The organism is Kitasatospora sp. NPDC052896, assembly GCF_044547075.1.
GTDB lineage: Bacteria > Actinomycetota > Actinomycetes > Streptomycetales > Streptomycetaceae > Kitasatospora.
The window spans coordinates 1-57,246 of sequence record NZ_JBITZU010000027.1 but is presented as its reverse complement, the minus strand read 5'-3'; the positions used below and the strand labels follow the sequence as shown (position 1 = coordinate 57,246).

50 protein-coding genes and 1 pseudogene (1 of these 51 only partly in view) are annotated in these 57,246 nt (G+C 72.9%); 40 read left to right on the top strand and 11 right to left on the bottom strand.

What is annotated here, in order from left to right:
- Positions 1-1,143, bottom strand: the 5' portion of a protein-coding gene (locus tag ACIGXM_RS32340; RefSeq protein ID WP_396567222.1) for an LCP family protein. Its footprint begins 501 nt before the window's first position; only the first 1,143 of its 1,644 coding nucleotides appear in the window; its start codon is at positions 1,141-1,143; the stop codon falls past the left edge of the window.
- Positions 1,136-1,714: a DUF6542 domain-containing protein gene (locus ACIGXM_RS32335; RefSeq protein ID WP_396567220.1), complete on the bottom strand. Its 579-nt coding sequence runs from the start codon at positions 1,712-1,714 to the stop codon at positions 1,136-1,138. The genes ACIGXM_RS32340 and ACIGXM_RS32335 overlap by 8 nt, the downstream gene beginning before the upstream one ends.
- Before the next feature lie 309 nt (positions 1,715-2,023).
- Here ACIGXM_RS32335 and ACIGXM_RS32330 point away from each other — a divergent pair, with 309 nt between their 5' ends.
- Positions 2,024-3,427 carry a hypothetical protein gene (locus ACIGXM_RS32330; RefSeq protein WP_396567218.1) on the top strand — a complete coding sequence of 468 codons (1,404 nt, stop codon included), beginning with the start codon at positions 2,024-2,026 and terminating at the stop codon, positions 3,425-3,427.
- A gap of 74 nt (positions 3,428-3,501) precedes the next feature.
- On the opposite strand, the gene ACIGXM_RS32325 is transcribed toward ACIGXM_RS32330, so the two are convergent.
- Positions 3,502-4,041 (bottom strand): CAP domain-containing protein, encoded by a 540-nt coding sequence (locus ACIGXM_RS32325; protein WP_396567216.1) that lies wholly within the window; start codon positions 4,039-4,041, stop codon positions 3,502-3,504.
- Positions 4,042-4,211: 170 nt separating this feature from the next.
- On the opposite strand from ACIGXM_RS32325, the gene ACIGXM_RS32320 reads away from it, so the two are divergent.
- The 4 genes from ACIGXM_RS32320 to ftsY all read left to right on the top strand — a co-directional run bounded on the left by ACIGXM_RS32320 (position 4,212) and on the right by ftsY (position 10,421).
- Positions 4,212-4,490, top strand: a complete 279-nt coding sequence (locus ACIGXM_RS32320) for an acylphosphatase (RefSeq protein ID WP_396567214.1) — start codon at positions 4,212-4,214, stop codon at positions 4,488-4,490.
- A 404-nt stretch (positions 4,491-4,894) separates the two neighbouring features.
- A complete protein-coding gene (locus tag ACIGXM_RS32315; protein WP_396567212.1) occupies positions 4,895-5,098 on the top strand; it encodes a hypothetical protein in 204 nt (67 codons plus the stop codon).
- Positions 5,099-5,343: 245 nt separating this feature from the next.
- Positions 5,344-8,997, top strand: a complete 3,654-nt coding sequence (gene smc / locus ACIGXM_RS32310) for a chromosome segregation protein SMC (protein WP_396567210.1) — start codon at positions 5,344-5,346, stop codon at positions 8,995-8,997.
- A 188-nt stretch (positions 8,998-9,185) separates the two neighbouring features.
- The gene (ftsY, locus tag ACIGXM_RS32305; RefSeq protein ID WP_396567208.1) at positions 9,186-10,421 is read left to right on the top strand and encodes a signal recognition particle-docking protein FtsY; all 1,236 of its coding nucleotides are present in this window, start codon (positions 9,186-9,188) and stop codon (positions 10,419-10,421) included.
- A 64-nt stretch (positions 10,422-10,485) separates the two neighbouring features.
- Here ftsY and ACIGXM_RS32300 read toward each other — a convergent pair whose 3' ends face one another.
- On the bottom strand, positions 10,486-11,181 hold the full coding sequence (locus tag ACIGXM_RS32300) for a bifunctional DNA primase/polymerase (protein WP_396567207.1): 696 nt from the start codon (positions 11,179-11,181) through the stop codon (positions 10,486-10,488).
- A 370-nt stretch (positions 11,182-11,551) separates the two neighbouring features.
- Between ACIGXM_RS32300 and ACIGXM_RS32295 the strand changes: the two genes are divergently transcribed.
- The 6 genes from ACIGXM_RS32295 to ACIGXM_RS32270 all read left to right on the top strand — a co-directional run bounded on the left by ACIGXM_RS32295 (position 11,552) and on the right by ACIGXM_RS32270 (position 19,723).
- Positions 11,552-13,009 carry a hypothetical protein gene (locus tag ACIGXM_RS32295; RefSeq protein ID WP_396567205.1) on the top strand — a complete coding sequence of 486 codons (1,458 nt, stop codon included), beginning with the start codon at positions 11,552-11,554 and terminating at the stop codon, positions 13,007-13,009.
- Between the two features lie 249 nt (positions 13,010-13,258).
- Positions 13,259-14,572 carry an ammonium transporter gene (locus tag ACIGXM_RS32290; RefSeq protein ID WP_396567203.1) on the top strand — a complete coding sequence of 438 codons (1,314 nt, stop codon included), beginning with the start codon at positions 13,259-13,261 and terminating at the stop codon, positions 14,570-14,572.
- Positions 14,572-14,910: a P-II family nitrogen regulator gene (locus ACIGXM_RS32285; protein WP_396567201.1), complete on the top strand. Its 339-nt coding sequence runs from the start codon at positions 14,572-14,574 to the stop codon at positions 14,908-14,910. The genes ACIGXM_RS32290 and ACIGXM_RS32285 overlap by 1 nt, the downstream gene beginning before the upstream one ends.
- 104 nt (positions 14,911-15,014) lie before the next feature.
- On the top strand, positions 15,015-17,456 hold the full coding sequence (locus ACIGXM_RS32280) for a [protein-PII] uridylyltransferase (RefSeq protein WP_396567199.1): 2,442 nt from the start codon (positions 15,015-15,017) through the stop codon (positions 17,454-17,456).
- Positions 17,457-17,554: 98 nt separating this feature from the next.
- Positions 17,555-19,120, top strand: coding sequence for a signal recognition particle protein (ffh, locus tag ACIGXM_RS32275; RefSeq protein WP_396567197.1), 1,566 nt, complete (start codon positions 17,555-17,557; stop codon positions 19,118-19,120).
- Positions 19,121-19,198: 78 nt separating this feature from the next.
- Positions 19,199-19,723 carry a GNAT family N-acetyltransferase gene (locus tag ACIGXM_RS32270; RefSeq protein WP_396567195.1) on the top strand — a complete coding sequence of 175 codons (525 nt, stop codon included), beginning with the start codon at positions 19,199-19,201 and terminating at the stop codon, positions 19,721-19,723.
- Positions 19,724-19,747: 24 nt separating this feature from the next.
- Here ACIGXM_RS32270 and ACIGXM_RS32265 read toward each other — a convergent pair whose 3' ends face one another.
- A complete protein-coding gene (locus ACIGXM_RS32265; RefSeq protein ID WP_396567193.1) occupies positions 19,748-20,539 on the bottom strand; it encodes a class I SAM-dependent methyltransferase in 792 nt (263 codons plus the stop codon).
- Positions 20,540-20,740: 201 nt separating this feature from the next.
- On the opposite strand from ACIGXM_RS32265, the gene proS reads away from it, so the two are divergent.
- From proS to ACIGXM_RS32175, 18 genes are all read left to right on the top strand, one after another.
- On the top strand, positions 20,741-22,153 hold the full coding sequence (proS, locus tag ACIGXM_RS32260) for a proline--tRNA ligase (protein WP_396567191.1): 1,413 nt from the start codon (positions 20,741-20,743) through the stop codon (positions 22,151-22,153).
- 317 nt (positions 22,154-22,470) lie between these two features.
- Entirely contained in the window at positions 22,471-23,061 is a 591-nt protein-coding gene (locus ACIGXM_RS32255; protein ID WP_396567189.1) for a hypothetical protein, read from the top strand.
- Positions 23,062-23,256: 195 nt separating this feature from the next.
- The gene (rpsP, locus tag ACIGXM_RS32250; RefSeq protein WP_396567187.1) at positions 23,257-23,688 is read left to right on the top strand and encodes a 30S ribosomal protein S16; all 432 of its coding nucleotides are present in this window, start codon (positions 23,257-23,259) and stop codon (positions 23,686-23,688) included.
- 2 nt (positions 23,689-23,690) lie between these two features.
- Positions 23,691-23,930 (top strand): RNA-binding protein, encoded by a 240-nt coding sequence (locus ACIGXM_RS32245; protein ID WP_396567185.1) that lies wholly within the window; start codon positions 23,691-23,693, stop codon positions 23,928-23,930.
- An 89-nt stretch (positions 23,931-24,019) separates the two neighbouring features.
- Positions 24,020-24,568 (top strand): ribosome maturation factor RimM, encoded by a 549-nt coding sequence (gene rimM, locus ACIGXM_RS32240; protein WP_396567183.1) that lies wholly within the window; start codon positions 24,020-24,022, stop codon positions 24,566-24,568.
- A 14-nt stretch (positions 24,569-24,582) separates the two neighbouring features.
- Entirely contained in the window at positions 24,583-25,401 is an 819-nt protein-coding gene (trmD, locus tag ACIGXM_RS32235) for a tRNA (guanosine(37)-N1)-methyltransferase TrmD (protein ID WP_396567285.1), read from the top strand.
- 153 nt (positions 25,402-25,554) lie between these two features.
- Positions 25,555-25,905, top strand: coding sequence for a 50S ribosomal protein L19 (rplS, locus tag ACIGXM_RS32230; RefSeq protein ID WP_396567181.1), 351 nt, complete (start codon positions 25,555-25,557; stop codon positions 25,903-25,905).
- Positions 25,906-25,969: 64 nt separating this feature from the next.
- On the top strand, positions 25,970-26,821 hold the full coding sequence (gene lepB / locus ACIGXM_RS32225; protein WP_396567179.1) for a signal peptidase I: 852 nt from the start codon (positions 25,970-25,972) through the stop codon (positions 26,819-26,821).
- The gene (gene lepB, locus ACIGXM_RS32220) at positions 26,811-27,707 is read left to right on the top strand and encodes a signal peptidase I (RefSeq protein ID WP_396567177.1); all 897 of its coding nucleotides are present in this window, start codon (positions 26,811-26,813) and stop codon (positions 27,705-27,707) included. Before lepB (ACIGXM_RS32225) ends, lepB (ACIGXM_RS32220) begins: the two co-directional genes overlap by 11 nt.
- Before the next feature lie 261 nt (positions 27,708-27,968).
- Positions 27,969-28,988 carry a signal peptidase I gene (lepB, locus tag ACIGXM_RS32215; RefSeq protein WP_396567175.1) on the top strand — a complete coding sequence of 340 codons (1,020 nt, stop codon included), beginning with the start codon at positions 27,969-27,971 and terminating at the stop codon, positions 28,986-28,988.
- Positions 28,989-29,106: 118 nt separating this feature from the next.
- Positions 29,107-29,865: a signal peptidase I gene (gene lepB / locus ACIGXM_RS32210; RefSeq protein WP_396567173.1), complete on the top strand. Its 759-nt coding sequence runs from the start codon at positions 29,107-29,109 to the stop codon at positions 29,863-29,865.
- Entirely contained in the window at positions 29,862-30,335 is a 474-nt protein-coding gene (locus ACIGXM_RS32205) for an NUDIX hydrolase (protein WP_396567171.1), read from the top strand. The genes lepB (ACIGXM_RS32210) and ACIGXM_RS32205 overlap by 4 nt, the downstream gene beginning before the upstream one ends.
- A 56-nt stretch (positions 30,336-30,391) precedes the next feature.
- Positions 30,392-30,718, top strand: a complete 327-nt coding sequence (locus ACIGXM_RS32200) for a DUF2469 domain-containing protein (RefSeq protein WP_184935368.1) — start codon at positions 30,392-30,394, stop codon at positions 30,716-30,718.
- 112 nt (positions 30,719-30,830) lie between these two features.
- A complete protein-coding gene (locus ACIGXM_RS32195) occupies positions 30,831-31,289 on the top strand; it encodes a YraN family protein (protein WP_396567169.1) in 459 nt (152 codons plus the stop codon).
- Between the two features lies 1 nt (position 31,290).
- Positions 31,291-32,913 (top strand): YifB family Mg chelatase-like AAA ATPase, encoded by a 1,623-nt coding sequence (locus tag ACIGXM_RS32190; RefSeq protein WP_396567167.1) that lies wholly within the window; start codon positions 31,291-31,293, stop codon positions 32,911-32,913.
- A 55-nt stretch (positions 32,914-32,968) separates the two neighbouring features.
- The gene (gene dprA / locus ACIGXM_RS32185) at positions 32,969-34,180 is read left to right on the top strand and encodes a DNA-processing protein DprA (RefSeq protein ID WP_396567165.1); all 1,212 of its coding nucleotides are present in this window, start codon (positions 32,969-32,971) and stop codon (positions 34,178-34,180) included.
- Positions 34,181-35,441: 1,261 nt separating this feature from the next.
- Positions 35,442-36,248 (top strand): RNA polymerase sigma factor WhiG, encoded by an 807-nt coding sequence (whiG, locus tag ACIGXM_RS32180; protein WP_396567283.1) that lies wholly within the window; start codon positions 35,442-35,444, stop codon positions 36,246-36,248.
- Between the two features lie 127 nt (positions 36,249-36,375).
- Positions 36,376-36,945, top strand: coding sequence for a TetR/AcrR family transcriptional regulator (locus tag ACIGXM_RS32175; RefSeq protein ID WP_396567281.1), 570 nt, complete (start codon positions 36,376-36,378; stop codon positions 36,943-36,945).
- A 104-nt stretch (positions 36,946-37,049) separates the two neighbouring features.
- Here the strand turns inward: ACIGXM_RS32175 and ACIGXM_RS32170 are convergent.
- Positions 37,050-37,523, bottom strand: a pseudogene (locus tag ACIGXM_RS32170) (peptidoglycan DD-metalloendopeptidase family protein); the annotation flags it as partial.
- Positions 37,524-38,154: 631 nt separating this feature from the next.
- Between ACIGXM_RS32170 and rpsB the strand changes: the two are divergent.
- From rpsB to rlmN, 6 genes are all read left to right on the top strand, one after another.
- A complete protein-coding gene (rpsB, locus tag ACIGXM_RS32165) occupies positions 38,155-39,012 on the top strand; it encodes a 30S ribosomal protein S2 (RefSeq protein ID WP_396567163.1) in 858 nt (285 codons plus the stop codon).
- Between the two features lie 130 nt (positions 39,013-39,142).
- Entirely contained in the window at positions 39,143-39,982 is an 840-nt protein-coding gene (tsf, locus tag ACIGXM_RS32160; protein WP_396567161.1) for a translation elongation factor Ts, read from the top strand.
- Positions 39,983-40,186: 204 nt separating this feature from the next.
- Positions 40,187-40,942 carry a UMP kinase gene (gene pyrH, locus ACIGXM_RS32155; RefSeq protein ID WP_396567159.1) on the top strand — a complete coding sequence of 252 codons (756 nt, stop codon included), beginning with the start codon at positions 40,187-40,189 and terminating at the stop codon, positions 40,940-40,942.
- 74 nt (positions 40,943-41,016) lie between these two features.
- Positions 41,017-41,574, top strand: a complete 558-nt coding sequence (gene frr, locus ACIGXM_RS32150; RefSeq protein ID WP_396567157.1) for a ribosome recycling factor — start codon at positions 41,017-41,019, stop codon at positions 41,572-41,574.
- Entirely contained in the window at positions 41,574-42,527 is a 954-nt protein-coding gene (locus ACIGXM_RS32145; RefSeq protein WP_396567155.1) for a phosphatidate cytidylyltransferase, read from the top strand. The genes frr and ACIGXM_RS32145 overlap by 1 nt, the downstream gene beginning before the upstream one ends.
- A 73-nt stretch (positions 42,528-42,600) precedes the next feature.
- Positions 42,601-43,725 (top strand): 23S rRNA (adenine(2503)-C(2))-methyltransferase RlmN, encoded by a 1,125-nt coding sequence (rlmN, locus tag ACIGXM_RS32140; RefSeq protein ID WP_396567153.1) that lies wholly within the window; start codon positions 42,601-42,603, stop codon positions 43,723-43,725.
- A 6-nt stretch (positions 43,726-43,731) separates the two neighbouring features.
- Here the strand turns inward: rlmN and ACIGXM_RS32135 are convergent, their stop codons facing one another.
- From ACIGXM_RS32135 to ACIGXM_RS32120, 4 genes are all read right to left on the bottom strand, one after another.
- Positions 43,732-44,856, bottom strand: coding sequence for a hypothetical protein (locus ACIGXM_RS32135; RefSeq protein ID WP_396567151.1), 1,125 nt, complete (start codon positions 44,854-44,856; stop codon positions 43,732-43,734).
- An 88-nt stretch (positions 44,857-44,944) separates the two neighbouring features.
- Positions 44,945-45,676 (bottom strand): ABC transporter ATP-binding protein, encoded by a 732-nt coding sequence (locus ACIGXM_RS32130; RefSeq protein WP_396567149.1) that lies wholly within the window; start codon positions 45,674-45,676, stop codon positions 44,945-44,947.
- Positions 45,677-45,919: 243 nt separating this feature from the next.
- A complete protein-coding gene (locus ACIGXM_RS32125; RefSeq protein ID WP_396567147.1) occupies positions 45,920-47,314 on the bottom strand; it encodes an aspartate aminotransferase family protein in 1,395 nt (464 codons plus the stop codon).
- Positions 47,311-47,784, bottom strand: a complete 474-nt coding sequence (locus ACIGXM_RS32120) for an Lrp/AsnC family transcriptional regulator (protein ID WP_396567145.1) — start codon at positions 47,782-47,784, stop codon at positions 47,311-47,313. Before ACIGXM_RS32120 ends, ACIGXM_RS32125 begins: the two co-directional genes overlap by 4 nt.
- Before the next feature lie 322 nt (positions 47,785-48,106).
- Between ACIGXM_RS32120 and ACIGXM_RS32115 the strand changes: the two genes are divergently transcribed.
- A complete protein-coding gene (locus tag ACIGXM_RS32115; RefSeq protein ID WP_396567143.1) occupies positions 48,107-49,552 on the top strand; it encodes a gamma-aminobutyraldehyde dehydrogenase in 1,446 nt (481 codons plus the stop codon).
- 136 nt (positions 49,553-49,688) lie between these two features.
- On the top strand, positions 49,689-51,047 hold the full coding sequence (locus tag ACIGXM_RS32110) for an aspartate aminotransferase family protein (protein ID WP_396567141.1): 1,359 nt from the start codon (positions 49,689-49,691) through the stop codon (positions 51,045-51,047).
- Positions 51,048-51,054: 7 nt separating this feature from the next.
- On the opposite strand, the gene ACIGXM_RS32105 is transcribed toward ACIGXM_RS32110, so the two are convergent.
- The gene (locus ACIGXM_RS32105) at positions 51,055-52,698 is read right to left on the bottom strand and encodes a PucR family transcriptional regulator (RefSeq protein WP_396567139.1); all 1,644 of its coding nucleotides are present in this window, start codon (positions 52,696-52,698) and stop codon (positions 51,055-51,057) included.
- 205 nt (positions 52,699-52,903) lie between these two features.
- Here ACIGXM_RS32105 and ACIGXM_RS32100 point away from each other — a divergent pair, with 205 nt between their 5' ends.
- The 3 genes from ACIGXM_RS32100 to ACIGXM_RS32090 all read left to right on the top strand — a co-directional run bounded on the left by ACIGXM_RS32100 (position 52,904) and on the right by ACIGXM_RS32090 (position 56,751).
- On the top strand, positions 52,904-54,442 hold the full coding sequence (locus ACIGXM_RS32100) for a gamma-aminobutyraldehyde dehydrogenase (RefSeq protein WP_396567137.1): 1,539 nt from the start codon (positions 52,904-52,906) through the stop codon (positions 54,440-54,442).
- Positions 54,443-54,571: 129 nt separating this feature from the next.
- Complete coding sequence (locus tag ACIGXM_RS32095) at positions 54,572-55,033, top strand: hypothetical protein (RefSeq protein ID WP_396567135.1); 462 nt, start codon at positions 54,572-54,574, stop codon at positions 55,031-55,033.
- Between the two features lie 119 nt (positions 55,034-55,152).
- On the top strand, positions 55,153-56,751 hold the full coding sequence (locus ACIGXM_RS32090; protein WP_396567133.1) for a CoA-acylating methylmalonate-semialdehyde dehydrogenase: 1,599 nt from the start codon (positions 55,153-55,155) through the stop codon (positions 56,749-56,751).
- The last annotated feature ends 495 nt before the right edge of the window (positions 56,752-57,246 follow it).

Below are 57,246 nucleotides of genomic sequence, written 5' to 3'. Positions count from 1 at the left end.
CTGCCGGACGATCCGCTTGATCTGGGCCGGGTCCACCGTGTTGACCTCCTCGCCGTTGACCTTGGCGAAGCCGGAGATCGGCAGCGTGTTCGCCTCGATGTGACCGCCGGAGAGGTTGGGCGCCTGCTGGGCGAAGTCCAGCACGTTCCACCGGTCGTCCATCACGACGTCCTGCTTGATCACGTCGAACAGCTGCTGCATCTTGCCCAGGTCGCCGATCACGCCCTGGCCCTTCAGCTTGGCGATGACCGAGGAGATGAAGGCCTGCTGGCGGTGGGTGCGGTCGAGGTCGCCGTTGGTCAGGTTGTGCCGCTGGCGGACGAAGGAGAGCGCCTGGGCGGCGTTGAGGGTGTTGAGCCCGGCGTGGAAGTCGGCACCGGAGCCCTGGCCCTCCATGGCCGGGTCCTTGGTGGCGTGGTTCAGGCAGACCTGGATCGGTCCGACGGCCTTGGCGATGTCGTAGAAGCCGAGCAGGTTCACCTCGGCGAAGTGGTCGATCGGGATGCCGAGGAAGTTCTGCACGGTGGCCAGGGTGGCCTTGCGGCCGGCCTCCCGGCCCTGCCGCTCCAGCTCGGCCTTGGAGAGGCCCTTGCCGGCCAGCTTGCTCTCGGCCATCGACTTGGCGATGCCGTAGGCCTCCTTGATCTTGTGCATCCTGCCGTCGGCGCCGGTGGTCTGCACGTAGTCGTCGCGCGGGATGGAGAGCGCGGTGACCTGGCCGCCGTTGGCCGGGATGTGCATCACCATCAGGGTGTTGGTGTTGTAGCCGCCGACGTCGCTGCTGGAGCCGGCGTGCAGTTCGTCCTGGACGAACTGGCCGGGCAGGTCGTCGCCGTTCATGTCCTTGCGGCTGTCCAGGCCGATCAGCAGCAGGTTGACCGAGTTGTCCAGGTGCGGTGGGGCGCCCTTCTTGAGGTCGTCCAGCGCGCTGGAGGTGGTCAGGCCGTTGGTCAGCGACTGGTAGGCGTACCAGGTGAAGCCGCAGGTGCCGAGGACGGCCAGCGAGGTGGCGCAGGCGACCGTACGGGCCGCGATCACCACCGGGTTGCGCCGCTGACCCCGCTGCACCCCGCCGCCGGTCCCTGCCCCGGCCGGCCGGCGTGCCGCGCGGCCGGCTCGGCCGCTGCCCTTCTGTTCAGCCACGACGGCCTCCCCTCTCTCGTCCCTCTCGCGCCACCCGGACCAGCACCGCGGCCGCCGCCGCCAGCACCGCCGCGACCATCACCGGGAACCCGTGGATGGCCCAGCGGGCGGCTCCGGTCGCCAGCGCCTCGGAGCTCCGGTACTTCGACGAGTGGGCCAGCAGCTCGGTTACGGCCGTGCAGAGCAGGACCACCGGAGGTGGGGCGGTGAGCACCCACCACCAGCCGTCCCGGCCGGACAGCAGTGCGGCGCCGGCGGTACCGAGCACGGTCAGCACGCCGAAGATCCAGCCCGGCGTCGAGCCGGTCAGCTCGTCGGCCAGCGCACCCAGCAGCGGTAGCCCGACCGCCAGCAGCGCCGGGCCGCCCCTGGTCGGAGCGGCGGCGCGGGTCTGCTGGCCGGCCCGCCGGTTGCGCGCCCGGACGGCCGCGCGTCCGCCGGACCGGTCGACGGCGGCGCGGCCCGGATCCCGGGGCTCGGTGCCTCTGCCGCGTTGCCCGCGCCGCGGGCCCGGTACGTCGGCCCGGGCCCGAGCCTCCCCGGCGGGCACGCCCGCCCTTTGGCCTGCCATGTGTTCCTACCTCGTCCGATCGGCCGGCGGCGCCGGCGGCCGTGTCGGCAGTTCGCCGACACTTTCGAAAGTTGCGCAATCTTGCAAGTGTCCGGACGCCTGACGCGGGACTGACGGTTCCCCGGAGCGGTCTGAACGTAACACTTGCGTAAGAGTATGACTTTTGAACAATCCTTGGTCCGTGCTGTAGGAGGGTCCCAATCCACGTGACTCTAGGGCAAGTTGGGGATCGAACCGGTGATCCATTGCCTCGTACGGGCGGACGGTGCTCCGACGAATGCCGGATTCGTCCCGGTAGCGTCTGGGGGTATGAGAATCGTTCTTCGCCGCTCCCGGGTGGCCGGCGCGGTCGCGCTGCCGGCCGTGCTGCTCGGGCTGCTGCTCCTGCTGGTGCCCGGCACGGCCTCCGCCGCGGGCGGGCTCGACGCCGCCTCCGCCGCCCTGAAGCAGGGCAAGGTCTTCGTCGACCCGGCGATGACCGGGCAGTTCTCGCAGGCCCAGGCCGACGCGCTGACCTCGAAGATCAGGAGTGCCGACAAACCGATCTTCGTCGCGGTGGTCCCGGCCACCGACCAGTACCCGTCGAACACGGTCTTCCAGGACCTTCGGACCAAGACCGGCATCACCGGGGTCTACGCGATCTGGCGCGGTGACCGCTTCGCGGTCCGCAGTGACCGGGCCGCGCTGGCCACGGCGACCGCGCAGAACTACGCGCAGGCCGCCTACGACTCGCACCCCGGGGACGTCAACGGCACCCTGACCGACTTCGTCGGCAACGCGGCGCCCAAGATCAAGGGCCACGGCGTGGAGTCCTCCTCCGGGATCGGCGCGGCGATGGTCATCGTGCCGCTGGCGGTGCTGGTGCTGGCCGGCGCGGGCGGCTTCCTGCTGTACCGGCGGTCCGCCAAGCGCAAGGCCGAGCAGCGGGCCGCCGAGCTGCGGCAGCTGCGCACGGTGGTGGACGAGGACATCACCGCCTTCGGTGAGGAGTTGGAGCGGCTGGACTTCGACCCCGGCGCCGCCGACGCGGACGACGTCCAGCGCGCCGACTACACGCACGCCCTCGACGCGTACGAGACCGCCAAGCGGACCATGGACGCCGCCAAGGAGCCGGCGGACGTCAAGGCGGTCACCGAGGCGCTGGAGGACGGCCGGTTCGCGCTGGCCACCCTGGCGGCCCGGCGTGACGGCCGGCCGCTGCCGGACCGTCGCCCGCCGTGCTTCTTCGACCCGCGGCACGGCCCCTCGGTGCGGGACGCCGACTGGGCACCGGCCGGCGGCGCGGCCCGGGCCGTCCCGGTCTGCGCGGCCGACGGTCAGCGGCTGGCCAGCGGCCTCGACCCGGCGATCCGCACGGTCCAGACCGAGCAGGGGCCGCAGCCGTACTGGAACGCCGGCCCCGCGTACGGCCCGTGGGCCGGCGGGTACTTCGGCGGCTACGGTTCGGGGCTGCTGCCCGGTCTGCTGCTCGGCACCGTGCTGGGCTCGGTCTTCTCCGGCGGTGACGCCTGGGCCGCCTCCGGCTACCAGGGCGGGTACGAGGGCGGCGGCCAGGAGCAGTACGAGGGCGGCGACTTCTCCGGTGGCGACTTCGCCCGCCAGGACTTCGGCGGGTTCGACAGTGGGGACTTCGGTGGTGGCTCCGACTTCGGCGGCGGGGACTTCGGCGGCGGGGACTTCGGCGGCGGGGACTTCGGGGGCGGCGACTTCTGAGCCTCGGGCACGGGACCTGGCCAGGGGCCCCATCGGCGGTCGCCGGTGGGGCCCCGCCCGCTGTCCGGCCCGGGTCAGCGGGCGGGCGGGTAGCCGAAGTCCTCGGTCCACCAGGGTCCGCCGGGGCCTTGGTGCAGGCCACTGCCGAGCTCGGTGAACCGGCAGTTGAGCATGTTGGCGCGGTGGTCCGAGCTGGCCAGCCAGGCCTCCGTCACCGCCTGTGCGCTGGGCTGGCCACGGGCGATGTTCTCCCCGCCCAGGTAGTCCACCGAGGCGGCCCGGGCCCGGTCCCACGGGGTGCGGCCGGCCGGGTCGGTGTGGGCGAAGTAGCCCCGGGCCGCCATGTCGTCGCTGAGCGCCTGGGCCAGCCGGTCGAGCCGGGGGTCGGCCGCCAGTGGTGGGCAGCCGGCCTGGCGGCGCTGCTGGTTGACCAGGGCGAGCAGGGTGGCCGGGCCGTCGGTGACGGACGCCGGACCGCCGGGCCCCGGGGCGGTGGGCGCCGGTCGCCAGGAGATGGGGCCGGCGGGGCCGCCCCAGGCGGCTGCCGGGGTGGCCGGCAGACCCAGGGTGAGCGCGGCGCCGAGCGCCAGGACGGTCGCCGGGACGCGCCGCACGCGGCGACCGGGCCGGCGGTGGCGTGCGGAGTGGTGGCGTGGGAGCGGGGAGAGTCGGGCCACGGGCGGTCCTCCAGCCGTCGCCTACGGTGGGCGTCGGTCACGGACTGTACGCGGGGCGGCCATGGGGGCGGCCGAGAAGAGCGGAGCTGCCCGACTATGGTCGAGGGATGCAAGAAGATGTCCGGGTCACCATCTGGGTGCGCGGCCGCGTGCAGCAGGTCGGATTCCGTTGGTGGACCAGGGCCCGCGCGCTGGAGATCGGCCTCAACGGCTACACCAGCAACCTCGGCGACGGCCGGGTCCAGGTGGTCGCCGAGGGCGCCAAGGGCGACTGCGAGTGGCTGCTGGAGCTGCTCCGGGGCCCGGACACGCCCGGCCGGGTGACCGGGGTGACCGAGCTCTGGGGCGTCCCCGGCACCGGCTACGACGGCTTCGCGATCCGCTGACCGGCCATCCGTCGACCCGGGGGACCGCCCGCCGGTGCGAGCCGGTTCGGTACGGCGGTTGCCAATCGCGCCGAGTCGTGGTTGACTCCGCATCGAGCAGTGATCCACCGCACAGTTCGGTGGGCGCGGCCGCTACCCGTGGCGTGAGGTCCTCCGCCATGCAGGTGACAGCGGTGTCGTAGCGCGCGGTGATCGTGTTGACCCGTACGGTCTTTGGTGAGACGCTGGAAGCCCGCGCACGTGATGGCGATTTCGGGCAGGGCCTTGCCCTGTGGCTGCACATCCACAGTGTCTGACCTGTAGTGCCCAGCCAGCACTGCCCGTGTCGCGCAGAACGTGCGTCACCCCTTCCCCTCGACCTATACCGTACCGGTTCGGTCACTCAGCGTGGAGGACCATCAATCATGGCAAAAGCGCTTCTCGGGTACGTCGGCGGCCCCGACCCGCGAATGCTGTCCGAGATGCGGCGGCTTCAGCAGCGCGTCCAGGACCTGGAAGCCGAGCTTGTTCGGATGCAGGCGGAGAACGACGCACTTGTCGCTGTCGCTGACGAGCACTCTCTGCTCAACAGCATTGATCTGGGACAGCGGGAGCCCGCGCTCACCTGAACCAGGTCGCGTCGACCGGCCATCGACCGGCCGACTGTGCCGCGCACCGACGCATGTCCGCTTGGCTCGGGACGCGATTACCAGGGACGCCCTCACCGGCGTCCCTTTCGTCGTTCGGGGGGCCGCACTCTTGTCGGGGCCGCACTGTCGAGCAGAGTGTGCCCGCCCGTCGACGCGGTGAAACCGGGCGCGCCACCCCACCGGCTACAGTCGGAAGCCACCGGTGAGGGACGGGAGAGCAGCGCGTGCACCTGAAGAGCCTGACGCTGCGCGGTTTCAAGTCCTTCGCCTCGGCGACCACCCTCCGCTTCGAACCCGGCATCACCTGCGTGGTCGGCCCGAACGGCTCCGGCAAGTCCAACGTGGTCGACGCGCTCTCCTGGGTGATGGGGGAGCAGGGGGCCAAGTCGCTGCGCGGCGGCAAGATGGAGGACGTCATCTTCGCCGGCACCAGCGGGCGCGCGCCGCTCGGCCGGGCCGAGGTCAGCCTGACCATCGACAACGGCGACGGCGCCCTGCCGATCGACTACGCCGAGGTGACCATCACCCGGACCATGTTCCGCAACGGCGGCAGCGAGTACGCGCTCAACGGCGACACCTGCCGGCTGCTCGACATCCAGGAGCTGCTCTCCGACTCGGGCATCGGCCGGGAGATGCACGTCATCGTCGGCCAGGGGCAGCTGGACTCGGTGCTGCACGCCGACCCGATGGGCCGACGGGCCTTCATCGAGGAGGCAGCCGGGGTGCTCAAGCACCGCAAGCGCAAGGAGAAGGCGCTGCGGAAGCTGGACGCGATGGCGGCCAACCTCAACCGGGTGCAGGACCTGGTCGCCGAACTGCGGCGCCAGCTCGGCCCGTTGGGCCGACAGGCGAAGATCGCCCGGCGGGCGGCCGGGATCCAGGCCGAACTGCGCGACGCCCGGCTGCGGCTGCTCGCCGACGACCTGCTGAGCCTGCGGCACGCCGTCGAGGCCGAGGTGGCCGACGAGTTGGCGCTGCGACTGCGCCGGTCCACCGTCGAGCAGGAGTTGGGCCGGTCCCGGCAGCGCGAGGCGGTGCTGGAGGCCCAGGTGACCCAGCTCGGGCCGCGGCTGGAGGCCGCCCGGCAGGCCTGGTACCAGCTCTCCGCGCTGGTCGAGCGGACCCGCGGCACGATCGGGCTGGCCGAGGCCCGGGTGCGGCACGCCACCGCGGGCGGGCAGCCGGAGGAGCGACGCGGCCGGGACCCGGAGGAGCTGGAGCGCGAGGCCGAGCGGATCCGCGCCGAGGAGGCCGGGCTCGCCGAGGCGCTGGAGGAGGCGAGCTACGCGCTGGCCGAGGCGGTCGAGGGTCGGGCGGAGCTGGAGCGCGCCCTCGCCGCCGAGCAGCGCCGACTGCGGGACGCGGCACGGGCGTTGGCCGACCGGCGGGAGGGGCTGGCCCGGCTGCAGGGGCAGGCCGCCGCCGCGCGCTCCCGGGCGACCGGCGCGCAGGCCGAGATCGACCGGCTGGTCACCGCCCGGGACGAGGCGGCGCAGCGGGCCGAGGCCGCCCGGCAGGAGTTCGCGCTGCACGAGCAGCAGGCGGACCAGGTGGCTTGTGGCGATGACGAGTTGGAGCTGGCGCACGAGCAGGCGCGAGAGCGCCTGGCGGGCGTGGAAGGTGAGTTGAGCGCCGCCCGAGCGGCGGTGAGCGCCGCCGAGCGCGAGCAGGCCGCGCTGACCGCCCGTCACGAGGCGCTCTCGCTCGGCCTGCGCCGCAAGGACGGCACCGGCGCGCTGCTGGCGGCGGCCGAGCGGCTGGCCGGGGTGCTCGGCCCGGCGGCCGAGCTGCTCCGGGCGGCCCCCGGGGAGGAGGTCGCGCTGGCCGCGGCGCTGGGGGCGGCGGCCGACGCGGTGGCGGTGGAGGGGGTGGCCGCCGCCGTCCGGGCGTTGCGGCTGCTGCGGACCGAGGACGCCGGCCGGGCCGCCCTGCTGATCGCCGGTCATCCGGCGGCGCCCGTCGCGGCGGACCCGCTGCCGGCCGGCGCCCGCTGGGCCGCCGAGCTGGTCACCGGCCCGCCCGAACTGCTGCCCGCGGTGCGCGCGCTGCTCACCCGTACCGTGCTGGTGACGGACCTGGCGGCGGCCGAGCGACTGGTCGCCGGCCGGCCCGAGCTGACCGCCGTCACCACCGACGGCGACCTGCTGGCCGCCGGGTTCGCGCAGGGTGGCGCGGCCGGCCCGCCCAGCCAGCTGGAGACCCAGGCCGCGGTGGACGAGGCGGCCCGCGCGCTCGACGAGCTGTCCGCCCGGGCCGCCGAACCGGCCGGGCGGCTGGCCCGGGCGAAGGAGCTGCGGCGGGAGCTGACCGAGGAGGTCGAGCGGCTGGCCGTGGCGCGGCGGCGGGCCGAGAAGCAGCGGGCCGAGCTGGCCGGCTCGCTCGGCCGGCTCGGCGGCCAGGCCCGGGCGGCCGAGGGCGAGGCCGAGCGGACCGCGGCCGCCGTCGAGCGCGCCCGGCAGGGGCTGGCCGGCGCGCAGGCCGTGGCCGATGAGCTGGCCGCCCGGCTGGCCGCGGCCGAGGAGGCGGCCGACGACGGCGAGGCCGAACCGGACGGTACCGAACAGGACCGGCTCGGTGAGGCCTCCGCACAGGCCCGGCAGGCCGAGCTGGAGGCCCGGCTGGCGGTGCGCACCCACGAGGAGCGGGTCCGCGCGCTGACCGGGCGGGCCGACGCGCTGGACCGCTCGGCCCGGGCCGAGCGGGAGGCCCGGGCCCGGGCCGCGACCCGCCGGGAGCGGGCCGCCCGGGAGGCCGCGGTGGCCGGGGCGGTGACGGCCGGGGCCCGACAGCTGCTGGCCTGCCTGGAGGTCTCGCTGGCCCGGGCGGATGCCGAGCGGGCCGCCGTGGAGCAGGCCAGGGCCGGCCGGGAGGGCCAGCTGCGGGACGTCCGCGAACGCGGCCGGGAGCTCAAGGACGAGCTGGACAAGCTGGTCGACGCGGGCCACCGGGACGAGGTGCTGCGGGCCGAGAAGCGGCTGCGGATCGAGCAGCTGGAGGCCCGGGCGCTGGAGGAGTTCGGCATCGCGGGGGAGGAGCTGCTGGCCGGCTACGGCCCGGACCAGCCGGTGCCGCCCGCCGCCCCGGAGGACGGGCAGCCGGCCGCCGAGCCCCGGCCGTACGTCCGGGCCGAGCAGGAGAAGCGGCTGCGGGCGGCGGAGAAGGCCTACCAGCAACTGGGCAAGGTCAACCCGCTGGCACTGGAGGAGTTCGCGGCGCTGGAGGAGCGCCACCGGTTCCTGGGCGAGCAGCTGGACGACCTGAAGCGTGGCCGGCGCGACCTGCTGGAGATCGTCCGGGACGTGGACCAGCGGGTCGAGCAGCTGTTCACCGCCGCCTACCACGACACGGCGGCCCAGTTCGAGGGCGTCTTCGCCCGGCTCTTCCCCGGTGGCGAGGGCCGGCTGGTGCTGACCGACCCGGAGTCGATGCTGACCACCGGGGTGGAGGTGGAGGCCCGGCCGCCCGGCAAGAAGGTCAAGCGGCTCTCGCTGCTCTCCGGCGGCGAGCGCTCGCTCACCGCGGTGGCCCTGCTGGTCGCCATCTTCAAGGCCCGACCCAGCCCGTTCTACGTGATGGACGAGGTGGAGGCGGCGCTGGACGAGACCAACCTGCGCCGGCTGATCGCGATCATGGAGGAGCTGCGGGAGAGCTCCCAGCTGATCGTGATCACCCACCAGAAGCTGACCATGGAGTGCGCCGACGCGTTGTACGGCGTGACCATGAAGGGAGACGGGATCTCCCAGGTGATCAGCCAGCGGCTGCGCGTGGGGGCACCTCCCGGCCTCCCCCGGCCTCCGGCAGGGGGAACCCCGATGGCCGCGGGAGAGCACCGCGAACGGCCGGTCCGGGCCGCCGAGGTGAGTGCGGCGATCGGCTGAGCGCCCGCCGCCGCGCCGGGCGTACGCCCGCCGGGCGCCGGGATCGCGGATACTGGTCGGGTTGTGACTCCTCCCTCCCACCGGCCGTCCGGCGGGCGGGGCAGTGAACCGGCGGCGCTCGGCGCCGCCGGCGCGAGGATCACTCTCGGCCCCGGCCGCAAGCCGGGGCGACCAGTGAAGGAGCTTTAGTGGAATACGTGATCCTTGCCGTGGTCATCGCCGTGCTCGCGGTGGGCGCGGTCGCGGGTCTGGTGGTCAACGGCCGACGTCGTAAGGAACTGCCGGCCGAGCGGCGGCCCCAGGTGGGCGCGCCGCCGGCCCCGACCGAGCCGCAGGTCGGCGAGGAGGCGGCCGAGCCGCGTCCGGAGCCGGCACAGACCGTCGAACAGGTGGAGCTGCCGGCCCCCGTCGAAGCGGCCCCGGTCGAAGCGGCCCCGGTCGAGGAGGAGGTCGAGGCACCCGAGGAGGCGGCCGCACCGCCCGCGCTGGAGGTGCCCGAGCCGACCGCCGGCCGGCTGGTCCGGCTGCGCTCGCGGCTCTCCCGCTCGCAGAACTCGCTCGGCAAGGGCCTGCTCACGCTGCTCTCCCGGGACCGGCTGGACGAGGACACCTGGGAGGAGATCGAGGAGACCCTGCTGACCGCCGACGTCGGCGTGGCCCCCACCCAGGAGCTGGTCGAGCGGCTGCGCACCCGGGTCAAGGTGCTCGGCACCCGGACCCCGGCGGAACTGCGCGGGCTGCTGCACGAGGAGCTGGTCGGGCTGATCGGCACCGAGGCCGACCGTTCGCTGCGCACCGCGAAGCACGAGGACGGCCGGCCGGCCGTGGTGCTGGTGGTCGGCGTCAACGGGGTGGGCAAGACCACCACCTCCGGCAAGCTCGGCCGGGTGCTGGTGGCCGACGGCCGCAAGGTGGTGCTCGGCGCCGCCGACACCTTCCGCGCCGCCGCCGCCGACCAGCTGCAGACCTGGGGCGAGCGGGTGGGCGCCCGGACCGTGCGTGGTCCGGAGGGCGGCGACCCGGCCTCGGTCGCGTTCGACGCGGTCAAGGAGGGCATCGCCGAGGGCGCGGACACCGTACTGGTGGACACCGCCGGCCGGCTGCACACCAAGACCGGCCTGATGGACGAGCTGGGCAAGGTCAAGCGGGTGGTCGAGAAGCACGGCCCGGTGGACGAGGTGCTGCTGGTGCTGGACGCCACCACCGGTCAGAACGGGCTGGTCCAGGCCCGGGTCTTCGCCGAGGTGGTCGACATCACCGGCATCGTGCTGACCAAGCTGGACGGCACCGCCAAGGGCGGCATCGTGGTCGCGGTCCAGCGTGAGCTGGGCGTGCCGGTCAAGCTGATCGGGCTCGGTGAGGGCGCGGACGACCTGGCGCCGTTCGAACCGGCGGCCTTCGTGGACGCGCTGATCGGCGACTGACGCCGTTCGTGCCCAGGGCCGGTTCCCCCACGGGGGCCGGCCCTTTCGCTTGCCGCCGCCCGGCTCAGGAGGCCAGCCAGGCCGGCTCGGCGGCCACCACGCGCTCCCGGCCGCGATGGCAGGCGTAGGCCAGGGTGCCGAGCAGCAGCCGGGCCTCCGGCGGGCGGGCGGCGCTCTCCCGGGTGGGGTGGCGCAGCCAGCGGACCGCGCCGAGGCCGGCCAGCACGGTGGGCGGCGCGGCCAGGTAGCTGCCCTCGCCGTGGCAGGCCAGGTCGAGCGCGGCGTCGTCCCAGCCCATCCGGTAGAGCAGGTCGGGCAGCCGGGCCGCGGTGCCCCGGGCCACGAAGAAGAGCAGTCGGCCGGTCGGGGAGCTCAGCACCGGGCCGACCTGGGTGCCCATCCGCTCCAGCCGGACCAGCGCCCGCAGGCCGGCGGGCTCGGGGACGTCCAGCACGTCGAAGGCGTGGCCGGCCGGCAGCAGCACGGCCGCCTCGGGGGTGCCGTCCCAGAGCGCGCGGACCACGTGCGGGGAGGCCCCGGGCGGGAGTTCGCGCGGTCCGCCGCCGTGCGGCGGATGGAGGCCGGGGGCCGCGCAGTGCGGGCGGGCGCAGGCGCAGCGCACCACGCTCCGGCCACGGGGGACGCCACCCAGGGCCACCGTCCAGCCCCAGCGCCCGGCGTACTCCGCGGCCGCCTGGCACGCGGTGGCGCGGATGCGGCGGCGGATGCCGAGCCTCAGATCGCCGAACAGGTTGTCCATGCCTCCCCCAACAGGTTTCGATTGCCGACGGTTACGGGACTGTGACGCTTGGTCAGTGCGCGGTCAATACGTTGCGCGGGATCGATCCTCGGGACCGGGGCGCTTCGCGCGCCGCCGGCGCGCGGCGGGTGGGGTGCGCCGGCGGGTGCTTCCGTCACTTCGGAGCCCGGAGTCGCGGTCCGGCCTCCAGTGAAGCGCGACAGCGCGTCCCCGGGTCCGGGCGCGGGGGTGGCGAATGGTGGCGTTTAACCGTGAACCATCCCCTGGGCGGCCCGAGTCACGTTACGTTCGGCGAGCGGACCGCAGCAGCGGGTGCGTGGCGGGACGAGAGCGGACCCCACTCCGGGGTCGGGCGGGATGGGGTGGACCCATGGCGGACAAGCAACCCAACGAGAAACTGACCGCGTGGTTCACGCGCAGCGGCTGGTCGAAGGGCGAGCTGGCCCGGCAGGTCAACCGTCGGGCGCGCCAGCTCGGCGCGCACCACGTCAGTACCGACACCTCGCGGGTGCGTCGCTGGCTGGACGGCGAGCAGCCGCGCGAGCCGATCCCGAAGATCATGTCGGACCTGTTCTCCGAGCGGTTCGGTTCGGTGGTCTCGGTCGAGGACCTCGGCCTGCGGGCGGCCATCCCGGTCTCCACGGTGGCCGGCAGCGGGGTCGACCTGCCGTGGAGCGGTCCGCAGACGGTCCAGCTGATCAGCGAGTACTCGCGCAGCGACCTGATGCTCAACCGCCGGGGTTTCCTGGGCACCTCACTCGCCCTGACGGCCGGTGCCGCGCTGATCGAGCCGATGCAGCGCTGGCTCACGCCGGGGCCGAGTGGCTCGCCGACCCCGATCCTGGCCGCCGCCAACGGTGGTGAGCCGTACACCGGCCGGCTATCCGAGCCCGAGCTGCAACTGCTGGAGCAGACCACGGTGATGTTCCGCCAGTGGGACGCGCAGAACGGCGGCGGCCTGCGCCGCAAGGCCGTGGTGGGCCAACTGCACGAGGTCACCGACCTGTTGCAGGAGACCTACCCGCCGCAGGTCACCCAGCGACTCTTCCGGCTCACCGCCGAACTCGCCCACCTGGCCGGCTGGATGTCCTACGACGTCGGCATGCACCCGAGCGCGCAGAAGTACTACGTGCTCGCGCTGCACGCCGCCAAGGAGGCGGGCGACCGCCCGTTCGGCGCGCTCATCCTCACCGACATGAGCCGGCAGATGATCCATCTCAACCGCGGCGAGGACGCGTTGGAGCTGATCCACCTGGCGCAGTACGGCAGCCGGGACACCGCCACCCCGCGCCAGCAGTCGCTGCTCTACGCGATGGAGGCGCGCGCCTACTCCAACATCGGCGAGGTGAACCGCTGCGCGCGGGCCGTCCGGCTGGCCGAGGACACCTTCACCGACTGCGGTCCGATCGAGAACGACCCGGACTGGTTGCGGTTCTTCTCGAAGGCCGAGCTGTACGCGGAGAACGCGCACTCCTTCCGCGACCTCGCCTACCACCCCGACCTGAGCGCCCGGTACGCCTCCACCGCGGCGCCGCACATGACCACCGCGGTCGACCTGTTCCGGGACGACATGGAGAACCACACCCGCTCCTACGCCTTCAACCTGGTCGGGATGGCCAGCGTGCACCTGCTGCAGGGCGAGCCGGAACAGGCCGCGTTGATCGCCGAGGAGGCGGTGGAGATCGCCGGGAAGGTGCGCTCGGAGCGGCTCAACACCCGGGTCCGGAAGACCTCGGCGGCGGCCACCGCGGAGTACCGGGGAGTTCCGGCCGTCAATCGGCTGGCCGAGCTGGTGGTCGAGCAGATCCCGGAGTTCGAGGCGGTGTGACCGGGCCACCGGGGGTGATCGTCCGGCCACCCCCGGTGCGCCGGGGAGGTACGGTACCTCACCGCCTGTCATGACACGGCCGGAGTTCACGTGCCCGTAACTCGCGCGTCGCCGACGTCACGGCCGTGAAACACCGAGCCGCACTGGCCGAAATCCGTCTTCGGCACGCTCCTCTGCATAGCCGACACCCCGGGTGGCACGGGACAGGGATCCCGCGGGTGGAGCGGCCTTCACCACGAGGAGACGCCGATGCCGGACGGCTTCAGCGGGGGCGATACCGCCTTCGTACTCATCAGTGCGGCCCTGGTCATGTTGATGACCCCCGGGCTGGCCTTCTTCTACGGGGGCATGGTCAGGGTCAAGAGCACGCTCAACATGCTGGTCATGAGCTTCATCTCGCTCGCGATCGTCAGCGTGCTCTGGGTGCTCTACGGCTACACCCTCAGCTTCGGCACCGATGCCTACGGCGGCCTGATCGGCAACCTCGACCACCTGGGGATGCGCGGGATCGGCCTGAACGACCTGACCGGATCGATCCCGGTCACCGCCTTCGCGGCGTTCCAGCTGATGTTCGCGGTGATCACCCCGGCGTTGATCAGCGGCGCCATCGCGGACCGCGCCCGGTTCGCGGCCTGGTCGCTCTTCGTCGCGCTCTGGGTCACCATCGTCTACTTCCCGGTCGCGCACTGGGTGTTCTTCTTCGACAACGGCAAGGGCGGCTGGCTCGGCGACCGGCTGGGCGTGATCGACTTCGCCGGTGGCACCGCGGTGCACATCAACGCCGGTGTGGCGGGTCTGGCGCTCTGCCTGGTGCTCGGCAAGCGGGTCGGCTTCAAGAAGGACCCGATGCGCCCGCACAGCCTGCCGCTGGTGATGCTCGGCTCCGGTCTGCTCTGGTTCGGCTGGTTCGGCTTCAACGCCGGTTCGGCGCTGGCCGCCAACGGCGTGGCCGGGATGGCCTTCATGAACACCCAGGTCGCCACCGCCGCGGCGATGCTCGGCTGGCTCGCCTTCGAGCGGATCAAGCACGGCGCGTTCACCTCGCTCGGCGCGGCCTCCGGCGCGGTGGCCGGCCTGGTCGCCATCACACCGGCCTGCGGCTCGGTCAGCATGCTCGGCGCGGTGGCCATTGGTCTGATCGCCGGTGCGGTCTGCGCGGCCGCGATCAGCCTCAAGTACCGCCTGGGCTTCGACGACTCGCTCGACGTGGTGGGCGTGCACGCGGTCGGCGGCGCGATCGGCTCGCTGCTGATCGGCTTCTTCGCCACCGGCCACGTCGGGCAGAGCGCCCGCGGGCTCTTCTACGGCGGTGGAGTCGGCCAACTCGGCAAGCAGGCACTGGGCGTGCTGGTGGTCGCGACCTACTCCTTCGTGATCTCCTGGCTGTTGGGGCAGGCGATCCAGCGGACCATCGGGTTCCGGGTGGCCGAGGACGTCGAGGTGGCCGGCATCGACCAGGCCGAACACGCCGAGTCCGCCTACGACTTCAGCGCCGTCGGGGCAAGCCTGGCCCGCGCGCTGACCCCCACCACCACCGTGAGGAAGACCGAGGTCGACGCCTGATGAAGCTCATCACCGCCGTCATCAAGCCGCACCGCCTGGAGGACGTGAAGGACGCCCTGCAGAGCTTCGGGGTGCACGGGCTGACCGTCACCGAGGCCAGCGGCTACGGCCGCCAGCGCGGCCACACCGAGGTCTACCGGGGCGCCGAGTACACCGTCGACCTGGTCCCGAAGGTCCGGATAGAGGTACTGGTCGAGGACGAGGACGCCGACCAGCTGATCGACGTCCTGGTGAAGGCCGCCCGGACCGGCAAGATCGGGGACGGCAAGGTCTGGAGCGTTCCCGTGGAGACCGCCGTCCGGGTGCGCACCGGTGAACGCGGCCCGGACGCGCTCTAGAACGGGGTACCACTGTCCGGCGGACCCGCGGCCACCGCGGGTCCGCCCCTGGCATTTCCGGCGCCCCGCCGCGCCGCCCGCACCACGGACGGGGAGAGACCGCAGTGACCGCAGAGACCACCACCGCCCCCGGTGACCCGACCGACTACACCGCCGCCCGGACCGCCCTGCTCGCCGCGCCGGACCTGGCCGGGTCCGCCCGCCGGACCGCGCTGGCCGGGCTCACCGACCGCTGGCTGACCGGCCTGCTCGCCGCCGCCGAGCCGCCGCCCGGGGTCGCCCTGGTCGCGGTCGGCGGCTACGGGCGCGGCGAACTCGCCCCGCGCAGTGACCTCGACCTGCTGCTGCTGCACGACGGCGCCGAGGTCGGCGCGCTGGCGGACCGGCTCTGGTACCCGGTCTGGGACAGCGGGGTGGCGCTCGACCACGCCGTGCGCCGGCTCCCGGAGGCCCGCGCGGTGGCCGCCGAGGACCTCAAGGCGCAGCTCGGCCTGCTGGACGCCCGGCACATCGCCGGCGACGCCGACCTCACCGCGGCGCTGCGCTCGACGATCCTGGCCGACTGGCGGGCCGCCGCCCCGCGCCGGCTGCCCGAACTGCGCGAGCTGGGCCGGGAGCGGGCCGAGCGGCACGGCGAGCTCTCCTTCCTGCTGGAGCCGGACCTCAAGGAGGCCCGCGGCGGCCTGCGCGACCTGGTCGCGCTGGACGCGATCGCCGCCTCCTGGCTGGCCGACGCGCCCCGGGACGGGCTGGACGCCGCCTGCCGGCGGCTCGCCGACGTCCGCGACGCGCTGCACCTGACCACCGGCCGGGCCACCGACCGGCTGGCGCTCCAGGACCAGGACCAGGTGGCCGCGGCGCTGGGCGTGCTGGACGCGGACACCCTGCTGCGCGAGATCTACCAGGCCGCCCGGACCATCAGCTACGCCGCGGACGTCACCTGGCGCTCGGTGGACCGGGTGCTGGCGGCCCGTGGCGCCCGGAGCCGGCGGCCGTTCGGGTTCCCGTTCAGCGGCGCCGGCCGGGCCGCCGGCGGGGTGGGCCGGGGCGTGATAGCGCGCCGGCCGCTCGCCGAGGGCGTGGTCGAGCAGGACGGCGAGGCGGTGCTGGCGCAGGGCACCCGGCCGGCCGCCGACCCGGTGCTGCCGCTGCGGGCCGCCGCCGCGGCCGCCCAGGTCGGACTGACCGTCTCCCATCCGACGGTCCGCCGACTGGCCGCCGAGTGCGGGCCGCTGCCGGTGCCCTGGCCGGCCGAGGCACGCGCCCAGCTGATCACCCTGCTCGGGGCCGGCGAACCGTGCGTCCCGGTCTGGGAGGCGCTGGAGGCCGAGGGCCTGATCACCCGGTTGCTGCCGGACTGGGAGCGGGTGCGCTGCCGGCCGCAGCGCAACGCGGTGCACACCTGGACGGTGGACCGGCACCTGGTGGAGACCGCGGTGCGGGCCGCCGCGCTGACCCGTCGGGTGGCCCGGCCCGACCTGCTGCTGGTCGCCGCCCTCCTGCACGACCTGGGCAAGGGCTGGCCGGGCGACCACAGCGTGGCCGGCGAGGTGATCGTCCGGGACGTGGCGGCCCGGATGGGCTTCGACCAGGACGACACCGAGAGCCTGGCCCTGCTGGTCCGCCACCACCTGCTGCTGATCGAGACGGCGACCCGGCGCGATCCGGACGATCCGGCGACCGTCGACCTGATCGCCAAGACCGTCGGCACCACGCTCCACCTGGAGCTGCTGCAGGCCCTCACCGAGGCGGACGCGTTGGCGACCGGCCCGGCCGCGTGGAGCGGCTGGCGGGCCGGCCTGGTGGCCGGCCTGGTCTCCCGGGTGGCCGCGGTGCTGGCCGGCGACCCGGTGCTGCCACGGGCCGCCGCCTTCGGCGTGGACGAGGAGCGACTGGCCGTCGAGGCGGCCGGCAGCGGCGCCCCGGCGCTCACGCTGCACGCCGAGACCGCGCACCAGCCGCTGGCCGGCGAGCCGATGGGCGTCCGGCTCGCGCTGGCCATCCCGGACCGGCCCGGCCTGCTCGGCCTGGTCTCCGGCGTGCTCGCGCTGCACCGGCTGGCCGTGCGCTCGCTCACCCTGGGGGAACTGGACCCGATCGGCGCCGGCCCGGTGCTGCTGTTCTCCTGGACGGTCGCCACCGAGTACGGCGAGCTGCCGGAGGCCGCCCGGCTCCGCGCCGACCTGCGCCGGGCGCTGGACGGCTCGCTGGACGTCGGCCGCCGGCTCACCGAGCGGGACGCCGCCGCCCCGCGCCGCCGGGGCATCGCCACCCCGCCGCCGGTGGTCTCGGTCGCCCCCGGCGGGGCCTCGGCCGACGCCACCGTGCTGGAGGTCCGGGCCCATGACGCGCCGGGCCTGCTGCACCGGATCGGCCGGGCGCTGGACGGGGCCGGGGTCCGGGTCCGCACCGCCTACGTGAGCACCCTGGGCGCCGACGCGGTGGACGCCTTCTACCTCACCGACCCGGCCGGTCGCCCGCTCACCGACCACGCCGCCCGGGCGGTAGTCGAGACCGTCCAGCACGCGCTGGCGCCCGCCGGCTGACTCCGCCGTCGCCCGGTGGAGACCGTAACCGGGGCAGCCGGATACCCTTGGGGCGACGACCGTATGCCAATCGATGCCGCAAGGGACCCGCGACCGACGTGTTCGATACTCTCTCCGACCGCCTCGCAGCGACGTTCAAGAACCTCCGGGGCAAGGGCCGCCTCAGTGAGGCGGACATCGACGCCACCGCACGCGAGATCCGGATCGCCCTGCTGGAAGCCGATGTCGCGCTGCCGGTCGTGCGGGCCTTCATCAAGCAGATCAAGGACCGGGCGCTGGGCTCGGAGGTCTCCGGCGCGCTGAACCCGGCGCAGCAGATCATCAAGATCGTCAACGAGGAACTGATCAACATCCTCGGTGGCGAGACCCGCCGGCTGCGGTTCGCCAAGACCGGCCCCACCGTGATCATGCTGGCCGGTCTCCAGGGTGCCGGTAAGACCACCCTGGCCGGCAAGCTCGGCCACTGGCTGAAGCAGCAGAAGCACACCCCGCTGCTGGTCGCCTGCGACCTGCAGCGCCCCAACGCGGTCACCCAGCTCTCCGTGGTGGCCGAGCGGGCCGGCGTGGCCTTCTACGGCCCCCAGCCGGGCAACGGCGTCGGCGACCCGGTCCAGGTGGCCCGCGACTCGATCGAGTACGCCAAGCAGAAGCAGTACGACGTCGTCATCGTCGACACCGCCGGCCGGCTCGGCATCGACGCCGAGCTGATGCAGCAGGCCGCCGACATCCGCGCCGCGGTCAACCCCGACGAGGTCCTCTTCGTCGTCGACGCGATGGTCGGTCAGGACGCGGTCACCACCGCGCAGGCCTTCCTCGAGGGTGTCGACTTCACCGGCGTGGTGCTCTCCAAGCTGGACGGTGACGCCCGCGGTGGTGCCGCGCTCTCGGTCGCGCACGTGACCGGCCGGCAGATCATGTTCGCCTCCAACGGCGAGAAGGTCGACGACTTCGACGCCTTCCACCCGGACCGGATGGCCTCCCGGATCCTCGGCATGGGCGACATGCTGTCGCTGATCGAGAAGGCCGAGCAGACCTTCTCGCAGGCCGAGGCCGAGAAGATGGCCGCCAAGCTGCAGGGCGGCGGCAAGGACTTCACCCTCGACGACTTCCTGGCGCAGCTGGAGCAGGTCCAGAAGATGGGCTCGATCTCCAAGCTGCTCGGCATGCTCCCGGGCATGGGCCAGATCCGCGAGCAGATCAACAACATCGACGACAAGGACGTCAACCGGGTCGGCGCGATCATCAAGTCGATGACCCCGGCCGAGCGGACCGACCCCAAGCTCATCAACGGCTCGCGCCGGCTGCGCATCGCGAAGGGCTCCGGCGTCGGGGTCGGCGAGGTCAGCAACCTGGTCGAGCGCTTCTTCGATGCGCGCAAGATGATGACCGCGATGGCCTCCGGCAAGGGCATCCCCGGCATGCCGGGCATCCCCGGGATGGGTGGCGGCGGCAAGAAGTCCGGGAAGAAGGCGCCGGCCGCCAAGGGCCGCAAGAAGTCCGGCAACCCGCTGAAGCGGGCGCAGGAGGAGCAGGCCGCCGCGGCCCGCCGGGCGCTCGGCGCCGGGCAGGCCCAGCCGCCGGCCCAGGGCGGGGCGTTCGGCCTCGGCCCGGGCCAGGGGCCGGCCGACTTCGAGCTGCCGAAGGAGTTCAAGGACCTGCTCTGAGCCGGTCCTCCTGACGGCCCGCCAGCTCCCCGGTATGCCCGGGGGCGGCGGGCCGTCGGCATGCCCGATGATGTTCGGATGACGCGAGTGACGATCCGTGCCCCCAGGTCCTCCGACGCCGAGATGTACGCCGAGGCGGTCCGCCGCTCCGCCGAGCACATCGGACGCTGGAACCCGGTCGAGCCGGACGGACTGCCCGACCTGCTGCAGCGTCAGGGCCCCGGGTTGCGCACCTTCCTGATCGTCGATCTGGCCACCGGTGGGCTGGTCGGCAAGTGCAACGTGGCCAACATCGTGATGGGCCGCTTCTGCAACGGCGCCTTGGGCTACGACAGTTACGTCCCGTTCGTCGGCACCGGGCGGATGACCGAGGGGATGCGGCTGGTGCTGGACAGCTGCTTCGCCGACCAGACCGTCGGCGGCCTCGGACTGCACCGGTTGGAGATCAACGTGCAGCCGGAGAACGAGCGCTCGATCGCGCTGGCCCGCCGGCTGGGCTTCCGGCACGAGGGCTTCACCCCGCGGATGCTCTTCCTCGACGGCGCCTGGCGCGACCACGAGCGGTTCGCGCTGACCGTGGAGGAGTGGGTCCCGCTCCGCTAGCGCGGGCGGGCCGCTCGGTGCCGCTCAGCGCGGCCGTTCGGCGACCACGTAACGGAACACGTTGGCCATCCGCACCGAGCCGTCCGGGGCGGTGAACGGGTGCAGCGCCTCGATCAGCTCCTTGGCCACCGGAACCTCCCCGGAGTAGGCCACCGCCCGGTCGTAGAGCCCGGTGGAGAGCAGGCCGCGGACCGCGCTGTCCAGGTCCGGGTAGGCGAACGGGCAGTTCACCCGGCCGCTGCCGGCCGGTCGCAGTCCGGCCCCGGCCAGCAGCCGTTCCAGCACGCCGGGCGCGCTCGGCGCGAACGGATCCCGGGGCGGGCACGGTCCGCTCCGCCGGCGGGCCAGCTCCAGCACCGCGGCGCTCTCGCAGCGCTCCGCCGGCCCCCAGCCGGCCAGCACCACGTGGCCGCCGGGCAGGGTGAGCCGGGCCGCGTCGGCCACCAGCCGGCACGGGTCCGCCGTGTGGTGCAGCTGTTCGAACACGGTGACCAGGGAATGCGCCGTTCGGGGGACGTCCGGCTCGTCGCGGCCGTCGGCCAGCACCCGCAGCCGTCGCCCGCGGGCCAGCGCGCGCAGCTCGTCCTCCGCCTCCAGTCCGGCCACCTGCGCGCCGTGCGCCGCGGCCAGCAGCAGCGAGAGTCCGGAGCGGCAGCCCAGGCCCAGCACGCTGGTCGCCGGGCCGACCTCCAGCCGCTGGTAGACCGCCTCGTAGAGCGGCACGAGCATCCGCTCCTGGATCTCCGCCCAGTCGCGCGCCCTGCTCTGTCCGAGGGAGCGGGCCAACCCTGGGGCGGTGCCTTGCGCTGAAGCCATCCTGCGGCCTCCCATCCGGTCCGTGGACGTGCTGCGTATGCTCCCCCCGACTCTTCAGCCCCGCATCCAGCGAACAGCGGCTCGGGCACGCCGTCCAGAGGGGTGCACCGGAGCATCCGGAGCCGCTGGTCGTGCGCCCCCTGCGCGCTCCCGGGGGAACGAATTCACACTCCCCCGCCCGGGCGCCGTACGATTCGCCCCGTGGCAAAGGCTCCCGTTCTCACCCCCCAGGCGGACGACTTCCCGCGCTGGTACCAGGATCTGATCAACAAGGCCGAGCTGGCCGACAACGGTCCGGTGCGCGGCACCATGGTCATCCGACCGTACGGCTACGGCCTGTGGGAGCGGATGCAGCAGGAGATGGACGCGCGGATCAAGAAGGCCGGCGCGCAGAACGCCTACTTCCCGATGTTCATCCCGCAGTCCTACCTCACCCGTGAGGCCGAGCACGTCGAGGGTTTCGCCCCCGAGCTCGCGGTGGTCACCCACGGTGGCGGCAAGGACCTCGAGGAGCCGGTGGTGGTCCGGCCCACCTCCGAGACGATCATCAACGAGTACTTCTCCAAGTGGGTGCAGAGCCACCGCGACCTGCCGCTGCTGATCAACCAGTGGGCCAACGTGGTCCGCTGGGAGCTGCGTCCGCGAGTCTTCCTGCGCACCACCGAGTTCCTCTGGCAGGAGGGCCACACCGCCCACGCCACCTACGAGGACGCCCGGGCCTACGCGTCGATGATCCACACCCGGGTCTACGGCGACTTCATGACCAACGTGCTGGGCATCGACGTGGTGCTCGGCCGCAAGACCGCCCGCGAGCGGTTCGCCGGCGCCATCAACACCCTCACCCTGGAGGGCATGATGGGCGACGGCAAGGCGCTGCAGATGGGCACCAGCCACGAGCTGGGCCAGAACTTCGCCAAGGCCTTCAACACCACCTACCTGTCCGCCGGCTCCGAGCGTGAGCACGTCTGGCAGACCTCCTGGGGCGTCTCGACCCGCATGGTCGGCGGCCTGATCATGTCGCACGGTGACGACAACGGCCTGCGCGTCCCGCCGCGGCTGGCCGCCGTGCAGGCCGTGGTCCTGGCGATCAAGGGCGACGACGCGGTGCTGGCCAAGGTCCGCGAGATCGGTGCCGCCCTGGAGGCGGCCGGCATCCGCACCGTGGTCGACGACCGCACCGACACCCCGTTCGGCCGCCGCGCGGTGGACTGGGAGCTGAAGGGCGTCCCGCTGCGGATCGAGGTCGGCCCGCGCGACCTGGAGGCCGGCACCGCGATGCTGGTCCGCCGGATCCCCGGCGGCAAGGCGCCGGTCGCGGTGGACAGCCTGGCGGCCGTGCTGCCCGGCATCCTGGAGGAGGACCAGGCGCTGCTGCTCCAGCAGTCCCGCGAGCGCCGTGAGGCCCGCACGGTCGAGGTCAGCGGCATCGACGAGGCGGTCGAGGCGGCCGCCACCGGGTGGGGCCGGATCTCCTGGGCCGAGCTCGGCCCGGAGGGCGAGGCCGAACTCGCCGAGCAGGGCGTCTCGGTCCGCTGCCTGATCGCCGCGGACGGCTCGGTGCCGGCCACGGACGATCAGGAAGGCAACATCGCGATCGTCGCCCGGGCCTACTGAGTAACTACTCGGTGACGGCGTCTCGCCTACTGGCCGGTCGGCTCCCGGAGGGCCCCCACTAGCGGTACGGTGTACGGCCCGTGGCCCTGTCAAGTGGACAGGGTCCGGGCCGTCTGCCCCGGTGCGGAATTCGCCGCGCCCGGGTGCCGTCGGCCTCCGGCGAGCAGCGGCGGGGGCCGGAAACCGAGGGGGTTGAACTTGCGTCAGATCCCGCACGCTCAGGAGCGTCTTTATGACGCTGGGCTGAGAACGCACTGGGAATTCCCGGTGACCGCCCAAGCATGGAACACCACCCCCGACTCCCTCGTTGGCATAGCGTGAGCACGACACAGCCCCTCGTCCTCGCGGCCGAACTGGCCGCCGCCTGGAGCGACATCCAGGCCTACCACCACGACCTGCCCGACCTCGCCTCGCCCGAGGCGTTGATCGGCGAGTCGTCCTCGGCCTGCGGCACCCAGCTCGGCTTCGAGCGGCTGCTGCACGAGGCCGCCCACGGTCTGGCCGCCGCCCGCGACATCCGGGACACCTCCCGGGCCGGGCGCTACCACAACCGCCGGTTCCTGTTGCTGGCCTCCGAACTCGGCCTCGCGCACCCGGTCGAGCCGCACGCCAGCAGCGGCTTCTCCCAGGTCACCATGCTCGCGGAGACCCGCGACCGGTACGCCGCCACGATCGAGCGCCTCGATCTGGCGCTGGGCGCGCACCAGCAGGCGGTGGCCGGTGCCGCCGGCGACGGCGGCGTGCTGCGCGCGTTCCGCGGGCCGGCCGCGCGGCACGGCTCCTCGGGCGGTGGCGTCCGGGTCAAGGCGGTCTGCGGCTGCGGGCGAAACGTCCGGGTGGTTCCGTCGGTGTTGGCCCAGGCCTCCATCGTGTGCGGAGCCTGCCAGCAGCCGTTCAAGATCGCCTGACAGCAGCCTCCCTGGCCGGGGCCCTGCCCCGGTCGGGGGACCCCGCCCGATGTGGCACAATCGATAGCTGATACCCGGCAGCCAACAGGACCCCTCTCTCCTACGGCTGGCGTGTCATTCGAACGGCCGACCCCCGCAACCCCACGCGGAGTGCGCGGCTGCTCACCCACGTCAACTCCAGGAGATTCCACTCCCGTGGCAGTCAAGATCAAGCTCAAGCGTCTCGGTAAGATCCGCTCCCCGCACTACCGCATCGTCGTCGCCGACTCGCGCACCAAGCGTGACGGCCGCGCGATCGAGGAGATCGGCATCTACCAGCCGACCTACAACCCCTCGAAGATCGAGGTCGACTCCGACCGCGCCCAGTACTGGCTGTCCGTCGGCGCCCAGCCGACCGAGCCGGTCCTGGCGATCCTCAAGCTCACCGGCGACTGGCAGAAGTACAAGGGCCTGCCGGCCCCGGCGCCGCTGAAGGTCGCCGAGCCCAAGGTCGAGGACTTCTCGCACCTGTTCGCCAAGGCCGTCGCCGGCTTCGAGGACAGCACCACCGGTGTCGCCATCACCCCGAAGGCCAAGAAGTCGGACAAGGCCGAGGCTGACGCCGACGCCGCTTCCACCGAGGCCTGATCGTGATCGAGGACGCCCTCGATCACCTGGTGAAGGGCATTGTCGAGCACCCCGACGAGGTGCAGGTGCGCTCGCGCAACCTTCGTCGCGGGAACACCATCGAGGTGCGCGTGCACCCCGATGACCTCGGCAAGGTGATCGGCCGGGGCGGCCGGACCGCACGCGCGCTGCGCACCGTGGTCGGCGCCCTCGGCGGTCGCAACGTCCGGGTCGACCTGGTCGACGTGGACAACATCCACTGACGATCACCGTCGTCTGCTTGGACCGGCCGGGACGCGTGACGCGTCCCGGCCGGTCCGTTTTTCTCGGTACTAGTGCTCAGGAGTGCACCGTGCAGCTCGTCGTCGGCCGGATCGGCCGTGCCCACGGCATCAGGGGGGACGTCAGCGTCGAGGTCCGGACGGACGAGCCGGAGCTGCGGCTCGCCCCCGGTGCGGTGCTGCTCACCGACCCCGCCTCGGCCGGACCGTTGACCGTGGAGTCCGGCAAGGTGCACAGCGGTCGGCTGCTGCTGCGCTTCGAGGGGGTCAAGGACCGCAACGCCGCCGAGGCGCTGCGCAACACCATCCTGATCGCCGAGGTCGACCCGGACGAGCTGCCCGAGGAAGAGGACGAGTACTACGACCATCAGCTGATCGGCCTGGACGTCGTGCTGCTGGACGGCACCCCGGTCGGCGAGCTGACCGAGGTCGTCCACCTGCCGTACCAGGACCTGCTCACGGTCACCAAGCCGGACGGCACCGAGGTGCTGATCCCGTTCGTCGCCAGGATCGTGCCGACCATCGACCTGGAGAACCAGCGGGCCGTCATCGACCCGCCGGGCGGCCTGATCGACCCGGCCGAGGCCGAGGTCGACGGTGGTCCGGAGGAGGCCCGGTGACCGAGCAGCACGGCATGCGGATCGACGTCGTCACGATCTTCCCGGAGTACCTGGAGCCGCTGAACGTCTCGCTGGTCGGCAAGGCGCGCGCCCGTGGCCAGCTCGACGTGCACCTGCACGACCTGCGGGACTGGACCACCGACGTGCACCGCACGGTGGACGACACGCCGTACGGGGGCGGGCCGGGCATGGTGATGAAGCCGGAACCGTGGGGGGAGGCGCTGGACGCGGTGCTCGCGGCCGGCCCCGCGGACCAGCTGCCCACCCTGGTGGTGCCCACCCCGAGCGGCGTTCCGTTCACCCAGCAGCTGGCCCAGGAGCTCGCCGGGCGCCCGTGGCTGACCTTCGCGCCGGCCCGCTACGAGGGCATCGACCGCCGGGTGATCGAGGAGGCCGCCACCCGGATGCCGGTGGTCGAGGCCTCGATCGGCGACTACGTGCTGGCCGGCGGTGAGGTCGCGGTGCTGGTGATGGTCGAGGCGATCGCCCGGCTGCTGCCCGGCGTGCTCGGCAACGCCGAGTCGCACCGCGACGACTCCTTCGCCCCCGGCGCCATGGCCGACCTGCTGGAGGGGCCGGTCTACACCAAGCCCGCCGAGTGGCGCGGCCGCGAGGTGCCCGAGGTGCTGCTCAGCGGTCACCACGGGAAGATCGCCCGCTGGCGCCGGGACCAGGCCTTCGCCCGTACCCTGGCCAACCGGCCCGACCTGGTGGCCCGCTGGCCGCAGGCCGCGATCGACAAGAAGGACCGCGAGGCGCTGAGCGTCCTCGGCCTGCGCTGGGACGACGGGCAGGGCCGATTTCGGCGCACGGCCGACGCTGTGGAAGAATAGGCGGCTGTTGTCTGTCGCTGGGCTCCCGTCGGGGAGCCGGTGGTCCGGTGCCCCCGCCACGGGGGGTACACCCCCGGCCGATGCGGCCCGCAGCACACCCCATTGTGACGAATTTTCCGTGGGCGGCCCGTGGCGCCCGCGATGGAGAGCATCATGAGCAACAAGCTCGCTGGTGTCGACGCGGCCTCGCTGCGCACCGACATCCCGGCCTTCCGCGCCGGTGACACCCTGAAGGTCCACGTCCGGGTCATCGAGGGCAACCGCTCCCGTGTCCAGGTCTTCCAGGGCGTCGTGATCCGCCGCCACGGTGCGGGCATCGGTGAGACCTTCACCGTCCGCAAGGTCAGCTTCAACGTCGGCGTGGAGCGCACCTTCCCGGTGCACACCCCGATCGTCGAGAAGATCGAGGTCGTCACCCGCGGTGACGTCCGCCGCGCCAAGCTGTACTACCTGCGTGACCTCCGCGGCAAGGCCGCGAAGATCAAGGAGAAGCGCGACCGCTGATCCACCGGCCCCGGCCGTCGGCCGGGGCTCGGCACGCTCAGACTGGGCCGCTAAGCTCAGCCCGATGAGCACGCACGAACCGATCGCGGACCGCGACGGCGACACCGCACCCTCGGGTGCGGGACTGCCGTCGCGGTCCGCGGCCGTTTCGCCGGCCGTTTCGCCGGCTGTCTCGCCGGCCGACGAGCCGCCCGCCACGGATGACGTGCCGGCCACCGGTGACGACGCGGAGGAGCGCGGCTGGCGCGGCCGCGACCTGCTCGTGCTCGGTGGGATCTGCCTGGCCGTGCTGCTGCTCGTCAACGTCTTCGTGGCCCAGCCGTTCGTGGTCCCCTCCGCCTCGATGGAGAACGCGCTGCGACCGGGCGACCGGTTGGTGGTGGACAAGCTCGCGTACCAGTTCGGCGGCCAGGTCCGGCGCGGTGACGTGGTGGTCTTCGACGGCACCGGGTCGTTCCTGCCCGAGGACGGGGAGCCGAGCGGCATCGGGCCGGCGCTCCAGCGGTTCGGCGCCTCGCTGGGCCTGGCGCCCTCGGACGGCTCGGTCTTCGTCAAGCGGGTGATCGGGGTCGGCGGTGACCGGGTGACGTACCACGTGGGTGACCAGCACCTCACCGTCAACGGGGTCCCACTGGACGAGTCCGACTACCTCTTCCCCGGCGAGGCGCCGTCCACCGTCGGCTTCGACGTGGTGGTGCCGCCCGACGAGCTCTTCGTGCTGGGCGACCACCGCGCCGACTCCAGCGACTCCCGTGACCACCTGGGTGACCCCGGCGGCGGCTTCGTGCCGGTGGACAAGGTGATCGGCCGTGCGGAGTGGGTGGTGTTCCCGATCGGCCACTGGACCGCGCTGGACCGGCCGGCCGGGTTCGCCGCCATCGGCGCGGCCAGGGGGACCGGTGCGCATGGCGGGTAGCCGGACGGCCGCCGCGTCGGCGAGTCCCGCACCGCCCCGGGGGCGCGCGCAGCGGCGCAAGGCGGCCCGGCGCGCCGCGAGCCGTGGGCGGCGTGCGCTCTGGCGCGAGATACCGGCCATCGCGGCGGTCGCGCTGGTCATCGCGCTCGTCCTGAAGACCTTCTTCGTCCAGGTCTTCGTGATCCCGTCCGGTTCGATGGAGCAGACCATCCGGATCGGCGACCGGGTGCTGGTGGACAAGCTCACCCCGTGGTTCGGGGCGCAGCCGCAGCGCGGCGACGTGGTGGTCTTCAAGGACCCCGGCGGCTGGCTGGCCGGCGAGAACCAGACCGACACCGACGGACCGCTCACCCGCGGCGTCAAGCAGGCCTTCAGCTTCGTCGGTCTGCTGCCGGCCTCCGGTGAGCAGGACCTGATCAAGCGGGTGATCGGGGTCGGCGGCGACACCGTCGCCTGCTGCGACAGCCAGGGCCGGGTCACCGTCAACGGCAAGCCGCTCGACGAGCCGTACCTCGCCCCGGGCAACCCGCCCTCGCGGATCCCGTTCCAGGTGACCGTGCCGGCCGGCCGGATCTGGGTGATGGGCGACCACCGGGACCTCTCGGCCGACTCCCGCTACCACATGTCCGATCCCGGACAGGGGACGGTTCCGCTCTCCGACGTGGTCGGCCGGGCCTTCCTGATCGGCTGGCCCTTCGACCACTTCCGGTGGCTCTCCCGGCCCGACACGGCCGCCTCGCTGCGGGCGCCGCCGGCCGGCCCGGCGGAATCACCCGCCCCGAGGCCGGATCCTCTGGAACCTTCGCTCGTTATGGGGATGTTGGGCGTCTCCCCGGCCGCCGTTCGGCGGCTGCGCGGCGCCGCCAGGGGCCAGGCCCGGCGCTGACCCGGTGGATCGGACGGCGCCCGACCGGCCCGGTCCGGGTGGATCCGACGCCGTGTGGGAGAGCCCGGGCGACCGCCCGGAGTGATAGAGAAGTGCAGGAGTCCCCGCCGCCCGGCGGTGGGGTGCTCCCAGGGCTGTGTCAGGCCGCCGAGCAACGGGCAGATCCGAGGCGGATTCACGGTCAGGCACGGAGCGTGGTGCCCGCTGTGCGGCACTGGTGAGCGCGGGCGATGGACGTCCGCACAGCAGGGAGGAGATGTCGTGGGGGATCTGGTGATCGGCGCCCGCTCGGGGCCGGGTGAGCCCGAGGGCTCCGACGGCCGGACGGCCCAGTCCGCCGAGTCCGGGCACCCTTCGGAGCCGTCCGACGAGGTCCCGAGCGGCGCGGAGCCGGCCGGTGCCGGTGCGTCCGGCGGGCTGTCCGGTGGTGGCCCGTCCGGTGGCGGATCCGGCACGCCCGGCGTGCCCGGCGAGGTCAAGGAGCGGCCGGCGCCCGAGCGCAAGCAGCGCTCGTTCTGGAAAGAACTGCCGATCCTGGTCATCATCGCGCTGCTGCTGGCCTTGGTCATCAAGACCTTCTTCGTCCAGGCGTTCTCGATTCCCTCGGAGTCGATGCAGAACACCCTGCAGGTCGGCGACCGCGTGCTGGTCGACAAGCTGACCCCCTGGTTCGGCGCCAAGCCGGAGCGCGGCGAGGTCGTGGTCTTCCACGACCCGGGCGGCTGGCTGGACGGCGAGGGCAGCACGCAGAGCTCCAACCCGGTGGTCCGGGGCGTCCAGGACGTGCTGAGCTTCATCGGCCTGATGCCCTCGGCCAACGAGAAGGACCTGATCAAGCGGGTGATCGGGGTCGGCGGCGACACCGTCGAGTGCGACGGCACCGGGCCGCTCAAGGTCAACGGCGTGCCGCTCAACGAGCCGTACGTCTACCCGGGCGCGACCCCGTGCGGCACCAAGCCGTTCGGGCCGATCACGGTGCCGGCGAACAGCATCTGGGTGATGGGTGACCACCGCGACGACTCGCTCGACTCGCGGTACCACATGGACCAGCCGGGCGGCGGCAGCGTGCCGGACAGCGACGTGGTCGGACGGGCGTTCGTGGTGGCCTGGCCGATCGATCGCTGGTCGACCCTGGCGATCCCGTCGACCTTCAGCCAGAAGGGGATCTCCGCGACCGGGCTGGTTCCACCGATGGCCGGCGCGGTCGGCACCCTGCCGGTCGCCTGGTACCTGCGCCGGCGTCGGAAGCAGGATGCCGGACGACCGGGGACCGAGGACTGAGGACCGAGACCGCGAGTGCGGCTCCGACTCTTGCGCGGGCCGTGGTACCGACGAGTAATCTGCTCGGACGTACCACGGCCCGCCGCCGTGTCCGGCCCCCTCACCCTGGACGGTTCCGATGAGCAGGCTCGCCGAAGCAACCGCCGCCGGCGCCCCGTCCGCCGGGAGCGGTGCGGGGCGCCCTCGGGTGGGCGCGGCGCTGCAGGGCGTGGCGCTGGCGGTCGGGCTGGCCCTGCTGGTGGGCGGCTTCGCGCTGGTCGCGCTGGACTACCGGCCGTACCGGGTGCCGACCGCCTCGATGACACCGACGATCGGGGTCGGTGACACGGTGCTCGCGCGCAAGGTGAGCGGCGGGTCGGTGGGGCGCGGCGACATCGTGGTCTTCCAGGACCCGGCCTGGGGCTCGGCCACCCTGGTCAAGCGGGTCGTCGCGGTGGGCGGCGACACGGTCGCGTGCAGCGGGCCCGGCGGCAGGCTGACGATCAACGGTACGCCGGTCGACGAGCCGTACCTGGCCAGCGGCGGTGCCGAGGGCCAGGCGGCCTTCACCGCCAAGGTGCCGGCCGGGCGGCTCTTCCTGCTGGGTGACAGCCGGGTCGGCTCGCTGGACTCCCGGGCCCACCTGGACGTGGACGCGGGCACCGTGCCGGCCTCGGACGTGCTCGCCCGGGTGGAGGCCATCGCCTGGCCGTCCGACCAGGCCAAGCTCCTACGGCGGACGTCGGCGTTCGACGGTCTGGGCGGGCCGGTGGCCGGCCGGCCCGGGCCGCTGGTGCCGGCCACCTGGGCCTCGGTGTCGGGCGCGGTGCTGATCGTGCTGATCTCGCTGACCGGACCGGTGGCGGCGCTGGCGCGGCGGATCCGGCGCCGGTCATGACCGTGGAGCGCCGCCGGGCGGCCCGGGTGCTGCTGCTGGACGGGCGGGACCGGTTGCTGCTCTTCCACGGCTTCGACCCCGCGGAGCCTGCCCGGACCTGGTGGTTCACCCCCGGCGGCGGGCTGGAGCCGGGGGAGGACACCCACCGGGCGGCGTTGCGCGAGCTGGCCGAGGAGACCGGGCTGACCGGGGTGGAGCTGGGGCCGGTGGTCGCCGTCGACCGGGCCGACTTCCGGTACGACGGACGCCGGTACGAGCAGGAGCAGTGGTTCCACCTCGGGCGGACCGTGGAGACCCGGTTGGACTGCTCGGGGAGCGCGCCGGACGAGCGGCCGCAGCTGACCGAGGCGCGCTGGTGGACGGTGGCCGAGCTGCGGGCCAGCAGCGAGACGGTCTACCCGCGGCAGCTCGCCGACCTGCTGGAGCGACTGCTGGTGGAGGGACCGCCAGTAGTTCCGGTACGCCTCTGAGTGAGGGCGACGTGGTCCACAATGGGGAGGGACTGGACGAGCCGAGGGGACGCCGCATGAGTGCCGAAGATCTCGAAAAGTACGAGACCGAGATGGAGCTCAAGCTCTACCGGGAGTACAAGGATGTCGTCGGCCTGTTCAAGTACGTGATCGAGACCGAGCGGCGGTTCTACCTCACCAACGACTACGAGCTGCAGGTGCACTCGGTGCAGGGCGAGGTGTTCTTCGAGGTTTCGATGGCCGACGCCTGGGTCTGGGACATGTACCGGCCGGCGAGATTCGTCCGCAAGGTGCGGGTGCTGACCTTCAAGGACGTGAACATCGAGGAGCTGGCCAAGAGCGATCTCGAGCTGCCCTCGGACGAGGCCGGCTTCGGCAACTGACCCGGTGACCGCTGGCCGACGTTCGAAGTCGTCCACACCCCCCGGGTTGTCCACAGGGGAACGGGACCTGCTGCCCTGAGCGGCGCGGCGCTGGCAATCTCCGTACACGGAGGTGATCGCCGTGCAGAACGCACACACCGCCCTGGGCCGCTACGGCGAAGAGGTGGCTGCCCGTCGGCTCGGCCTGGACGGCCTGCAGGTTTTGGAGCGCAACTGGCGCTGCTCGGACGGCGAGCTGGACATCGTCGCGCTGGACGGCGAGACGGTGGCCGTCTGCGAGGTCAAGACCCGCTCGGAGCGGGGGTTCCAACAGCCGCCGGAGGCGATCGGGCCGGCCAAGGCCGAGCGGCTGAGACGGCTCGCCCAGCGGTGGCTGAGCGAGCGCTGGCCGCTGCACTTCGGCCTGCTGGCCGAGCGGGTCGCGGGCGGGGCCCCGGCGGCCGAACCCGCCGTGCCGCCGGCCGACCAGGCCGTTCCGCTGCCGCCGGGCGGGGTCAGGATCGACCTGGTCTGCGTGGTCAGCCGGATCCGGGGCGCGGCACTGGTGGAGCACCTGCGGGGGGTGGTCTGAGATGGCCTTCGCCCGTACCTGCTCGGTGGCCCTGGTCGGCGTCGACGGCGTCGTGGTCGAGGTCCAGGCCGATCTCGAACCGGGCGTCGCCGCGTTCACCCTGGTCGGCCTCCCGGACAAGGCACTCAGCGAGGCGCGGGACCGGGTGCGCGCCGCAGTGGTCAACAGCGGTGAGAGCTGGCCGCAGCGCAAGCTCACGGTCGGGCTGAGCCCGGCCTCGGTGCCCAAGAGCGGCAGCGGATTCGATCTCGCGGTCGCCTGCGCGGTGCTGGCGGCGGCCGAGCGGCTGCCCCCGCCGGCCATCGCCGACCTGCTGGTGATCGGCGAGCTCGGGCTGGACGGCCGGGTCCGGCCGGTCCGCGGGGTGCTGCCCTCGGTGCTCGCCGCCGCCGAGGCGGGCTACCGCCAGGTGGTCGTCGCCGAACAGACCGCGGCCGAGGCGGCCCTGGTCCCGGGCGTCTCGGTGCTCGGCGTGCGCAGTCTGCGGCAGCTGATCGCGCTGCTGACCGACGCGCCGGTGCCGGAGGAGCCGCCGGACCCGGTCGGCGGGCGCCCGGATCCGCTGATGGCCGGGCTCCTGCTGCCCGGCTCGGCCGTGCGCGGGACGGCCGCCGACCCGGCGTTCGGGCCGGACCTCGCGGACGTCGCGGGCCAGGGCGAGGCCCGGCAGGCCCTGGAGATCGCCGCGGCCGGCGCCCACCACCTCTACCTGAAGGGCCCGCCCGGCGCGGGCAAGACCATGCTGGCCGAGCGGCTGCCCGGCCTGCTGCCGCCGTTGACCCAGGCCGAGGCCCTGGAGGTCACCGCGGTGCACTCGGTGGCGGGGCTACTACCGCCGGGGCGTCCGCTGGTCGACGTGCCGCCGTACTGCGCGCCGCACCACTCGACCACGATGCCCGCGATCGTCGGCGGCGGCAGCGGGTTGCCCCGCCCCGGCGCCGTCTCGCTGGCCCACCGGGGGGTGCTCTTCCTGGACGAGGCGCCGGAGTTCCCCGTCCGGGTGCTCGACGCGCTGCGGCAGCCGCTGGAGTCCGGCGAGGTGGTGATCGCGCGTTCGGCCGGATCGCTGCGGCTGCCCGCGAGGTTCCTGCTCTGCCTCGCGGCGAACCCCTGTCCGTGCGGCCGCTACTCGCGGCGGGGGGCGAGCTGCGACTGCACGCCCGCCATGGTGAGCCGGTATCAGGGTCGGCTCTCCGGGCCGCTGCTGGACCGGGTGGACCTGCGGGTGCAGGTGGACCCGGTGACCAGGGCCGAGCTGATGCAGTGCGGTGGCCGGGCGGAGAGCACCGCGGTCGTCGCCGAGCGGGTCCGGGCTGCCCGGGCACGGGCCGCCGACCGCCTCCAGGGCACCCCGTGGCGGACCAACTCCCAGGTGCCGGGCCGCGAGCTGCGCTCCCGCTGGCGACCGGAGGAGGGGGCGCTGGTCGACGCGGAGCGCGAGATGGAGCGCGGCCAGCTCACCGCGCGCGGGCTGGACCGAGTGCTCCGGGTCGCCTGGACGGTGGCGGACCTCGCCGGCCGCGCTGCCCCGGGCCGGTCCGAGCTGCGGACGGCGTTGGTGCTTCGCCGTGGCTTCCCGACCGGGCTGCCGCTGCCGGGCCCGTTCGGCGTGCGCGCCGGATGAACCACCGTCAGTGGCGGTGTCCGACCTGATCCAACCGACCCGAAGGAGGGACCGGATGAACGACGTCCGACCGACCCGCGGTCAGACCGCCCTGGACCTCGGCGCTCCCGCCGCCGCCCCGACGGTCCCGCTCCCAGCCCGGGGCGTCGGCGCCGACGCCGAGCGGCTCGCCCGTGCCGCGCTCACCCGGCTGGCCGAACCGGGCGACCGGGCCGTCGGCCGGTGGCTGCTCGATCACCCGGCCGCCGAGCTGCTGCGGGTCATCCGTGATCGGACACCGCATCCCGAACTCGGCCTCGACCAGGCCAGGGTCGCGGCCCTGCACGCCCGGCTGCCGGGCACCGACCCGGCCGCCGACCTCGCCCGGGCCGGCTCCCACGGCGGCCGCTTCCTGATCCCCGGCGATGCGGAGTGGCCGAGCCAACTGGACGATCTGGCCGACGCCACGCCGGTGGGCCTCTGGGTGCTGGGCACCGGATCGCTGCGGCTGCTGGCCCTGCGCTCGGTGGCTGTGGTCGGTGCCCGGGCCTGCACCTCCTACGGTGCCCATGTCGCGGGCGAGCTGGCCGCCCAACTCGGTGAGCGCGGCTGGGTGGTGGTCTCCGGCGCGGCCTACGGGATCGATGCCGCCGCGCACCGCGGCGCGCTCGCGGTGGGCGGCGCCACGGTGGCGGTGCTCGCCTGCGGCGTGGACGTCGCCTACCCGCGCGGGCACCACGAGTTGATCCGCCGGATCGCCGAACAGGGCCAGTTGGTCAGTGAACTCCCACCCGGGGAGCACCCGAACCGTTTCCGCTTCGTGCTGCGCAACCGGGTGATGGCGGCACTGACCCGCGGCACGGTGGTGGTGGAGGCCGCCCGGCGCAGCGGCGCGCTGAGTACCGCCCGGCGGGCCCAGGAGCTCAACCGGCACACCATGGGCGTCTGTGGACCGGTCACCTCCGAACTCTCCGCCGGTGTACACGCGCTGCTGCGCTCGGGCGCCGCGACGCTGGTCACCGACGCCGCCGAGGTGGTCGAGCAGATCGGGGCCATCGGAGAGGACCTGGCCCCGCTGCGTGACGGCCCGCTGCGACCGAGGGACGTCCTGGGGCACGCCGCGGCCCTGGTGCTGGAGGCGATCCCGGCGGGTCCTGACGGTGCGACGGTCGAGTACCTCGCGCGGCGCGCCGGGTTCCCGCCCGACGAGGTCCACAAACGGCTGTACGAGCTCTGTTCCCTGGGCTTCGTCCAACGGGCGGGGTCGCACTGGAGGGTGACGCGCTGACGGCTGCCGGGCCGCGGGGTGATGCGCCGACCGCACGACGGGCAGTCCGGGACCCCGGGGGCGCAATGCCCGGTTCCGGCGTGCGCACTCCTGCGACCGAGTGAACGCCACCAGAACGGGCGACGGCCGAGTGGTGGTAGCGCAGCGCATCGACTCGGTCACGCTACGCTCGCTATGGCTTCCCTATCAGCACATGACTCGGCAGAACGGCGCAGACCCACGTATGCCCACACACATTCCCGGACACCGGGTGACCAGTGCCGGTCGGCCCCTGGGGGGCGCTGGCACCGAGTCGAACTCCGGTACCGATGTCCAGCCGCAGGGACGGAGTCCTCGCAACACGCAGCCGTCGAAGCCCCAGCTGCCGAAGGCGCCGGAGGCGGGTCCAGGATCTTCGCCGAACCAGTCCTCGCCGGACTCGTCGGCGGTCGGCCCCGCGAGCGCCGGGGGGGCGGGGAGCGAGACCGCGGGTGCCGCCTCGGCGGGTGTGGGCGGCGCGCCGACGGTGGAGCACCTCCCGGAGGCGAGCACCGCGGCCGGAGCGGCGGCCCCGGGTCGTGCCGCGCCGCGCCCACCAGGAACCTCCCGCCCGGCCGACGGCGGCCGCGGGCAGGAGGCTGCTGGGGAGCGCGGCCAGGGCGACGCCGGGCCGGCCGGTTCGGGTGCCGGCACGAGCGGGGCATCGCCCAGGCGTACCGCGCGTACCGTCGCGGCGCGCTCCGCGGCGCCGCGGACGGTGGTGCCGATCGCACAGTTGGGTTCGTCGGCACCGCGCGTCGGGCGCTCGGCGACCGTCCCCAGGCCGCTCTCGGAGGCCCAGCCGCCGGCCGGTCTGGTTCCACTGCCTGCCCCGGCCCCGCTTTCGTCACCGGCGCCGGACCGCGACACCCTGGCGACATCCTCGCGGGTGGCGGACACCGCGCCCGTGCCGGACGAAGCCGCGCTCGCCGCTCCTGACCTCAGGCCGGCCCCCCGCCGACGCCCGTTGGCGCGCGGCGGTGCTCCCGGGATGGTCGGCAACCCCGTCGGTACGGTCGGCGGCGTCTCGGCCCGGGCACCAGTGGGGCAGTCGGGCAGGGTGGTCGGCCTGGTCGCGATGCCGCCCTCGCCCCGGGAGGGCGGTTCCCGCGCGGAGTGCGCGGCGGCCACCGCCGGCGGACCGGGTGCCGTCGCTCCGGGCGGACCCGACCGCACCCCGTTCACCCAACCCGTCGCCCACGGGCCCGCCCCAGCGGCCGCGTCCGGCGGTGGGGGCACCCCGGTGCGCCGGGTGCCACCGCAGCCCGGGCAGGAGCGCGAACCCGATCCGGGCACCGCGCTCGAAGCGCTCTGGCGCTCCTACAAGGGAACCGGCGACCCCAGACTCCGCGAGCAGCTGATCCTCCACTACTCCCCGCTGGTGAAGTACGTGGCCGGCCGGGTCGGGGTGGGCCTCCCGACCAACGTCGAGCAGGCCGACTTCGTCTCCTCCGGCGTCTTCGGGTTGATCGACGCGATCGAGAAGTTCGATCCCGACCGGGCGATCAAGTTCGAGACCTACGCGATCAGCCGGATCCGCGGCGCGATCATCGACGAGCTGCGGGCCCTCGACTGGATTCCCCGGTCGATCCGGCAGAAGGCCAAGGCCGTCGAGCGGACCTACGCGGCGCTGGAGGCCCGGCTCCGGCGGACCCCGCACGAGCCGGAGGTCGCGGCCGAGATGGGCATCGCCATCGAGGACCTGCACGCGATCTTCAGCCAGCTCTCGCTCGCCAACGTGGTGGCCCTGGACGAACTGCTGCACCCCGCCGGCGAGGGCAGCGAACGTCTGAGCCTGGTGGACACCCTGGAGGACACCGGCGCGGACAACCCGGTCGAGGTCGCCGAGGACCGCGAGCTGCGCCGACTGCTGGCCGGGGCCATCAACACCCTGCCCGAGCGGGAGAAGACCGTGGTGACGCTCTACTACTACGAAGGGCTCACGCTGGCCGAGATCGGTCAGGTGCTCGGGGTCACGGAGAGCAGGGTCAGTCAGATTCACACCAAGTCCGTTCTGCAACTGCGGGCCAAACTGTCCGACCTGCGCTGAATGCGTCGCGAGTGGTGAACGTGGTCCGCGCCGCGGGTCCGCCCGTCCCGGGCGAATGCGTGCCGCCACTTCCCCCGACCTAAGGGCTCCGTACAGTGGGAGGGTGCCGAAGATCCGAGCGGCCAACCTGGCCGAGCACCGTCAGCTGCAGCGCGCAGCCCTCCTGGACGCTGCCCGCTCGCTGCTGACCGAGGGCGGGATGGAGGCGCTGACCTTCCCCGCCCTGGCCGCGCGCACCGGGCTGGCCCGCTCGTCGATCTACGAGTACTTCCGCTCGCGAGCCGATGTGGTGGAGCGGCTCTGCGAGGTCGACTTCCCGCTCTGGGCCGCCGAGATCGAGGCGGGGATGGCCTGCTGCGACACGGCGCTCAGCAGCTTGGAGGCGTACGTCCGTGGTCAGCTCGCCCTCGCGGGCGATCCGCGACACCGCGCCATCGCCGCCATCTCCGCGCTGGAGCTCGACGACACGGCCCGGGAGCGCATTCGCGCGGCGCACGCCGGTTTGGTGAATCTGGTGGTCGACGCCGTCCGGGAGCTGGGCCACCAGGAGCCGCGGCTGGCGGCAGCCCTGCTGCAAGGGGTGGTGGAGGCAGCGGTCAAGCGTTCCGACGGGCTCGGGGACGAGGAACGCCGGACGGTGGCCGACGCCGCCGTGGCGCTCGCGCTGCACGGCCTGGCCGGCTCCCACGCGGTCTGAACCCCGCCGGGTCCCTCGGCCGGCGCGCGGGTCGTGCGCGCCGGGGCGCGCAGTGGTAGCAGTCGAGCGTGGCCGATGCCCAGCAGGGCGAGTGGGTCGAGATAGCGATCACCGCGCAGCAGCCCCCAGTGCAGGCAGCCGGTCGCGCAGTGGCCCGCCCCGGGCGCGACCAGGCCGATGGCCTCGCCGGCCGTGACCGCCGAACCGACCGGCAGGCTCCCCGCCACCGGGAGGTACGTGCTGTGCAGCGGCGGCACACCCGTGCCGGGGTGTTGGACCGTCACCACGGGACGCCCGGCCACCATGCCCGAGAAGCTGATGACGCCGCCCGCGGCCGCCCGAACCGTCGCCCCGTCCGTAGCGGCGAGGTCGACGCCGCGGTGGCCGGCCGCCCACGGCGCTGGTGGGGCGGCGAAGCGGCCGAGCAACCCCGAGGCCCCACCGACCGGCCAGGCCCGCCCAGGCCCGACGGCCGCCGGCGGCCCGGGACCGTCAGCGGGGATCGCGGCGGTGACCAGGGTGGCCGCTGGTCGAAAGGAGGGCGGCTCGGCCGGCCGGGCAAAGGCCGGCCGCCCCATCGGCGCGAGCGGGCTCACCAGGACAGCGGTGAGGGCCAGCAGCGGCAGCAGCACGAGCAGGCGTGCGGCCCGGCGGCGCGGTGTGGTGGTGCCGGCAGCGCCGGCGGAGAGCCGGGGGAGCGCGGAGCACGCGAGCATCGAAAGGTTCATGGCCCGAGGCTCCGCCCGGACGCGCCCCTCGACCAGCCCCGCTTCGAGAGCTGTGGACAACCCGGCCCTGTGGACAGCAGTGGAAAGTCGGCCCGCTTTCGGACGACCGGCCGGACCGTGGCCCGCGCTCCGAGGGCGGGGCGCCCTGCCCAGCCGCGCAGAGTCGCCGGTCACGCGGGGCTTCCCGTACACTTCACACGCGACCCGGTCCACCGGGTCGACTTCGCACGCCCCGCCACTGGCGAACAAGCGCGCGCCGAGGCCCTCCGGGCCCGGTCCGCCGCCCCGTCCGGTGCGAGTGCCGCTCGGTCCGCCGAGCCTGTCGCGGCCCCGCCGCCCAGGCCCCAGCGGCTCGGCACGTCCGGGGCGTCAGGCGTGACGGTCACCCCGACCGGCACGGACAAACCGAGCCTGACCTGGCCATCGCCGAGGCGCCAGCCCCGGCGGTACAAACCAGGCGCAACACCTGAGGAGCACGGCCATGGCCGTCGTCACGATGCGGGAGCTGCTGGAGAGCGGCGTCCACTTCGGTCACCAGACCCGCCGCTGGAACCCGAAGATGAAGCGCTTCATCTTCACGGAGCGCAACGGCATCTACATCATCGACCTGCTGCAGTCGCTGAACTACATCGACCGCGCGTTCGAGTTCGTCAAGGAGACCGTCGCCCACGGCGGCAGCGTCCTCTTCGTCGGCACCAAGAAGCAGGCCCAGGAGGCCATCGCCGAGCAGGCCACCCGCGTGGGCATGCCCTACGTGAACCAGCGCTGGCTCGGCGGCATGCTGACCAACTTCTCCACCGTCTACAAGCGTCTGCAGCGCCTCAAGGAGCTCGGCGAGCTGGACTTCTCGGACGTGGCCGGCTCCGGCCTGACCAAGAAGGAGCTCCTGGTCCTCCAGCGCGAGCACGACAAGCTGGAGAAGACCCTCGGCGGTATCCGCGACATGCAGCGCGTCCCGAGCGCGGTCTGGATCGTGGACACCAAGAAGGAGCACATCGCCGTCGGCGAGGCCCGGAAGCTCAACATCCCGGTCGTCGCGATCCTCGACACCAACTGTGACCCCGACGAGGTCGACTACAAGATCCCGGGCAACGACGACGCGATCCGCTCCGTCACCCTGCTGACCCGTGTGATCGCCGACGCCGTCGCCGAGGGCCTGAAGGCCCGCGCCGGTGTCGCCAAGGGCGACGTCAAGGCCGAGCCGGGTGCCGACCAGCCGCTGGCCGACTGGGAGCAGGACATCCTGGCCGGCGAGAAGAAGGCCGAGGAGGCCCCCGCCGCCGAGGCGCCCGCCGCCGAGGCCCCGGCCGTCGAGGCCCCGGCCGCCGAGCAGGCCTGACGTACCGAGGGTGAGGGGTGCTCGCCGGTACGCACCGGCGAGTGCCCCTCTCTCCACGTGCCGGGGCTGAACCACGAGCCCAGGCGCACCCACCCCGCAGACACGCGAGACGCGAGAAGAGATTCACACCATGGCGAACATCTCCGCCGCGGACGTCAAGAAGCTCCGTGAGCTCACCGGCGCCGGCATGATGGACTGCAAGAAGGCGCTCGACGAGGCCGAGGGCAACGTCGAGAAGGCCGTCGAGCTGCTCCGCATCAAGGGTCAGAAGGGCGTCGCCAAGCGCGAGGGCCGTGACGCCTCCAACGGCGCCGTCGCCGCGCTGATCGCCGATGACAAGAAGTCCGGCGTGCTGGTCGAGCTGAACTGCGAGACCGACTTCGTCGCCAAGGGCGAGAAGTTCGTCGAGGTCGCCAACACGATCGCCGCCCACGTCGCCGCCGCCACCCCGGCCGACCTGGACGCCGCGCTGGCCTCCGAGATCGAGCCCGGCAAGACCGTCCAGCAGTTCGTGGACGAGGCCAACGCCGCTCTCGGTGAGAAGATCGTCTTCCGCCGGTTCGCGCAGTTCGCCGGCGACGGCTTCGTCGCGGTCTACCTGCACAAGACCAGCCCCGACCTGCCGCCGGCCGTCGGCGTCCTGGTCGAGCTGGACAAGGAGAACGCCGAGGTCGCCAAGGACGTCGCGCAGCACATCGCCGCCTTCGCCCCGACGTACCTCTCCCGCGAGGAGATCCCGGCCGAGGCCCTGGAGAACGAGCGCCGCGTCGCCGAGGCCACCGCTCGCGAGGAGGGCAAGCCCGAGGCCGCCCTGCCGAAGATCGTCGAGGGTCGGGTCACCGGCTTCGTCAAGGAGAACTCCGTTCTGGAGCAGGCCTTCGCGAAGGACAACAAGAAGACCGTCGCCAAGGTGCTCGAGGAGAACGGCGTCGCCCTGAAGCGCTTCGCCCGCTTCCGCGTCGGCGCCTGAGCCACGTTCACCGGGGTTCCCGCCTAAGGTAGGAACCGCCGCCGCCGCTGCGAACCAGCGACCCGGCACCATGAACGACGAGGAGGCCATTGCCGTGCAGGACACCGTCCCGGTTCCCGCGGCAGTGGCCTCCTCTCGTGTACGCGCAGGTCTGGGCCCAGCCCGTCCGGTCCTGTGAACCAGCAGGTTAGAAGGAGAAGTTCCATGCACGAGCCGCAGGAGACCGCGCAGGACGGTACGCGTCGTCGCGTTCTGCTCAAGCTGTCCGGTGAGGCGTTCGCCGGCGGGGGCGGCCTCGGCGTCGATCCCGACGTGGTGCACGCCATCGCCCGGGAGATCGCCACTGTGGTCCGGCAGGGCACCGAGGTCGCCGTGGTCATCGGCGGCGGCAACTTCTTCCGCGGCGCCGAGCTGCAGGTCCGGGGCATGGACCGGGCCCGCTCCGACTACATGGGCATGCTCGGCACCGTGATGAACTGCCTCGCGCTGCAGGACTTCCTGATGAAGGAAGGCATCGAGACCCGGGTCCAGACGGCCATCACGATGGGCCAGGTCGCCGAGCCCTACCTGCCGCTGCGAGCGATCCGGCACCTGGAGAAGGGCCGCGTCGTGATCTTCGGCGCCGGGATGGGCATGCCGTACTTCTCCACCGACACCACCGCCGTCCAGCGCGCCCTGGAGATCCACGCCGAGGTGCTGCTGATGGGCAAGAACGGTGTCGACGGGGTCTACGACTCCGACCCCAAGACCAACCCGGACGCGGTGCGGTTCGACGCGCTGGAGTACGCCGAGGTGATCTCGCGCGACCTCAAGGTCGCCGACCTGACCGCGATCACCCTCTGCAAGGACAACGGCCTGCCGATCCTGGTCTTCGAGCTGCTCGCCGAGGGCAATATCGCCCGTGCGGTGAAGAGTGAGAAGATCGGCACACTCATCAGCCAGGATTCCGTCCGGGCCTGAGCAGCATTCCCCCGCACGCCCCAGGCCGTGCGGAACATCAGTACGCCAGAAGGCAACCGGACAGGGAGCAGACTGTGACCGAAGAGATCCTCCTCGAGGCCGAGGAGAAGATGGAGAAGGCCGTCGCGGTCGCCAAGGACGACTTCGCCGCCATCCGCACCGGCCGGGCCCACCCGGCGATGTTCAACAAGATCGTCGCCGACTACTACGGTGCCCTGACGCCGATCAACCAGCTCGCCTCGTTCTCCGTGCCGGAGCCTCGGATGGCGGTCATCACGCCGTTCGACAAGAGCGCGCTGCGCAACATCGAGCAGGCGATCCGCGACTCCGACCTCGGGGTCAACCCGTCCAACGACGGTGCGATCATCCGCGTGACGTTCCCGCAGCTCACCGAGGAGCGCCGGCGCGAGTACATCAAGGTCGCCCGCGGCAAGGGCGAGGACGCCCGGATCTCCATCCGGTCGATCCGCCGCAAGGCGAAGGACTCCTTCGACAAGCTGGTCAAGGACGGCGAGATCGGCGAGGACGAGGGCCGCCGCGCGGAGAAGGAGCTCGACGACACCACCGCGAAGTACGTCGCGCAGGTGGACGAGCTGCTGAAGCACAAGGAAGCCGAGCTGCTCGAAGTCTGATGAACGACGCCCCGAACGCCCCTGGCTACTGGGGCGCAACCCCGCAAACCCCTCCGGCGGCCGAGGACGACGACCCGGCCGCCGGACACCCCCACCCGGAGACCGCAGTGGCCCAGGCCGACCCGCAGCAGCCCCGCAAGCAGCGCGGCGGGCGCAACCTGCAGGCCGCGATAGGGGTCGGGGTCGGCCTCGGTGCGGTCGTGGTGGCCTCGCTCTTCGTGGTGAAGGCGGTCTTCCTGGCCGTGGTGGTGGCCGCGATCTCGGTCGGCGGCTGGGAGCTGACCAGCCGGCTGGCCGAGCGCAAGGAGATCGAGGTCCCGCTGCCGCCGCTGCTGGTCGGTGGCGTGGCCATGCTGACGGCGGCGTACTGGCTCGGGCCGGAGGGCTCGGCCGCGGCGCTGGCGCTCACCGCGCTGGCCCTGATGGTCTGGCGGATGAGCCGGCCGCCGGAGAACTACCTGCGCGACATAACGGCGGGCGTCTTCACGGCGTTCTACGTGCCGTTCCTGGCCTCCTTCGTGGCGCTGCTGCTGGCGGCGCACGACGGTCCGCAGCGGATCGTGCTCTTCCTGGTGGTCACGGTCTGCAGCGACACCGGGGCGTACGCGGTGGGCTACAAGTTCGGCCGGAACAAGCTGGCGCCGACGATCAGCCCGGGCAAGACCCGCGAGGGCCTGGCCGGCGGGATCGCGCTGTCGATGTTGGCCGGCGCCCTGCTGATGCAGTGGATCATCGAGGACGGCCGCTGGTGGCAGGGTCTGATCCTGGGCGGCTGCGCGGCGGTCGTCGCCACCCTGGGTGACCTCGCCGAGTCGATGATCAAGCGGGACCTGGGCATCAAGGACATGGGGACCCTGCTGCCCGGCCACGGCGGCATCATGGACCGCCTGGACTCGCTGCTGCCGACCGCCCCGGTGGTCTGGCTGCTGCTCACGGCCTTCGTCGGCCACTGACAGGGACGCTCGCTGGGGCCCCGGACGCACGCCGTCCGGGGCCTCGTGCACGATCTGCGACACTGGAACAACCATGCCTGCACCCGGAGAACTGACCTTTGTCGCGCCGCGCGGCGCCAAGCCCCCGCGACACCTCGCCGATCTCAGCCCCGCCCAGCGCAAGGAGGCCGTCGCCGAGCTGGGCGAGCAGCCGTTCCGCGCCAAGCAGCTGTCCAACCACTACTTCGCCCGGCTCTCCGACGACCCGGCGAGCTGGACGGACATCCCCGCGACCAGCCGCGAGAAGCTGACCTCGCAGCTGCTCCCCTCGCTGATGTCCGTGGTGCGGCACGTGTCCTGCGACGACGACACCACGCGCAAGACGCTCTGGAAGCTCTTCGACGGCACCCTGGTCGAGTCCGTGCTGATGCGCTACCCGGACCGGGTGACGATGTGCATCAGCTCGCAGGCCGGCTGCGGGATGAACTGCCCGTTCTGCGCCACCGGCCAGGCCGGGCTGACCCGCAACCTCTCCACCGCCGAGATCGTCGAGCAGATCGCCGCCGGGATCCGCGCCCTGAAGTCGGGCGAGTTCGGCGGCGGGCGGGTCGAGGGGACCGAGGGCGCCGAGCCGAGGCTGAGCAACGTGGTCTTCATGGGCATGGGCGAGCCGCTGGCCAACTACAACCGGGTGCTGGCCGCCATCCGCCGGCTCACCGACCCGGCGCCGGACGGCTTCGGGATGTCCCAGCGAGGCATCACCGTCTCCACCGTCGGCCTGGTCCCGGCCATGAACCGGCTCGCCGACGAGGGCCTGAGCGTGCGCCTCGCGCTCTCCCTGCACGCTCCGGACGACGAGCTGCGCGACGAGCTGGTCCCGGTCAACACCCGCTGGAAGGTCGCCGAGGTGCTCGACGCCGCGTGGAACTACGCGGAGAAGTCGGGCCGGCGGATCTCCATCGAGTACGCGCTGATCAAGGACATCAACGACCAGGCCTGGCGGGCCGACCTGCTGGGCCGGCTGATCAAGAACCACCGGGTGCACGTCAACCTGATCCCGCTCAACCCGACTCCGGGCTCGAAGTGGACGGCCTCCCGTCCGGAGGACGAGCGGGAGTTCGTCCGCCGCCTGATCGCGCACGGGGTGCCGACCACGGTGCGCGACACCCGCGGCCAGGAGATCGACGGCGCCTGCGGCCAGCTCGCCGCCGCCGGCTAGGCGCGGCTAGGAGAGCATCCCGGCGGCCAGCACGGCGGTCAGCCCGCCGGTGGCGAGCAGCACGGTGCCGCCGACCAGCCAGCGCAGCACGGCGGCGCCGAGCAGCAGGTGCGGCGAGGCGCCGAGCAGCCGCAGCGTGCCGGCGACCGGAGCGCGCACCGCGCGGAGCTCGGTCAGTCGGGCGATCACGGCGGCCAGCGCGCAGCCGGTGACCAGCAGCGCCTCGGCGGCCGGCACCACGGCCGCGCCGGCCGCCCCGGGCGCCACCCAGTGCCGCAGCGAGGTCAGCACGACCGCCACCGTGAAGGCCAGCACCGCCAGTGGCGTGCCCAACCCGCGGGCCGTACCGGCCAGCCCGCGCCCGGCCAGCAGCCGCCGGGCGCTCGGCCGGCCCAGCGCGAGCAACTGGCCGGCCAGCGCGAGCAGCGGCCCGGTCAACAGGGCCAGCCCGAGCGCCGCGACGGCCCAGCCGAGCAGCAGGTTCGGGCTGCTGTGGCCGAGGTCGGCGGCGAGCGTCAGCGGGTGCGGGTCCACCGGGGCCGCCGGGCGCAGCCCGTACAGCTCCACCAGGGTGCCGGTGAGGGCCAGTCCGCCGGCCAGGCCGGTGCGCACCGGACCGAACCGGCGGGCCTGGGCCGGCTCGGCGGTGCCACGGATCAGCTCCTCCCGCACCGGCACCGCGAGCGCGGCGGACAGCGCGGCGACCACCGGCAGCACGGTGAGCAGCGCCACCGGCGCGGCCGGCGGGAGCGGCACCCCCATCCCGATCTCCGGTGCCAGCCCGGGGCCGGCGATGTCGTTGCGCAGCACCAGGAAGAGCAGCAGCGCGGCCAGCCCGCCCGCGGCGCAGGCGAACGCGATCTCGCCGGCGATCAGCAGCCGGATCCGGGTCGGCCCGGCGCCGGCCGCCACCAGCCCGGCCATCCGCTCCGGCCGTTGGGCGGGCAGCGCCCGGGCGCCGACGGCCGCGAACCAGGTGACCGCGACCAGCGGCGGCAGGCACCAGAGCAGTTGGTCGGCCGTCACCGTCCCGGCCGGGCTGCTCATCGCCCGGCCCAGCGCGCGCAGCAGGAAGCCGGCGGCCGCGGCGGCCGCGACGGCGATGAGCAGCCAGCGGCCCAGGTCGAGCACCCGGTACCCCCTGACCAACCGGAGACAGAACACCTGGGGGCCCTTCGGTACGAGAGCGGTGCGAGAGCGCTACGCGTGCGGCGCGGGTTCAGTGCGAGGCGGCGAGCGGCGCGGGGGCGGAGCGGCGGACCGCCGCGGCGGGCACCGGGGTACGGCCGTCGACCAGCGCCACCGTGCGGTCGGCGTAGCGGGCGAGTTCCGGGTCGTGGGCGGCCAGGACCAGGGTGAGCCGGTGGGAGCGGGCGGCGCTGGTCAGTATCCGCAGCACCTGGTCCTGGGCCTCACGGTGCAGCGGCGCGGTCGGGTCGTCGGCGAACACCACCTGGGGGAGCGGGGCCAGCGCCCGGGCCACCGCGATCCGCTGCCGCTGGCCCTGGGTCAGCTCGGCCGGCCGGCGCCTGGCGAACTCGCTCACGTCGAGCCGCTCCAGCCAGTCGGCGGCGGCGCCGTACGCGGCCCGGTGGCCGGAGCCGGTCAGCAACAGGGGCAGCGCCACGTTCTCCCGGGCGGTCAGCTCCGGCACCAGGTGGGGTTCGGAGCCGACGAATCCGAAGCGGTCGCGGCGGAGCCGCTCCCGGCCGGCCCGGCTCAGCGTGTGCACCGGCGAGTTGTTGAACCAGATCTCTCCGGAGTCCACCGGCAGCAGCGCGGAGAGGCAGCCGAGCAGCGTGCTCTTGCCGGAGCCGCGCGGTCCGGTGACGGCCAGTACCTCGCCCTCGCGGACGGCGATCGAGACCTCGCTCAGGGCCGGGGTGCCGTGGTGGGACTTGACGATCCCCCGGGCCCACAGCACGTCGTTGTCGGGCGGGGCCGCTGACATGGATTCCTCCGCCGCTCATGAAGGGGGCTTCTGCACGGACGGGTGCAGGGGAATGACGGTCGTCAGAGTAGAACGACCGGCTCGCCGGGAGGTGGCGGCACACGGGTGGGGGCTCGGGATTGCACCCGGACGAACCATCGGACGATCCGCCGGAGAACCACCGCAGGGCGGTACCGGCGGCCCTGAGGAGGAGGCCGCGCGGTACCGCCCTGCGGAGGAGGGTGGGTCAGGAGGTCGTTCCGATCAGATCTTGGCCCACGCGTCGGTGAGGCTGACCCGCAGGATCTGCTCGATCTCGTCGAAGGTCGACTGGTCGGAGATCAGCGGCGGGGCCAGCTGGACGACCGGGTCGCCACGGTCGTCGGCGCGGCAGTACAGGCCGTTGTCGAAGAGCGCCTTGGAGAGGAAGCCGTAGAGCACCCGCTCCACCTCCTCGGCGTTGAACGACTCCTTGGTGGTCTTGTCCTTGACCAGCTCGATGCCGTAGAAGTACCCGTTGCCGCGGACGTCGCCGACGATCGGCAGGTCGCGCAGCTTGTTCAGGGTGCCGAGGAACTTCGACTCGTTGTCGAGCACGTGCTGGTTGAGGCCCTCGCGCTCGAAGATGTCGAGGTTGGCCAGCGCGACCGCCGACGAGACCGGGTGGCCGCCGAAGGTGTAGCCGTGCAGGAAGGTGTTCTCGCCCTTGTAGAACGGCTCGGCCAGCCGGTCCGAGATGATGGTGGCGCCGATCGGGGAGTAGCCCGAGGTCATGCCCTTGGCGCAGGTGATCATGTCGGGCTGGTAGCCGAACTTGTCGGCGCCGAACATCGTGCCGAGCCGGCCGAAGGCGCAGATGACCTCGTCCGAGACCAGCAGCACGTCGTGCCGGTCGCAGATCTCGCGCAGCCGCTGGAAGTAGCCGGGCGGCGGCGGGAAGCAGCCACCGGCGTTCTGCACCGGCTCGACGAAGACGGCGGCGACGGTGTCCGCGCCCTCGTTGAGGATGGCGACCTCGATCTCGTCGGCGCACCAGCGGCCGTAGGCCTCCGGGTCGACCGTGCCGTCGGGGCCGGCGAGGAAGGCCGGGGCGCGGTAGATGTTGGTGTTCGGGGCCTTGTGAGTGCCCGGCACCAGCGGCTCGAACGGCGCCTTCAGGCCCGGCAGGCCGGTGATCGACAGGGCGCCCTGCGGGGTGCCGTGGTAGGCGACGGCACGCGAGATGACCTTGTACTTGGTCGGCTTGCCGGTCAGCTTGAAGTACTGCTTGGCGAGCTTCCAGGCGGTCTCCACGGCCTCGCCACCACCGGTGGAGAAGAAGACCTTGTTCAGGTCGCCCGGGGCGTAGTTGGCGAGGCGCTCGGCCAGCTCGACGGCCTTCGGGTGGGCGTAGCTCCACACGGGGAAGAAGGCGAGCTCCTTGGCCTGCTTGGCGGCGGCCTCGGCGAGCTCCTCGCGGCCGTGACCGGCCTGCACCACGAACAGGCCGGCCAGGCCGTCGAGGTACTTCTTGCCGTTGGCGTCCCAGACGTAGGTGCCCTCGCCCTTGACGATGGTCGGGACGGGAGAGTTCTCGTACGACGACATGCGGGTGAAGTGCATCCACAGGTGGTCGTAGGCGGTCTTCGAAAGGTCCTTCGGTGCCGGGTCGGCGCTCATCGGGTGCCCCAGGTGTAGGTCTGTTTCCGGAGCTTCAGGTAAACGAAGCTCTCGGTCCTCCGCACGCCGGGAAGCGCGCGGATTCGCTTGTTGATCATTTCCAGCAGGTGCTCGTCGTCCTCGCACACCAACTCGGCCAGCAGGTCGAACGACCCCGCGGTGCAGACCACGTAGTCGACCTCGTCCATGGCCGCCAGCGCGTCGGCGATCGGCTCGATGTCACCCTCGGCCGTGATGCCGACCATCGCCTGTCGGGTGAACCCGACGGTCAGCGGGTCGGTGACGGCGACGATCTGCATCACGCCCTGGTCGAGGAGCTTCTGGACGCGTTGCCGTACGGCGGCCTCGGAGAGGCCGACGGCCTTGCCGATGGTCGCGTAGGCGCGGCGGCCGTCCTCCTGCAGCTGCTCGATGATCGCCTTGGAGACGGAGTCGAGGGGGACGCTGCTGGTCCGGTCGCGGTTGGCCACGCCGCCACTGTGCCTGATCGACCGGATGTTCGCAAGTGATTCTGCTGCTGATTTCGTTGCGATGATTTGGAAACGGTACGGATTTCATCGCGATCAGCCCGAGGGTATGTCGATAACGGCAAGAATCCGGCTACTCTTTCCAGGTCACGCGCGCGCGTCCCTCCGGGGCGTACGCTCCCCACCAGTGGACCGTGCCCCACCGGGCCCGGCTACTCGGCGGCCCCCCCTTTCCGCGGGCGCCGCACCGGGCCACCGGCCTGGTCCACTGGCACCCCGCCGGGTCGGCCGCCATCGCGCCGACCGCAACCCGAGGAGAGATGTCGTGAGCGACCTTCGTACGCTGCGCAACTACATCAACGGCGAGTTCGTCGACGCGGCGGACGGCCGCACGCTGGACGTGGTCGACCCGACCACCGGCCAGGTGTACGCGACCTCCCCGCTGTCGGGCGCGGCCGACGTCGACGCCGCGATGGCCTCGGCCGCGGCGGCCTTCGAGACCTGGCGCGACGCCACCCCCTCGACCCGGCAGAAGCTGCTGCTGAAGATCGCCGACGCGGTCGAGGCGCGTGCCGACGAGCTGGTGGACGCCGAGTGTCGCAACACCGGCAAGCCGCGCGGGCTCACCAAGTCCGAGGAGATCGGCCCGATGGCCGACCAGACCCGCTTCTTCGCCGGCGCCGCCCGCCTGCTGGAGGGCAAGGCCGCGGGCGAGTACATGGACGGGATGACCTCGATCATCCGCCGCGAGCCGGTCGGCGTCTGCGCCCAGGTCGCGCCGTGGAACTACCCGATGATGATGGCGGTCTGGAAGTTCGCCCCGGCCATCGCCGCGGGCAACACCGTGGTCCTCAAGCCCTCCGACACCACCCCGGCCTCCACCGTGCTGCTGGCCGAGATCATCGGCGGCATCCTGGCCGAGCTGGAGCTGCCGGCCGGCGTCTTCAACGTGATCTGCGGCGACCGGGAGACCGGCCGGCTGATGGTCGAGCACAGCACCCCGGCGATGGCCTCGATCACCGGCTCGGTCCGCGCCGGCATCCAGGTGGCCGGCAGCGCCGCCAAGGACGTCAAGCGGGTGCACCTGGAGCTCGGCGGCAAGGCCCCGGTGGTGGTGTTCGAGGACGCCGACATCGCCGAGGCGGTCGAGGGCATCTCGGTGGCCGGGTTCTTCAACGCCGGCCAGGACTGCACCGCGGCCACCCGCGTGCTGGTGCACGAGTCCATCCACGACGCCTTCGTGGCCGCGCTGGCCAAGGCCGCGGCCGACACCAAGACCGGCGGCATCGACGACGAGGACGTGCTCTACGGCCCGCTGAACAACGCCAACCAGCTGAAGCAGGTGGCCGGCTTCATCGAGCGGCTGCCCGCGCACGCCAAGGTCGAGACCGGTGGCCACCAGGTCGGCGAGGCCGGCTACTTCTACGCCCCGACCGTGGTCTCCGGCCTGCGGCAGGACGACGAGATCATCCAGAACGAGGTCTTCGGCCCGGTCATCACCGTGCAGAAGTTCACCGACGAGGAGCAGGCCGTCGCCTACGCCAACGGCGTGGAATTCGCGCTGGCCTCCTCGGTCTGGACCAAGGACCACGCCCGCGCCATGCGGATGTCGCGCCGGCTGGACTTCGGCTGCGTCTGGATCAACACCCACATCCCGCTGGTCGCCGAGATGCCGCACGGCGGCTTCAAGAAGTCCGGCTACGGCAAGGACCTCTCCTCCTACGGCTTCGAGGACTACACCCGGATCAAGCACGTGATGACCGCGATCTGAACCGCGCCGCGGTGAGTGCCAGGACCCGGGAGGCTTCCTCCCGGGCCCTGCGCCCTGTCAGCCTGTCGGCCCTCGGGGCGAGCACCTGACAAGATGCCGCTGCCGGTCGCCCCGGCCCTTCCCTACGCTGGCGACCATGAGCATCCCCACTGCCGATCCCGCCGCCGGGCAGGCCGTCAAGGCCGCCGACCGCGCGCACGTCTTCCACTCGTGGTCCGCCCAGGCCCTGATCGACCCCCTCGCGGTGGCCGGGGCCGAGGGCTCGTACTTCTGGGACTACGAGGGCAACCGCTACCTCGACTTCTCCTCCCAGCTGGTGAACACCAACATCGGGCACCAGCACCCGAAGGTGGTCGCGGCGATCCAGGAGCAGGCCGGCAAGCTCTGCACCCTGGCACCCGGCTTCGCGGTGGAGGCGCGCAGCGAGGCCGCCCGGCTGATCGCCGAGCGCACCCCCGGCGACCTGGACAAGATCTTCTTCACCAACGGCGGCGCCGAGGCCGTCGAGAACGCCTTCCGGCTGGCCCGGCTGCACACCGGCCGGCAGAAGATCATGTCGACCTACCGCTCGTACCACGGCGCCACCGCCAACGCGATCGCCGCCACCGGCGACCCGCGCCGCTGGGCCAACGACCTCGGCGTCTCGGGCATCGTGCACTTCTGGGGTCCGTACGCCTACCGCTCCAACTTCCACGCCGAGAACGAGGCGCAGGAGTGCGAGCGGGCGCTGGCGCACCTGGAGCAGGTGATCGCGTTCGAGGGCCCGCAGACCATCGCGGCGATCATCCTGGAGACGGTGGTCGGCACCGCCGGCATCCTGCTGCCGCCGCCGGGCTACCTGGCCGGGGTCCGGGAGATCTGCGACCGTCACGGCATCGTCTTCATCCTGGACGAGGTGATGGCCGGTTTCGGCCGCACCGGCGCCTGGTTCGCCGCCGACCACTGGGGCGTCACCCCGGACCTGCTGACCTTCGCCAAGGGCGTCAACTCCGGCTACGTCCCGCTCGGCGGGGTGGCGATCAGCGCCGCGATCGCCGCCAGCTTCGCCGAGCGGCCGTTCCCCGGCGGCCTCACCTACTCGGGCCACCCGCTGGCCTGTGCCTCCGCGGTCGCCACCATCAACGCGATGGCCGAGGAGGGCATCGTGGAGAACGCCCGGCGGATCGGCGAGGAGGTGCTCGGCCCCGGCCTGCGTGAGCTGGCGGAGCGTCACCCGTCGGTGGGCGAGGTGCGCGGGCTGGGCGTCTTCTGGGCGCTGGACCTGGTGCGCGACCGGGCCACCCGGGAGCCGCTGGTGCCCTACAACGCCGCCGGCGCCGCCAACGGCCCGATGGCCGAGCTGGCCGCGGCCTGCAAGAAGCGCGGGCTGTGGCCGTTCACCAACATGAACCGGTTCCACGTGGTGCCGCCCTGCACGGTCACCGACGAGGAGGCCAGGGCCGGTCTCGCGGTGCTCGACGAGGCGCTCACCGTGGCCGACGCCTACACGGTCTGACGCTCCGTCAGCGCCGGACGGCGTCCAGCGCCAGCAGGGCCACGTGCAGGGAGAGGCAGGACTCCACCTGGTCGAGGTCGACCGCCAGGATCCGCTCCACCTTGTGCAGCCGGTCGTAGAAGGACGGCCGCGACAGATGCGCGGCGTCCGCCGCGGCCGACTTGTTGCGGCCCTGCTCCAGGTAGACCCGCAGCAGCTGCACCAACTGCGAGCCGTGCTCGGCGTCGTGCGCCAGCAGCGGGCCCAACTCGCGCTCCACGTAGGTCTGTAGGCGGGCGTCCTCGCGGAGCAGGTGCAGCAGGCCGCGCAGCCGGACGTCCGGCAGCCGGTAGTAGGAGGCGGCCCGGGCGCCCGGCGCGTCGTGCAGTGCGGCGTCGGCGACCTGGGTCGCCTCCATCAGGGTGCGCCGGGCGTCCCGCACCGAGCCGACCGAGGAGCCCACCGCGATCACCGGCGGAGCCGTCTCCCTGGCGCCGTCGGCCGTCAGCCGGCGCAGCGTGGCCGCGAACTCCTCCAGCGCGGCGTGCTCGTCCTGCTGCGAACCGAGCGTGATCAGCAGGCCGACCCCCTCGTCCTCGAGCGCACCGACCAGGGCGGAGAGCCGGGAGGACCGGGCGGCGGTGGCCGCCAGCTCGGTGAAGTCCCGCAGCCTGGCCTGCGCCTCGAGGGCCGCCGGGATCGGCCCGCCGCGTCGGCGCAGCACCACGCCGACCAGCCGCCGGCTCTCCAGCGGTACCCCGAGCGCCTGGGCCCGCAGCGCCACCTCGGAAACGGTCAGCGCGTGGGTGAGGATGCCGGACAGCAGGGTGCGGTGGGTCTGCCGCTCCAGGCTCTCCCGGTCGCGCACCAGCAGCCGGTTGAGCGCCAGGGTGGCCGCGCCGCGCTCCAGCAGCATGGTGTCCGGGTGGGCCTCCTGGTCCGGCAGCAGGCCCGGCTCGTTGACCAGCACCAGGCGCCCCCAGTCCTGGCCGCGCGCCCCCACGGTGGTGACCAGCCAGCCGCTGCGCCGGTCGTAGCCGGTGCGCCCGGCCGGCCGTACCCCGCGCGAGCGGCGCTCCCAGTTCTCCAGCAGCTCCTCCTCGGCGCGGCCCGCCGCGTCGTGGGCCAGCACCTGGTGGCTGAGGTTCTCCAGCACCACCGGGGCGCCGGCCATCCGGGCGATCTGCCGCAGTACCTCGGCCGGCTCGGCGCCCTCCACCGCCAGCTCGTTGAACACCTGGTGCACCGCCTCGGAGGCCCGCAGCTGCTCCAACTGGGCGTTCACCACCAGCGCGTGCACCGCCTCGGTCACCGCGACGAACGGCAGCTCGCGGCGGAGCACGACCAGCGGCAGGCCGCGCTGCTCGGCGGCGTGCACCAGGGCCCGGGGCAGGCTGTCGAAGTAGCGGCGGCCGAACTCCACGACCAGCCCGGCCACTGAGACCTCGGCCAGGTCGCGGACGTAGCGGGCCAGCCCCTCGCGGTCCTCGGGCAGCGCGATACCGGTGGTCAGCACCAGCTCGCCGCCGCGCAGCACGCCTGCCACGTCGGGCAGTTCGCTGACGTGCACCCAGCGCACCGGGCGCTCCAGGTGGCCCGCCCCGGCCACCACCTGCGGCAGTCCGCGCCGCATCACGTCGAGATCGAGCACACGGGCGACGGTGGGGAGCACGCCGGGCCTCCTGGGTCATCGGGATGCGGTCGGGGAGAGCAGCCAACAAGGTGTAGCTGAATCATGCCTCCAGCCGACGACCTGTCGCCCCGCCGATGTCCTGTCACCCTGTAAGGCCCTTGGCGGCCCGGCTTCCGGAGTGAGCCTTGTCCCGTTCACCGCGGGCCGGGCATCGTCGGCGGATCGGAGCGGGTGGAATGGACATATGGAGGAGAACCGACCCATGGACCTGAGCAGCTTCGCGGACGGCGCCCAGTACATCGCCGGCCGGCTGAGCCACGGCACCGGCCCCGAGCCCTTCGACGTGGTCAATCCCGCCGACGGCGGAACCGTGCAGCGGGTGCGGCTGGCCTCGACCGAGGACGTGGACGCCGCGGTGGCCGCCGCGGCGGCCGCGCTGCCCGAGTGGTCGCGAGCCACCCCGGGCACCCGGGCTGCCGCACTGCTGCGGCTGAGCACCGTCCTCGACGAGCGGGCGGCCGAGTTCGCCGCGGTGGAGACCGCCCAGACCGGCAAGCCGATCAAGCTCTCCAGCGAGTTCGACGTGCCCGGCACGATCGACAACACCGCCTTCTTCGCGGGTGCCGCGCGCAACCTGGAGGGCCGGGCGGCCGGTGAGTACTCGGGCGACCACACCTCCTACGTCCGGCGCGAGGCGATCGGCGTGGTCGGGTCGATCTCGCCGTGGAACTACCCGCTGCAGATGGCCGCCTGGAAGATCCTCCCGGCGATCGCGGCCGGCAACACCATCGTCCTCAAGCCCGCCGAACTCACCCCGCTCACCTCGCTGATGTTCGCCCGGGCCTGCACCGAGGCGGGCATCCCGGACGGCGTGGTCAACGTGGTCACCGGCGCCGGCCGTACCGCCGGCGAGCACCTGGTCGCCCACCCCGACGTCGCCATGGTCTCGTTCACCGGCTCGACCGCGGTCGGCCGGCGGGTCGCCGAGCTGGCCACCGCCGGGATCAAGCGCACCCACCTGGAGCTCGGCGGCAAGGCGCCGTTCGTGGTCTTCGACGACGCGGACCTGGACGCGGCGGTGCACGGCGCGGTCGCCGGCTCGCTGATCAACAGCGGCCAGGACTGCACCGCCGCCACCCGCGCCTACGTCCAGCGGCCGCTCTACGACGCCTTCGTCGCGGGCGTGGCCGAGCTGTTCGGCACGGTCCGGCTGGGTGACCCCCGCAACCCGCGGACCGACCTCGGGCCGCTGGTCTCCTTCGCCCACCGCGACCGGGTGGCCGGCTTCGTCGAGCGGGCCCGGAGCCACGGCGCCACGGTGGTCACCGGCGGCGCGGCCCCGACCCTCGGCCACGACGGCACCGACCTCGGCCGTGGCGCTTACTACCAGCCCACGCTGATCATCGACGCCGCGCAGGAGAGCGAGGTGGTGCAGGGCGAGATCTTCGGCCCGGTGCTGGTGGTGCTGCCCTTCGACTCGGACGACGAGGGCCTGCGGCTGGCCAATGACACCCCGTACGGCCTGGCCGCCTCGGTCTGGACCGGGGGCGTACACCGCTCGCTGCGCGCCACCCGGGAGATCGCGGCCGGCTGCGTCTGGGTCAACGACCACATCCCGATCATCAGCGAGATGCCGCACGGCGGCTACAAGGCCTCCGGCCACGGCAAGGACATGTCGCAGTACTCCCTTGACGAGTACACCCAGATCAAGCACGTCATGCAGGACCTGACGGGGTCCGCCAGGAAGGATTGGCACCGGACGGTCTTCGGTGACCGCGGCTGAGGGCACTCGGTTCGTGGCGCCGGTGCAGTTCGTGGCACCGGTGTAAGAGGACCGCCGCCCGGCTCTCTCCGGAGGCGGGTGGCGGTCCTCCCGGGATCGTCACCGCGCGAGGAGAGCGGAGGACGGGCCATGGGGAGCAGCGGATCCACTGCCGGCGTGGACTGGCTGGCGGCCGCCGCGCCGGATCCGGACGCCTGCCGACGGGAGTGGGTGCGCTCGGGGCTGGGCGTCGTCCTGCTGCCGGCCGGGCGGCTCTGGGACGTGCTGCTGGTGCCGGGCCCGTTGGGCCGGCCCGCGCTGCGGCTGCTCGACCGGCTGCCCGGCAGCGGGCCGGTGCTCACCGACCCGGGGGACGACAGCGTCGGGTTCCTGGTTCCGGTCGGTACGGCCGCGCGCTGGGTGGGCACCGGGGTGCGCGGCGCGGGCGACGGCACCTGGGTGGTGGTGCCGCACCCCGCCCGCGGTGGCGGCGCCGGACTCCGCTGGCTGGTGCCCCCGGACGGTTCGGGGCGGCTGAACGACCCGGTGCTGCTGGAACTGGCGTTGCACGAGGCGGCTGCCGGGCTGGGCGGGCCCGGTGAGCACGTCTGATTGCTACGAGGTGTAAGGCCGACCGGGCGATCCCCGTCAGTGTGGTCGTTGAGCGTGTCCGATCCGGCCCGCAGACTGGAGACGAGCGCGGTAGCGCCGTACCCCCGCCGTCCCACTGGATGGCGCCGGCGCGGGGTCCGGCGGCAGCTGAGCCGCCCGAGACTTCGGAGGCAACGACCTTGAGCAAGCCCACTGTCAGCAAGCACCTCACCCACTGGATCGACGGTGTCGCGGTGCCGACGGCCGGTGCCGCGCCCAGCCGGGGCGACATCTACGACCCGGCCACCGGACGGATCTCCGGACAGGTGGACTTCGCCGGGATCGCGGAGGTCGACCAGGCCGTCGCGGCGGCGCACGCCGCGTTCGCCGAGTGGCGGCACGCCTCGATCGCCAAGCGCACCACGGTGCTCTTCAACTTCCGCGAGCTGTTCAACGCGCGGAAGGAGGAGCTGGCCCGGATCATCGTCTCCGAGCACGGCAAGGTGTACTCGGACGCGCTGGGCGAACTGGCCCGCGGGCTGGAGGTCGTGGAGTACGCCTGCGGGATCCCGCAGCTACTCAAGGGGGGCTTCACCGAGCAGGCCTCGACCGGCATCGACGTCTACTCGATCCGTCAGCCGCTCGGTCCGGTGGCGATCATCTCGCCGTTCAACTTCCCGGCCATGGTGCCGATGTGGTTCTTCCCGATCGCCATCGCGGCCGGGAACACGGTGGTCCTCAAGCCCTCCGAGAAGGACCCGTCGGCGGCCAACTTCCTCGCGGGACTGTGGAAGGAGGCGGGGCTGCCGGACGGCGTCTTCAACGTCGTGCACGGTGACAAGGTCGCGGTGGACCGCCTGCTGGAGCACCCGGACATCAAGTCGGTCAGCTTCGTCGGCTCCACCCCGATCGCCCGGTACGTCTACGAGACCGGCACCCGCTACGGCAAGCGGGTGCAGGCTCTGGGCGGGGCGAAGAACCACATGCTGGTGCTGCCGGACGCCGACCTCGACCTCAGCGCCGACGCCGCCGTCAACGCGGGCTTCGGCGCGGCGGGGGAGCGGTGCATGGCGGTCTCGGTGCTGGTCGCCGTCGACCCGATCGGTGACGAGCTGGTCGAGAAGATCAGGCAGCGGATGGCGGCGCTGAAGGTCGGGCCCGGCTGCAACGGCGACTCCGAGATGGGCCCGCTGGTCACCGGCCAGCACCGGGACAAGGTGACCTCGTACGTCGAGTCGGGGCTCGCGGACGGCGCGGAGCTGGCCGTCGACGGGCGCCGGCACCCGGTGACCGGCACCGACGCCGAGGGTGAGTCGACGGCCGACGGCTTCTGGCTCGGCCCGACCCTCTTCGACCACGTGAAGCCCGGGATGTCCGTCTACAACGACGAGATCTTCGGCCCGGTGCTCTCGGTGGTCCGGGTGGGCTCGTACGAGGAGGGCCTGGAGCTGATCAACGCCAACCCGTACGGCAACGGCGTGGCGATCTTCACCAATGACGGTGGCGCCGCGCGGCGGTTCCAGCACGAGGTGGAGGTCGGCATGGTCGGCATCAACGTGCCGATCCCGGTGCCGGTGGCGTACTACTCCTTCGGCGGCTGGAAGGCCTCGCTCTTCGGCGACGCCCACGCGTACGGGCCGGACGGCGTCCAGTTCTTCACCCGGGGCAAGGCCGTCACCCAGCGCTGGCTCGACCCCTCGCACGGTGGCATCAACCTGGGCTTCCCGACCAACAGCTGAACTCCACCGTGCGGGCCGGCCGGTTGGAGCGGATCGTGGGGATCCGCTCCACCGGCCGGCCGCGCTTGCATCGGTGGCAGCGAGGGCGTAGCGTGTCCAAGTCGCTCGGCAGGGAGCACCGGACACGCGTCTGCGCGGACGGTCCCGGGGCGGCCACTCTCCTGGAACACCTTTCCCAGTACCGCTGGGTCGGCTTTTCGCGCGCTGTCGCGGGTCGGCCTTGTTTTGCTGTGTTCGTATTTCTGGGAGTGGGTCCGGATTCGCTTTTCGGAGCGGGACTGGGCTAAAGTTTGAGGTGTCGGACAGGCCGTCAGGTCGGTTACGGCGAAGGCCACTTGAAGGCCGGAGGGCACGGAGGATCTGCTAGGATCTGAAGCGCCGGAAGGCGGTCGAAAGGCCAGCGGGAAGTGAGTCGGGAAAGATTCGCGGGAAACACTGCGGATCGGGTCTGATAAGCTGAATGCAGAACGAACGAAACGCCCGGAGGGCCTGCGA

What these genes read in the sequence shown, in the direction of transcription:
- ACIGXM_RS32335 (WP_396567220.1), bottom strand. Translation starts at nt 1,714, where the DNA reads ATGGCAGGCCAAAGGGCGGGCGTGCCCGCCGGGGAGGCTCGGGCCCGG.
- ACIGXM_RS32330 (WP_396567218.1), top strand. Translation starts at nt 2,024, where the DNA reads ATGAGAATCGTTCTTCGCCGCTCCCGGGTGGCCGGCGCGGTCGCGCTG.
- ACIGXM_RS32320 (WP_396567214.1), top strand. Translation starts at nt 4,212, where the DNA reads ATGCAAGAAGATGTCCGGGTCACCATCTGGGTGCGCGGCCGCGTGCAG.
- ACIGXM_RS32315 (WP_396567212.1), top strand. Translation starts at nt 4,895, where the DNA reads ATGGCAAAAGCGCTTCTCGGGTACGTCGGCGGCCCCGACCCGCGAATG.
- ACIGXM_RS32300 (WP_396567207.1), bottom strand. Translation starts at nt 11,181, where the DNA reads ATGGACAACCTGTTCGGCGATCTGAGGCTCGGCATCCGCCGCCGCATC.
- ACIGXM_RS32295 (WP_396567205.1), top strand. Translation starts at nt 11,552, where the DNA reads ATGGCGGACAAGCAACCCAACGAGAAACTGACCGCGTGGTTCACGCGC.
- ACIGXM_RS32290 (WP_396567203.1), top strand. Translation starts at nt 13,259, where the DNA reads ATGCCGGACGGCTTCAGCGGGGGCGATACCGCCTTCGTACTCATCAGT.
- ACIGXM_RS32285 (WP_396567201.1), top strand. Translation starts at nt 14,572, where the DNA reads ATGAAGCTCATCACCGCCGTCATCAAGCCGCACCGCCTGGAGGACGTG.
- ACIGXM_RS32270 (WP_396567195.1), top strand. Translation starts at nt 19,199, where the DNA reads ATGACGCGAGTGACGATCCGTGCCCCCAGGTCCTCCGACGCCGAGATG.
- ACIGXM_RS32265 (WP_396567193.1), bottom strand. Translation starts at nt 20,539, where the DNA reads ATGGCTTCAGCGCAAGGCACCGCCCCAGGGTTGGCCCGCTCCCTCGGA.
- trmD (WP_396567285.1), top strand. Translation starts at nt 24,583, where the DNA reads ATGCGGATCGACGTCGTCACGATCTTCCCGGAGTACCTGGAGCCGCTG.
- rplS (WP_396567181.1), top strand. Translation starts at nt 25,555, where the DNA reads ATGAGCAACAAGCTCGCTGGTGTCGACGCGGCCTCGCTGCGCACCGAC.
- lepB (WP_396567179.1), top strand. Translation starts at nt 25,970, where the DNA reads ATGAGCACGCACGAACCGATCGCGGACCGCGACGGCGACACCGCACCC.
- lepB (WP_396567177.1), top strand. Translation starts at nt 26,811, where the DNA reads ATGGCGGGTAGCCGGACGGCCGCCGCGTCGGCGAGTCCCGCACCGCCC.
- lepB (WP_396567173.1), top strand. Translation starts at nt 29,107, where the DNA reads ATGAGCAGGCTCGCCGAAGCAACCGCCGCCGGCGCCCCGTCCGCCGGG.
- ACIGXM_RS32205 (WP_396567171.1), top strand. Translation starts at nt 29,862, where the DNA reads ATGACCGTGGAGCGCCGCCGGGCGGCCCGGGTGCTGCTGCTGGACGGG.
- ACIGXM_RS32200 (WP_184935368.1), top strand. Translation starts at nt 30,392, where the DNA reads ATGAGTGCCGAAGATCTCGAAAAGTACGAGACCGAGATGGAGCTCAAG.
- ACIGXM_RS32190 (WP_396567167.1), top strand. Translation starts at nt 31,291, where the DNA reads ATGGCCTTCGCCCGTACCTGCTCGGTGGCCCTGGTCGGCGTCGACGGC.
- dprA (WP_396567165.1), top strand. Translation starts at nt 32,969, where the DNA reads ATGAACGACGTCCGACCGACCCGCGGTCAGACCGCCCTGGACCTCGGC.
- rpsB (WP_396567163.1), top strand. Translation starts at nt 38,155, where the DNA reads ATGGCCGTCGTCACGATGCGGGAGCTGCTGGAGAGCGGCGTCCACTTC.
- tsf (WP_396567161.1), top strand. Translation starts at nt 39,143, where the DNA reads ATGGCGAACATCTCCGCCGCGGACGTCAAGAAGCTCCGTGAGCTCACC.
- pyrH (WP_396567159.1), top strand. Translation starts at nt 40,187, where the DNA reads ATGCACGAGCCGCAGGAGACCGCGCAGGACGGTACGCGTCGTCGCGTT.
- ACIGXM_RS32145 (WP_396567155.1), top strand. Translation starts at nt 41,574, where the DNA reads ATGAACGACGCCCCGAACGCCCCTGGCTACTGGGGCGCAACCCCGCAA.
- rlmN (WP_396567153.1), top strand. Translation starts at nt 42,601, where the DNA reads ATGCCTGCACCCGGAGAACTGACCTTTGTCGCGCCGCGCGGCGCCAAG.
- ACIGXM_RS32130 (WP_396567149.1), bottom strand. Translation starts at nt 45,676, where the DNA reads ATGTCAGCGGCCCCGCCCGACAACGACGTGCTGTGGGCCCGGGGGATC.
- ACIGXM_RS32125 (WP_396567147.1), bottom strand. Translation starts at nt 47,314, where the DNA reads ATGAGCGCCGACCCGGCACCGAAGGACCTTTCGAAGACCGCCTACGAC.
- ACIGXM_RS32110 (WP_396567141.1), top strand. Translation starts at nt 49,689, where the DNA reads ATGAGCATCCCCACTGCCGATCCCGCCGCCGGGCAGGCCGTCAAGGCC.
- ACIGXM_RS32100 (WP_396567137.1), top strand. Translation starts at nt 52,904, where the DNA reads ATGGAGGAGAACCGACCCATGGACCTGAGCAGCTTCGCGGACGGCGCC.
- ACIGXM_RS32095 (WP_396567135.1), top strand. Translation starts at nt 54,572, where the DNA reads ATGGGGAGCAGCGGATCCACTGCCGGCGTGGACTGGCTGGCGGCCGCC.
- ACIGXM_RS32090 (WP_396567133.1), top strand. Translation starts at nt 55,153, where the DNA reads ATGGCGCCGGCGCGGGGTCCGGCGGCAGCTGAGCCGCCCGAGACTTCG.